Source organism: Mesorhizobium sp. WSM4841 (assembly GCF_055811515.1).
The window spans coordinates 54,992-112,662 of the sequence record NZ_JBVVQC010000003.1; the positions used below are offsets into that span (position 1 = coordinate 54,992).

48 protein-coding genes, 2 tRNA genes and 2 pseudogenes (2 of these 52 running past the window's edge) are annotated in these 57,671 nt (G+C 60.3%); 15 read left to right on the plus strand and 37 right to left on the minus strand.

Features of this window, described 5'->3' with window-relative positions; translation table 11 throughout:
• The 3 genes from AC0L14_RS04165 to AC0L14_RS04175 all read right to left on the minus strand — a co-directional run.
• Positions 1–2,018, minus strand: the 5' portion of a protein-coding gene (locus AC0L14_RS04165; RefSeq protein WP_473748731.1) for an SPOR domain-containing protein. Its footprint begins 1,954 nt before the window's first position; the window shows 2,018 of its 3,972 coding nt (coding positions 1–2,018); it begins with the start codon at positions 2,016–2,018; the stop codon falls past the left edge of the window.
• A gap of 103 nt (positions 2,019–2,121) precedes the next feature.
• Positions 2,122–3,879 carry an arginine--tRNA ligase gene (argS, locus tag AC0L14_RS04170; RefSeq protein WP_473489515.1) on the minus strand — a complete coding sequence of 586 codons (1,758 nt, stop codon included), beginning with the start codon at positions 3,877–3,879 and terminating at the stop codon, positions 2,122–2,124.
• 74 nt (positions 3,880–3,953) lie between these two features.
• Positions 3,954–5,168: a deoxyguanosinetriphosphate triphosphohydrolase gene (locus AC0L14_RS04175; RefSeq protein WP_473748732.1), complete on the minus strand. Its 1,215-nt coding sequence runs from the start codon at positions 5,166–5,168 to the stop codon at positions 3,954–3,956.
• 73 nt (positions 5,169–5,241) lie between these two features.
• Between AC0L14_RS04175 and erpA the strand changes: the two genes are divergently transcribed.
• From erpA to AC0L14_RS04195, 4 genes are all read left to right on the plus strand, one after another.
• Positions 5,242–5,589: an iron-sulfur cluster insertion protein ErpA gene (erpA, locus tag AC0L14_RS04180; RefSeq protein WP_095493771.1), complete on the plus strand. Its 348-nt coding sequence runs from the start codon at positions 5,242–5,244 to the stop codon at positions 5,587–5,589.
• A gap of 3 nt (positions 5,590–5,592) precedes the next feature.
• Complete coding sequence (locus AC0L14_RS04185; RefSeq protein ID WP_473638117.1) at positions 5,593–5,985, plus strand: VOC family protein; 393 nt, start codon at positions 5,593–5,595, stop codon at positions 5,983–5,985.
• Between the two features lie 7 nt (positions 5,986–5,992).
• Complete coding sequence (gene xth / locus AC0L14_RS04190) at positions 5,993–6,787, plus strand: exodeoxyribonuclease III (RefSeq protein ID WP_123150642.1); 795 nt, start codon at positions 5,993–5,995, stop codon at positions 6,785–6,787.
• A 98-nt stretch (positions 6,788–6,885) separates the two neighbouring features.
• Positions 6,886–7,176, plus strand: a complete 291-nt coding sequence (locus AC0L14_RS04195) for a hypothetical protein (protein ID WP_473527567.1) — start codon at positions 6,886–6,888, stop codon at positions 7,174–7,176.
• Positions 7,177–7,241: 65 nt separating this feature from the next.
• Here the strand turns inward: AC0L14_RS04195 and AC0L14_RS04200 are convergent, their stop codons facing one another.
• The 9 genes from AC0L14_RS04200 to AC0L14_RS04240 form a co-directional block, all read right to left on the minus strand.
• Positions 7,242–8,078 (minus strand): tetratricopeptide repeat protein, encoded by an 837-nt coding sequence (locus tag AC0L14_RS04200; RefSeq protein WP_123150641.1) that lies wholly within the window; start codon positions 8,076–8,078, stop codon positions 7,242–7,244.
• Positions 8,065–9,789 (minus strand): dihydroxy-acid dehydratase, encoded by a 1,725-nt coding sequence (gene ilvD / locus AC0L14_RS04205; RefSeq protein ID WP_473527568.1) that lies wholly within the window; start codon positions 9,787–9,789, stop codon positions 8,065–8,067. The genes AC0L14_RS04200 and ilvD overlap by 14 nt, the downstream gene beginning before the upstream one ends.
• Before the next feature lie 279 nt (positions 9,790–10,068).
• Entirely contained in the window at positions 10,069–11,277 is a 1,209-nt protein-coding gene (locus AC0L14_RS04210) for an OmpP1/FadL family transporter (protein WP_473489508.1), read from the minus strand.
• 433 nt (positions 11,278–11,710) lie between these two features.
• Positions 11,711–14,494, minus strand: a complete 2,784-nt coding sequence (locus tag AC0L14_RS04215) for a valine--tRNA ligase (RefSeq protein WP_473527569.1) — start codon at positions 14,492–14,494, stop codon at positions 11,711–11,713.
• Positions 14,495–14,715: 221 nt separating this feature from the next.
• A complete protein-coding gene (locus AC0L14_RS04220; protein ID WP_473748733.1) occupies positions 14,716–15,645 on the minus strand; it encodes a PopZ family protein in 930 nt (309 codons plus the stop codon).
• A 213-nt stretch (positions 15,646–15,858) separates the two neighbouring features.
• Positions 15,859–17,271: a TolC family outer membrane protein gene (locus AC0L14_RS04225; RefSeq protein WP_473489505.1), complete on the minus strand. Its 1,413-nt coding sequence runs from the start codon at positions 17,269–17,271 to the stop codon at positions 15,859–15,861.
• A gap of 186 nt (positions 17,272–17,457) precedes the next feature.
• Entirely contained in the window at positions 17,458–18,126 is a 669-nt protein-coding gene (locus tag AC0L14_RS04230; RefSeq protein WP_473527571.1) for a protein-L-isoaspartate O-methyltransferase family protein, read from the minus strand.
• Positions 18,127–18,232: 106 nt separating this feature from the next.
• Positions 18,233–18,306 (minus strand) — tRNA-Cys (locus AC0L14_RS04235).
• 330 nt (positions 18,307–18,636) lie between these two features.
• Positions 18,637–18,897, minus strand: coding sequence for a hypothetical protein (locus tag AC0L14_RS04240; protein WP_473527572.1), 261 nt, complete (start codon positions 18,895–18,897; stop codon positions 18,637–18,639).
• 221 nt (positions 18,898–19,118) lie between these two features.
• Here AC0L14_RS04240 and AC0L14_RS04245 point away from each other — a divergent pair.
• Positions 19,119–19,193 (plus strand) — tRNA-Asn (locus tag AC0L14_RS04245).
• Positions 19,194–19,514: 321 nt separating this feature from the next.
• Here the strand turns inward: AC0L14_RS04245 and AC0L14_RS04250 are convergent.
• Positions 19,515–19,820, minus strand: coding sequence for a hypothetical protein (locus AC0L14_RS04250; RefSeq protein ID WP_473527573.1), 306 nt, complete (start codon positions 19,818–19,820; stop codon positions 19,515–19,517).
• A gap of 1,411 nt (positions 19,821–21,231) precedes the next feature.
• Between AC0L14_RS04250 and AC0L14_RS04255 the strand changes: the two genes are divergently transcribed.
• Positions 21,232–21,441 carry a hypothetical protein gene (locus AC0L14_RS04255; RefSeq protein WP_473748734.1) on the plus strand — a complete coding sequence of 70 codons (210 nt, stop codon included), beginning with the start codon at positions 21,232–21,234 and terminating at the stop codon, positions 21,439–21,441.
• Between the two features lie 161 nt (positions 21,442–21,602).
• The gene (locus AC0L14_RS04260) at positions 21,603–21,827 is read left to right on the plus strand and encodes a hypothetical protein (RefSeq protein WP_473527574.1); all 225 of its coding nucleotides are present in this window, start codon (positions 21,603–21,605) and stop codon (positions 21,825–21,827) included.
• A 961-nt stretch (positions 21,828–22,788) separates the two neighbouring features.
• Here AC0L14_RS04260 and AC0L14_RS04265 read toward each other — a convergent pair.
• The 3 genes from AC0L14_RS04265 to AC0L14_RS04275 all read right to left on the minus strand — a co-directional run bounded on the left by AC0L14_RS04265 (position 22,789) and on the right by AC0L14_RS04275 (position 24,701).
• Positions 22,789–22,962 carry a hypothetical protein gene (locus AC0L14_RS04265; protein WP_473748735.1) on the minus strand — a complete coding sequence of 58 codons (174 nt, stop codon included), beginning with the start codon at positions 22,960–22,962 and terminating at the stop codon, positions 22,789–22,791.
• Between the two features lie 648 nt (positions 22,963–23,610).
• The gene (locus AC0L14_RS04270) at positions 23,611–24,201 is read right to left on the minus strand and encodes an ATP-dependent DNA ligase (RefSeq protein ID WP_473748865.1); all 591 of its coding nucleotides are present in this window, start codon (positions 24,199–24,201) and stop codon (positions 23,611–23,613) included.
• 350 nt (positions 24,202–24,551) lie between these two features.
• The gene (locus tag AC0L14_RS04275) at positions 24,552–24,701 is read right to left on the minus strand and encodes a hypothetical protein (RefSeq protein WP_473748736.1); all 150 of its coding nucleotides are present in this window, start codon (positions 24,699–24,701) and stop codon (positions 24,552–24,554) included.
• Positions 24,702–24,999: 298 nt separating this feature from the next.
• Between AC0L14_RS04275 and AC0L14_RS04280 the strand changes: the two genes are divergently transcribed.
• Together AC0L14_RS04280 and AC0L14_RS04285 are read left to right on the plus strand one after the other, a co-directional pair.
• The gene (locus tag AC0L14_RS04280; protein ID WP_473748737.1) at positions 25,000–25,761 is read left to right on the plus strand and encodes a neutral zinc metallopeptidase; all 762 of its coding nucleotides are present in this window, start codon (positions 25,000–25,002) and stop codon (positions 25,759–25,761) included.
• A gap of 182 nt (positions 25,762–25,943) precedes the next feature.
• Positions 25,944–26,720, plus strand: a complete 777-nt coding sequence (locus AC0L14_RS04285) for a porin family protein (protein WP_473527578.1) — start codon at positions 25,944–25,946, stop codon at positions 26,718–26,720.
• A 64-nt stretch (positions 26,721–26,784) separates the two neighbouring features.
• Here the strand turns inward: AC0L14_RS04285 and AC0L14_RS04290 are convergent, their stop codons facing one another.
• The 7 genes from AC0L14_RS04290 to AC0L14_RS04320 form a co-directional block, all read right to left on the minus strand.
• Positions 26,785–28,065: an alpha/beta hydrolase gene (locus tag AC0L14_RS04290; RefSeq protein WP_473527579.1), complete on the minus strand. Its 1,281-nt coding sequence runs from the start codon at positions 28,063–28,065 to the stop codon at positions 26,785–26,787.
• A 182-nt stretch (positions 28,066–28,247) separates the two neighbouring features.
• Positions 28,248–28,751, minus strand: coding sequence for a hypothetical protein (locus AC0L14_RS04295; protein WP_473527580.1), 504 nt, complete (start codon positions 28,749–28,751; stop codon positions 28,248–28,250).
• Complete coding sequence (locus AC0L14_RS04300; protein ID WP_473527581.1) at positions 28,748–29,053, minus strand: hypothetical protein; 306 nt, start codon at positions 29,051–29,053, stop codon at positions 28,748–28,750. The genes AC0L14_RS04295 and AC0L14_RS04300 overlap by 4 nt, the downstream gene beginning before the upstream one ends.
• 19 nt (positions 29,054–29,072) lie before the next feature.
• Positions 29,073–30,557, minus strand: a complete 1,485-nt coding sequence (locus tag AC0L14_RS04305) for a DUF1254 domain-containing protein (RefSeq protein ID WP_473748738.1) — start codon at positions 30,555–30,557, stop codon at positions 29,073–29,075.
• A gap of 22 nt (positions 30,558–30,579) precedes the next feature.
• A complete protein-coding gene (locus tag AC0L14_RS04310; protein ID WP_473748739.1) occupies positions 30,580–32,148 on the minus strand; it encodes a DUF1254 domain-containing protein in 1,569 nt (522 codons plus the stop codon).
• The gene (locus AC0L14_RS04315; RefSeq protein WP_473748866.1) at positions 32,103–32,912 is read right to left on the minus strand and encodes a transporter; all 810 of its coding nucleotides are present in this window, start codon (positions 32,910–32,912) and stop codon (positions 32,103–32,105) included. Before AC0L14_RS04315 ends, AC0L14_RS04310 begins: the two co-directional genes overlap by 46 nt.
• A 234-nt stretch (positions 32,913–33,146) precedes the next feature.
• Positions 33,147–34,778 carry an arylsulfatase gene (locus AC0L14_RS04320; protein ID WP_473527662.1) on the minus strand — a complete coding sequence of 544 codons (1,632 nt, stop codon included), beginning with the start codon at positions 34,776–34,778 and terminating at the stop codon, positions 33,147–33,149.
• 619 nt (positions 34,779–35,397) lie between these two features.
• Here AC0L14_RS04320 and AC0L14_RS04325 point away from each other — a divergent pair.
• Positions 35,398–37,197 carry a tetratricopeptide repeat protein gene (locus tag AC0L14_RS04325; RefSeq protein WP_473748740.1) on the plus strand — a complete coding sequence of 600 codons (1,800 nt, stop codon included), beginning with the start codon at positions 35,398–35,400 and terminating at the stop codon, positions 37,195–37,197.
• A 225-nt stretch (positions 37,198–37,422) separates the two neighbouring features.
• On the opposite strand, the gene AC0L14_RS04330 is transcribed toward AC0L14_RS04325, so the two are convergent.
• A complete protein-coding gene (locus AC0L14_RS04330; protein WP_473748741.1) occupies positions 37,423–38,361 on the minus strand; it encodes a hypothetical protein in 939 nt (312 codons plus the stop codon).
• Between the two features lie 897 nt (positions 38,362–39,258).
• Between AC0L14_RS04330 and AC0L14_RS04335 the strand changes: the two genes are divergently transcribed.
• The gene (locus AC0L14_RS04335; protein WP_473748742.1) at positions 39,259–41,244 is read left to right on the plus strand and encodes an MASE1 domain-containing protein; all 1,986 of its coding nucleotides are present in this window, start codon (positions 39,259–39,261) and stop codon (positions 41,242–41,244) included.
• On the opposite strand, the gene AC0L14_RS04340 is transcribed toward AC0L14_RS04335, so the two are convergent.
• The 6 genes from AC0L14_RS04340 to AC0L14_RS04365 all read right to left on the minus strand — a co-directional run bounded on the left by AC0L14_RS04340 (position 41,210) and on the right by AC0L14_RS04365 (position 46,530).
• Positions 41,210–41,509 (minus strand): hypothetical protein, encoded by a 300-nt coding sequence (locus tag AC0L14_RS04340; protein ID WP_473527594.1) that lies wholly within the window; start codon positions 41,507–41,509, stop codon positions 41,210–41,212. The two genes, AC0L14_RS04335 and AC0L14_RS04340, sit on opposite strands and share 35 nt — an antisense overlap.
• Before the next feature lie 240 nt (positions 41,510–41,749).
• Positions 41,750–42,829 (minus strand): AI-2E family transporter, encoded by a 1,080-nt coding sequence (locus AC0L14_RS04345; RefSeq protein WP_473748743.1) that lies wholly within the window; start codon positions 42,827–42,829, stop codon positions 41,750–41,752.
• Between the two features lie 107 nt (positions 42,830–42,936).
• Positions 42,937–43,761, minus strand: a complete 825-nt coding sequence (locus AC0L14_RS04350) for an LssY C-terminal domain-containing protein (RefSeq protein WP_473748744.1) — start codon at positions 43,759–43,761, stop codon at positions 42,937–42,939.
• Positions 43,762–44,633: 872 nt separating this feature from the next.
• Complete coding sequence (locus tag AC0L14_RS04355; protein WP_473748745.1) at positions 44,634–45,077, minus strand: type IV toxin-antitoxin system AbiEi family antitoxin domain-containing protein; 444 nt, start codon at positions 45,075–45,077, stop codon at positions 44,634–44,636.
• A 663-nt stretch (positions 45,078–45,740) separates the two neighbouring features.
• The gene (locus AC0L14_RS04360) at positions 45,741–46,271 is read right to left on the minus strand and encodes a TetR/AcrR family transcriptional regulator (RefSeq protein WP_473748746.1); all 531 of its coding nucleotides are present in this window, start codon (positions 46,269–46,271) and stop codon (positions 45,741–45,743) included.
• Positions 46,183–46,530 (minus strand): alpha/beta hydrolase fold domain-containing protein, encoded by a 348-nt coding sequence (locus AC0L14_RS04365; protein ID WP_473748747.1) that lies wholly within the window; start codon positions 46,528–46,530, stop codon positions 46,183–46,185. Before AC0L14_RS04365 ends, AC0L14_RS04360 begins: the two co-directional genes overlap by 89 nt.
• A gap of 51 nt (positions 46,531–46,581) precedes the next feature.
• Between AC0L14_RS04365 and AC0L14_RS04370 the strand changes: the two are divergent.
• Positions 46,582–47,444 (plus strand): annotated as a pseudogene (locus AC0L14_RS04370) (LysR family transcriptional regulator).
• Positions 47,445–48,246: 802 nt separating this feature from the next.
• Here AC0L14_RS04370 and AC0L14_RS04375 read toward each other — a convergent pair.
• Together AC0L14_RS04375 and AC0L14_RS04380 are read right to left on the minus strand one after the other, a co-directional pair.
• On the minus strand, positions 48,247–48,489 hold the full coding sequence (locus AC0L14_RS04375) for a hypothetical protein (protein ID WP_258116479.1): 243 nt from the start codon (positions 48,487–48,489) through the stop codon (positions 48,247–48,249).
• 177 nt (positions 48,490–48,666) lie between these two features.
• Positions 48,667–48,991: pseudogene (locus AC0L14_RS04380) on the minus strand (VOC family protein); the annotation flags it as partial.
• Positions 48,992–49,226: 235 nt separating this feature from the next.
• Between AC0L14_RS04380 and AC0L14_RS04385 the strand changes: the two are divergent.
• The 3 genes from AC0L14_RS04385 to AC0L14_RS04395 all read left to right on the plus strand — a co-directional run bounded on the left by AC0L14_RS04385 (position 49,227) and on the right by AC0L14_RS04395 (position 52,361).
• Positions 49,227–49,502, plus strand: coding sequence for a ribbon-helix-helix domain-containing protein (locus AC0L14_RS04385; protein WP_473748748.1), 276 nt, complete (start codon positions 49,227–49,229; stop codon positions 49,500–49,502).
• A 202-nt stretch (positions 49,503–49,704) separates the two neighbouring features.
• Positions 49,705–50,178: a hypothetical protein gene (locus tag AC0L14_RS04390; RefSeq protein ID WP_473527598.1), complete on the plus strand. Its 474-nt coding sequence runs from the start codon at positions 49,705–49,707 to the stop codon at positions 50,176–50,178.
• A 101-nt stretch (positions 50,179–50,279) separates the two neighbouring features.
• Positions 50,280–52,361, plus strand: a complete 2,082-nt coding sequence (locus AC0L14_RS04395) for a sigma-54-dependent Fis family transcriptional regulator (protein ID WP_473748749.1) — start codon at positions 50,280–50,282, stop codon at positions 52,359–52,361.
• Positions 52,362–52,448: 87 nt separating this feature from the next.
• Here the strand turns inward: AC0L14_RS04395 and AC0L14_RS04400 are convergent, their stop codons facing one another.
• From AC0L14_RS04400 to AC0L14_RS04420, 5 genes are all read right to left on the minus strand, one after another.
• Positions 52,449–53,036, minus strand: coding sequence for a DUF1097 domain-containing protein (locus AC0L14_RS04400; RefSeq protein ID WP_473748750.1), 588 nt, complete (start codon positions 53,034–53,036; stop codon positions 52,449–52,451).
• A gap of 89 nt (positions 53,037–53,125) precedes the next feature.
• On the minus strand, positions 53,126–54,169 hold the full coding sequence (locus tag AC0L14_RS04405) for an NAD(P)-dependent alcohol dehydrogenase (RefSeq protein ID WP_473527600.1): 1,044 nt from the start codon (positions 54,167–54,169) through the stop codon (positions 53,126–53,128).
• 37 nt (positions 54,170–54,206) lie between these two features.
• The gene (groEL, locus tag AC0L14_RS04410; RefSeq protein ID WP_473527601.1) at positions 54,207–55,838 is read right to left on the minus strand and encodes a chaperonin GroEL; all 1,632 of its coding nucleotides are present in this window, start codon (positions 55,836–55,838) and stop codon (positions 54,207–54,209) included.
• Between the two features lie 77 nt (positions 55,839–55,915).
• The gene (locus AC0L14_RS04415) at positions 55,916–56,713 is read right to left on the minus strand and encodes an iron-sulfur cluster assembly protein (protein WP_473527602.1); all 798 of its coding nucleotides are present in this window, start codon (positions 56,711–56,713) and stop codon (positions 55,916–55,918) included.
• A gap of 5 nt (positions 56,714–56,718) precedes the next feature.
• A protein-coding gene (locus tag AC0L14_RS04420) for an amidohydrolase family protein (RefSeq protein ID WP_473527603.1) crosses the window boundary here: on the minus strand, positions 56,719–57,671 show its 3' portion. Its footprint extends 70 nt past the window's final position; 953 of the gene's 1,023 nt are visible here — the last part of the coding sequence; the start codon falls outside the window, past its right edge; the stop codon is at positions 56,719–56,721.

Genomic DNA, 57,671 nt, shown 5'->3' on the forward strand with positions numbered 1-57,671 from the left:
ACGCGGCTCCACGAATGGGCCGGCGCCGGCGGGGCGGAGCGTGCGGCCATCCAGTTGAGCGCGTCGTCCTGGGAAGCGGCGGCCGCAACGTTCTCGCCGTCGCCATGGTCCAGACCGATGTCCTTGGCGAAGGCGGTATGCAATGCATCATCGTCGAAATCGACATCGGCCGGCCCGGCGGCATCTTCAGCGCCGAAATCCTGACCCTCGAGGTCATCGAGGAGAACGGAGTCGAGATCGGCCTCGGCCGCCTGAACCGCGCCATCCGATGGCTCCGAAAGGTCTTGCTCGTCGAGGCTCCAGTCCAGTTCGTCGATGGTATCCACTGGTTTGTCGGCGGCTTTTCCAGCCGCGGCCACAGGCTGCTGAACCAAGGCGGGTTCATTGGCCGCGGACGCAACCACCGGAGCGGCCCGTGTGCGCATGATGCCCAACAGCGCGTTCAACTCGTCTTCGAGGCTCCGCTCGTCAGCGACGGGGGCAAGCGCCGCCGGCTGGACTACAGCGGCCGGCGCCGTCGGTTGGGCTGCAACGCCGGGGGCCGGCGCAACCGGCTCTTCGGCTTCCTCGGCAAGCGCGTCGTCGAAGCTCAAGTCAAAATCGTCGTCGAACGCATCTTCCGGGGTCGCGGCGGAAGGGCCATCCTTGGCCGCGATAGCCTCCGGTTCGTCAATTTCTGGCTCGTCAATTTCGACCGGTTCAGCCGTGCGAACCTCGAAATCCATGTCGACATCGGCCATGGCGTCGTAATGGCCGGCAAAATCCTCACCGGACTCTTCCGAAACGGCCCGATCAGGCGCAGCAGGAGCTTCAACAGCGGGCTGCTCCATCGGCACGTGTTCGTCGAGTATCAACTCGTCTTCGAGCGAGCTTGCGACGGCATTGTCGAATTCGTCGTCGAAGACGGGTTCGGCGGCCGGCGCGGCGATTTCAGCGGGTTCGGCAGCGACGGCGTGCGCCATCGGCACGTGTTCGTCGAGCATCAGCTCGTCTTCGAGCGAGCCTGCGACCGCGTTGTCGAATTCATCGTCGAAGGCGGGTTCGGCGGCCGGTGCGGAGATTTCGGCTTCGGCAGCCTGCGCCATCGGCACGTGTTCGTCGAGCATCAAATCGTCTTCGAGCGAGCTTGCGACTGCGTTGTCGAATTCATCGTCGAAGGCGGGTTCGGCGGCCAGAGCGGACACGGCGGCGGCAGTATTCTGTTCGGCCTCGTCCGTCGCATCGTCGTCGAGCAGTAAATCCTGTTCGAGCGACGCGGCAAGCTCGTCGTTCCCAAGCTTGTCGTTCACCGGTAAATCGTCTTCGAATGGCGACACGTCTTCGAGCGAACTGGCGAGCCCATCGTTGAAATCGTCATCGAAGGCAGCTTCAGCAGCCGATGCGGATGCTTCGGCAACGTCAGAACGAACGTCATCGGCAGCAACGGCATAGGCGGTCTCGTCCGTCGCATCGTCGTCCAGCAGGAAATCCTGTTCGAGCGACGCGGCAAGCTCGTCGTTCCCAAGCTTATCAGTCACTGGCAAATCGTCTTCGAAAGGCGACACGTCTTCGAGCGAACTGGCAAGCGCATCGTCGAAATCGTCATCGAACGCAGCTTCAACAGCCGGCGCGGATTTTTCGGCAACACCAGCGCGCGCGTCGTCGGCAGCAACGGCATGGCCAGCTTCGTCCGCCGCATCGGCGTCGAGCAGGAAATCCCGTTCGAGCGACGCGGCAAGCTCGCCGTCCCCAAGCCCGTCGTCAATTGGGTCAATGGCAGCCGCTTCGAAAGCCGGCTCGCGAACCTCGGTTGCGCGGTCATTGTCGTCGGCGCCGAATTCGCCCATCAACTCCTTCTCGAGGTCGATGTCGAAGTCGCCGTCGTCCACCGGCTGGCTGGCGGGAGCCGCCTTCGGCTGGGCCTGCGGCTTGACCGGCTGGCGCGGGTCGAACCCCATGATCCTGGTCAGTTCCGCGAACGGATCATCGTCGGCGATATCGTTTTGGGCGGCTGCTCTCAGCTGGGTTCTGTCTGCCATTATTGTTCCCGAACTCGCACTCATTCGGACGCCATGGACGTCGCGTAGGGTTGGCCCTTACCAGCGCAATGTGGGCAAAAGGTGACAGGTTTTTTAGTCAAACCTAACGCATTTCGGTGGGCGCATCGGCTCCGATCAGCGTCAGGCCGGACGTCAAAACGTCCGAAACAGCCTGCACCAGCCCTAGTCTGGCATGCGTCAATTGTCGGTCGTTAACCTTAACAAAACGTAAGTCCGGATTCTCGGTGCCGCGGTTCCAATGTCCGTGGAAGCTGGAGGCGAGATCGTAGAGGTAGAATGCCAGCCGATGCGGCTCGAGCGCAAGGGCCGCGGATTCAATCAGCCGCGGATATTCGGCAAGCTTCCTGATCAGGCCGATCTCGCCTTCGTCGGTCAGCGAAGCGGTGGCGGCGGCCAGCCGACTGCGGTCAAAATTGGCCTCGCCCAACTGTTCGCTCGCCTGCCGGAACACCGAATGGCAGCGCGCCGAGGCGTACTGCACGTAGAACACCGGATTGTCCTTCGACTGCTCCGTCACCTTGGCGAAGTCGAAATCGAGCGGCGCATCGTTCTTGCGGTACAGCATCATGAAGCGGATCGGATCGCGGCCGACCTCCTCCACCACTTCGCGCAGCGTCACGAAATCGCCCGACCGCTTCGACATGCGCACCGGTTCGCCCTCGCGAAAAAGCCTCACCAACTGGCAAAGCAGCACGGTAAGCTTCACCTCGTCGCCGGAAATCGCCCGGGCAAGCGCTTCCAGGCGCTTCACATAGCCGCCATGATCGGCGCCAAGCACATAGATCAGCTCGACGAAACCGCGATCGACCTTGTCCTTCAAATAGGCGACGTCCGCGGCGAAATAGGTGAAGGTGCCGTCCGACTTGACCAGCGCCCGGTCCATGTCGTCGCCGACCGCCGTCGAGCGGAACAGCGTCTGCTCGCGATCCTCCCAGTCGTCCGGCTTCTCGCCCTTGGGCGGCGGCAGCTTGCCCTTGTAAATGTGGCCCTTGAGCGTCAGGTCGTTGATCGCCGAGCGGATTTTCCGGGCGTTGTCGGCGTGCAGGGTACGCTCCGAGAAAAAGACGTCGTGATGCACATTGAGCAGCGCCAGATCCTCGCGGATCATCGCCATCATCGCATCGATCGTCCTGTCCTTGACGATGGCAAGCGCTTCCTCGTCGGCCATCTGCAGCAAGGAGCGGCCGAATTCGCTGGCCAACCCCTGGCCGACCGGGATCAGATAATCGCCAGGATAAAGCCCGGCAGGAATCTCGCCGATATCATCGCCGAGCGCCTCGCGGTAACGCAGCATGGCAGAGCGGCCGAGCACGTCGATCTGCGAACCAGCGTCGTTGATGACATATTCCTTGGTCACGTCATAACCGGCGAAGGCCATCAGATTGGCGAGCGCATCACCCACCACGGCGCCACGGCAATGGCCGACATGCATCGGCCCGGTCGGGTTGGCCGAGACATATTCGACGTTTGCCTTCTTGCCGCCGCCGACGGCCGAGCGGCCGTAATTGCGGCCTTCGCCGAGCAGCGCAGTCAGGTGCACCTGCCAGAATGCGTCCCTGAGCCTGAGATTGACGAAGCCCGGACCGGCGACGTCTGCGGCGGCGATGTCGATGTCGGCACGGAGCGCCTGCGCCAGCTTTTCAGCCAGTGCGCGTGGGGACTGGCCGGTCGGCTTGGCCAGCACCATCGCGGCATTGGTCGCCAGGTCGCCATGGCTGGGGTCGCGCGGCGGCTCGACGGCGATGCGCGACAGGTCCAGCGAACCGCCGTCCTTGTCTTTCAAATCAAGCGCTTCGACAGCTCTGGTGATTCGCGCGTTGAAATCGGCGAAGATGTTCATTGGTGTGGCTCTGGGGTGTGGCTCTGGCGGCTTTGCAGGGATCCGGCTCATTGGCCGGCAAAATCGAGCTCGGCCTAGCTTAATTCCGGCGTATGGTCAAACAAACGGCGGTGCTCTTTCAATGCGTAGGTATCCGTCATGCCCGCCAGGAAATCGGCGACGCTGCGCGCCTTGATGCGATCGTCGGCCCGGTCGAGCCCTTCGCGCCAGCCATCGGGCATGGCGCGCGGATCGGCGAAATAGACCTCGAACAGGTCGTTGACGATCTGCTCGGCCTCGTTGCGCACGCGCATGACCTCGCTGTGCCGGTAGAGATGCTTGTAGAGAAAGGCCTTCAATTCCTTTTCGAACGCGGCCATTTCGGCTGAAAAGGTCACCATCGTCTCGCCTGCCGCCCTTACCGCGTCGGCGCTGTCCGGCTTGATGCGGGCCAGATTGGCGGTGGTGGAAACGATGACATCCTCGACCATCATCGTGATCTGCCGGCGCATCAGTTCGTGCCCTGTCCTCACATCGTCGAGCGCCGGATAGCGCCGGCGCACGCCTTCAAGGATCGAGCCGGGCAGCGAGATCTTTTCCAGCATGTCCAGCTTCAGGATGCCTGACCTCAGGCCGTCGTCGATGTCATGGGTGTTGTAGGCGATGTCATCGGCGATTGCCGCGCACTGCGCCTCGATGCCGGCGAAGCGGTCGAGCTCGAGATCGTACAGCTCCGAATAGTCTCGGATCGCTTGCGGCACCGGCCCCTTCAGGCCGTTTCCCCTGGCGTCGGTCAGCGGGCCGTTGTGCTTGACCAGCCCCTCCAGCGTTTCCCAGGTGAGGTTCAGCCCGTCGAATTCGGCATAGCGGCTCTCCAGCCGCGTCACCACGCGCAGCGATTGCGCGTTGTGGTCGAAACCGCCCCAGACAGCCATCTTGTTGTTCAGCGCATCCTCGCCGGTATGGCCGAAGGGCGTGTGACCGAAATCGTGCACCAGCGCCACCGCCTCGGCCAGATCCTCGTCGCCGCGCAGCGCCCGCGCCAGGGCGCGCGCTATCTGCGCCACCTCGATCGAATGCGTCAGCCGGGTGCGGTAATGGTCGCCCTCGTGCGCGACGAACACCTGCGTCTTGTGCTTCAGCCGGCGGAATGCCGTCGAATGGATGATGCGGTCGCGGTCGCGCTGGAACGGCGTGCGGGTCGGGCTCTCCACCTCGTCGAACAGGCGCCCGCGCGACTTTGCCGGATCGCAAGCATAGGCTGCGCGCGGCCGATAGCCGAATCCGATGTCGCCCAACTCATTTGTCATCGCCGCTGCCGCAGTTGACTTGCCCTCTCGCGCTTCATACCTATCATGTGAAACCGAAAGCAAGGTGACGCCCATGGGCGCTGATGCCAAGACTGCCATGAAAGTCGAGATGACCGACGCCGCCGCTAGGCGGATCGCCAAGATTATATCTGGCGAAGCCGGCAAGAAGGCGCTGCGCGTTTCGGTCGAGGGCGGCGGCTGCTCCGGTTTTTCCTACAAGTTCGACCTTGTCGACACCCGCAACGATGACGACGTCGCCATCGAGAAGGACGGCGCCACCGTGCTGATCGACGACCTCTCGCTGGTCTATATGGGTGGCTCGGTGATCGATTTTGTCGACGACTTGATGGGCCAGTCGTTCCAGATCAGGAACCCGAATGCGGTCGCCTCGTGCGGCTGCGGCACCAGCTTCAGTATTTAGAAAATGCCTGCCATTAGCGCGGTCCGTCAGGTCGCGCTTTCAGCCGGGCGCGATCTCGATGCAACGCTGGTGTTTTGGCATGACGTGCTCGGCATGACGGTGCACGCACGCTTTGATCCGCCCGGCATCGCCTTCATCATGGCCGGCGACGTGCGGCTGCTGTTCACCGATGGCCTGCCGGCCGGCACCGTCTATCTCGACATATCGGGCCTCGACGATTTCCACGCCTCGGCAAAAGCCGCCGGTGTCCCCTTCACTGCGCCGCCGATGCTCGTCCATCGCGATACCGAAGGCCTGTTCGGGCCGGCGGGGGAAAGCGAATGGATGGCCTTCCTAAAGGACCCGGCAGGCAATACGATCGGCCTCGTCGAACGTCTTCCGCCGGAACAGCAATGAGGCCATCATGAAAATCGTCACTTGGAACATCAACGGCGTTCGGGCCCGCATTGGCAATTTGACCCATTGGCTGACGGAAAGCGCGCCTGATATCGCCTGCCTGCAGGAGATCAAGACAGTCGACGAGCAGTTTCCGCGCGCCGAGATCGAGGCGCTTGGCTACAACGTCGAAATCTATGGCCAAAAGGGTTTTAATGGCGTCGCCATCCTGTCGAAACTGCGCTTCGACGAGGTTATCAGAGGCCTGCCGGGCGACGATGCCGACGATCAGGCGCGTTTCATCGAGGGCGTGTTCTCGACCGACAAGGGCGCGTTGCGCGTTGCCTCGCTCTACTTGCCGAACGGCAACCCGATCGATGACGAGAAGAAGTTCTCCTACAAGCTGTCCTGGATGGCGCGGCTGGAGCGCTGGGCCGAGGAAAGGCTCTCGCTCGAAGAGGCCCTGGTGTTGGCCGGCGACTACAATGTCATCCCCGAATACATCGATGCGAAATTCCCGGAGAACTGGCTCAGCGATGCGCTGTTCCAGCCGCAGACCAGGCAGGCGTTTCGCCGGCTGAAGAACCTCGGCTTCACCGAAGCCGTGCGCGCGGTCACCGACTCGCCGGACATTTTTACTTTCTGGGACTACCAGGCCGGCGCCTGGCAGAAGAACAACGGCATCCGCATCGATCACTTGCTGCTCTCGCCCGAGGCCGCCAACCGCTTTTCCTCGGTCTCGATCGAAAAGCACGTGCGCGCCTGGGAAAAACCCTCCGACCATGTGCCGGTGGCCGTCGAACTGGCTTTTGCGCCGATCTGATCATTTCGAGGTCCGGACCGCCGGATTCCCGGTTGATGGACCGTCATATCGCCACAATCGGGGGCTCCGCTGCAGTCCGGGTTCGGCCGGGGTTCAGAATGACGATCAGGTTTGCGATTTGCCTATGTGCCGCCGCGCTCGCCCTCGCGGCGACGCCGGCTTTTGCCGATCCTGAATGCCTGGCCAACGGAAAGTCATTCCAGATCGGCCAGGTCGCCTGCCTGACGCTTTCCGGCCGGAGCCACCTCGCCCGCTGCGACATGGTGCTCAACAACACGTCATGGACAAAGATTCGGGACGATTGTCCGGGAACCACGCTGGCGCCGTCGGCCACGCCGATTTCAACGCCGGAGTCCGGCCTCGTTCCGACGAAACCGACCGAGAATTGATCTCGGCTGTCCGACTTCGAGATACCCATTCTTCCTGACTATTGGCTTTGTGACTGGCTTCGCGACTACCGGTCGCCGCCGCCCTTTGTGAGGATGTCGTCGGCCAGCGAAATCGCGGTGCGGCGGTCGGCCTCGCCCGCGGCGGCAAACGCCTCTTCCTGCATGCCACGTATCCATGGCTGGTCGGAAGGTGACGCCCGTTCGAGTGCCGCGGTCATCATCGCCAGCCCCCGAACGATCTTGCCGCTCTGGAAAAGCAGGTGGCCGAGCGTCGCCTGCGCGCCGGCATGCCCTTTTTCCGCAGCGAGTTGGAACCAGCGCCCGGCCTGCTTGAGGCTAGCCTTGACGCCGCCCTTGCCATTCAGAAAGATCTGGCCCATCTCGAACTGGGCATTCGGGTTGCGGTAATTGGCGGCGGCGCGCATGTAATATTCCTGGGCCGCCACCTCGTTCTCTGTGATGGGGCTGCCGGGGATGCCCTTCCTCAGATAATCGCCGAGCGCCACGAGCGCGTCCGACACATAGCTCTCTTCCGGCGAACCGGGCTCGACGTCCTGGTCGACGATCTCGCTGAAGAACTTGAACGCCGCATAATCGTCGCGCTCCACGCCGTCACCCTCGGCATACATACGCGCAAGCTTCCAGGTGGCGCCGATCTGGCCGTTTTCGGCCGCGTACTTATAAGCCTCCGCGGCCTGCTCCTTGCGGCCGTTCTTATAGGCGGAGAAGCCGAACTGAAACACCGCCCACGGGCTGGACTGCGGCTTCACGCCGGTCTTGTCGTCGAACACCTTGTCGTCGAAGGCCATGGCCTGGCCCGCGGCGCCCAAGGTCGCGCCAAAAGTGGCGATCGCGACCAGTGCCGAAAAGACAGACAACCTCAGCAACTCAGATATCCGCATAACAATGTGTTTCTTTCGCACCACCGGGATGGGTGACCGCGCCGTCGCGGGCAGGCCCTACCGTTTGCGCATACTTCCAGATCGCGCCCGACTGATAGTCGGTCGCGCGCGCCTTCCATGCCTTCGCCCTGGCCGCCAGTTCGGCGTCGGACAGCGCCACCTCGATCGTGCCGCCCACCGCGTCGATCGAGATCAAATCGCCATCCCTGAGCAGCCCGATCGGACCACCCACGGCGGCTTCCGGCCCGACATGGCCGATGCAGAAGCCGCGTGTCGCGCCCGAAAAACGTCCGTCGGTGATGAGAGCCACCTTGCCGCCCATACCCTGGCCGTAGAGAGCAGCCGTCGTCGAAAGCATTTCGCGCATGCCCGGACCGCCGCGCGGTCCCTCGTAGCGGATGACGAGGACCTCGCCTTCGCTGTAGCTGCGATCCGTAACCGCCTGGAAACATTCCTCTTCCGAATCGAAACAGCGCGCCGGACCAGAGAATTTCAGCTCCGACATGCCCGCGACCTTCACGATCGCGCCTTCGGGGGCAAGGTTTCCCTTCAAGCCCACGACGCCACCCGTTTGGGTGATTGGTCGGTTGGCGGGACGGACCACATCCTGGCTATCATTCCACGCAACGTGCTCCATATTTTCGGCTAAAGTGCGGCCGGTCACCGTCAGGCAGTCGCCATGCAGATAGCCGTGGTCGAGCAACGTCTTCATCAAAAGCGGAATGCCGCCGGCCTCGAACATGTCCTTGGCGACATATTTGCCGCCCGGCTTCAGGTCGGCGATGTAGGGCGTCTTCTCGAAGATCCTGGCGACGTCGAAGAGGTCGAACTTTATCCCCGCCTCATGCGCGATCGCCGGCAAATGCAGCGCTGCGTTGGTCGAGCCGCCGGTGGCCGAAACCACGGTCGCCGCATTCTCCAACGCCTTCAGCGTGACGATGTCGCGCGGGCGGATATTGTTTGCGATCAGCTCCATGATCTTTTCGCCGGAGGCGAAATTGAAGCGGTCGCGCATTTCATAGGGCGCCGGCGCCCCGCAGGAATAGGGCAGCGCCAGACCGATGGCCTCGGCGACGGTGGCCATGGTGTTGGCGGTGAACTGGGCGCCGCAAGAGCCGGCCGACGGACAAGCGGCTTGTTCGATTTCGAGGAGTTCGGCGTCGCCGATCGTGCCGACCGAGTGCTGGCCGACGGCCTCGAACACATCCTGCACGGTGATCTGGCGGCCCTTGTAGGAACCGGGCAGGATCGAGCCGCCATAGATGAAGATCGACGGCACGTTGAGCCGCACCATGGCCATCATCATGCCGGGCAGCGACTTGTCGCAACCGGCAAGGCCGACCAGCGCATCGTAGCAATGGCCGCGCATGGTGAGTTCGACCGAATCGGCAATGACCTCGCGCGACACCAGTGACGATTTCATGCCTTGGTGGCCCATGGCGATGCCGTCCGTGACGGTGATGGTGCAGAATTCGCGGGGCGTGCCGTTAGCCGCGGCGACGCCCTTTTTGACCACCTGCGCCTGACGCATCAGCGAGATGTTGCACGGTGCCGCCTCGTTCCAGCAGCTCGCGACACCGACCAGCGGCTGCGCGATCTCGGCCGCCGACAATCCCATCGCATAGAGATAGGAGCGGTGCGGCGCGCGTGCCGGACCGACGGTCACATAGCGGCTGGGCAGCTTGGCCTTGGAGATGACTCTGGCGTTCATACTCTTCCCTTGCCGCGAGCGGTGCGACCTGCCCCGTTGCCGAGCCTTTTGGCACATGCCCTGGGACAAATTCGAGGTGCGCCGGGTTTATGGCGGGAAGTAGGCAATGTCGGCAGGCGCCCTTGTGGCGCGAGGGTTGTTCAGAAACTGTTGCCAAAACATCACGATCGCGGGAGGCAGAGGGAAGCGGCGTCGTTGCAACACCGCTTGGTTGCCGGGAAGCCCCCTCAAGTAAAAAAGCCGGGCATGACCCGGCTTTTTACTATTGAAAACTTGTATTTAGAACTTGACCTTAACCGAAGCTGAGCCGGCAAGGAGCAGATCGTCGTCGTACGTGTAGGTGATGGCATTTGCCGTGTCGCCAACACCGGTGAAGGTCGACGACCCACTGGTCAGAACACCGATCGAACCACCAAGTCTGACCTCGATCTTATCGTTCGGCGAATAAGAAATGCCGCTGGCCACGGACCAGGTGTCCGACTGATAGCCGGAGGTCGTCGAGGTTCCACGGTCCCAGGTCAGCGAAACCGCGCCAGACAATTGGTCGGTGAACTTGTGAGCTATGCCGCCCGAAACCGTCCAGCCATCGCGATAAAGCAGATCGAAAGAAACGGGCGAGGGTGTACCGAAAACCGGGTTAATCACGCCGTTAATTGGAATAATGCCAAGCTTGCTCCACTCCTGCCAGCGAACCGAGCCAAAGGCCAACCAGCCAGGCGCTATACCGCTCTGCAGCTTGAATTCCACGGCCTGGGGTATCTCGGCCGAGGCGGAGACAGGGAACACTCCGGTAACATTTCCTAGCGGCCCACCTGCAAATCCGGTCGTGTCGACGGTTCCCGACAGTCCGTCATATTTGTAGCTCGAAGAGTACATCAAGCTTGCGCGCAAGGCGATTTCGGGAATTTCATAAGCGGCGCCCACGCGCCAACCCCATGCCTCGTCGGAAAGCTTGAATTTTCCGAGGCCGGTATTGCCGAAGGCCAGCAAGGTCTGGCGCGACAGAAACGCATCGACCTCCTGGTAGGAGACGCCGCCGATGAACCGCAGGGAGCCCTTGCCGACGTTTATCTTGTAGGAGCAGGTAAGGCCGAAATCATTTGTTTTGACGTAGTATTCGACCGCGGTTGGCGAATAGGCGTTGTTCATTCCGAAGTCTGCCTCCGCACCATACGGTTCCGTATAGCTCGCAAGGCAATCCACTGGTTCAAAAATGTTGGCCTTGATACCGATGCGCGGCACCGCATAGTCGCCGTCGACATCCACTGACGAAGACGACATTCCCGAGCCATCCAGGCGCTGCACATTCTTCAGTGTGCGCTGTGGCGAAACATAGGTGACGCCGGCATCGAACGAATATGGCGCGGCATCAAACAACTGATCGATGTTGACACCGCCCCGGTCGAAACCGCCTGCGTTCGCAACGCCCGAAATCAACAGCGAAAAGCACCCCGCCCCCAGCAGCGCTTTCAGACGCAAATTGTTCATGACTCTCCTCCCCGAATACGAATGGACGAAGCTAGAACCAATTCAGGTTAACGTCGCAACAACGAATTCTCGACGCGTACATATACGCCTTCGCCGACCGCATTTTAGACAAAGTGGCAGCTTCACCGCAGAGCGGGAAAACGGCTCATTTGGCTGCAAATTGAGAAAAAAACTCGGAAAACTCGCATGGAACGGCGCAAAAACGGCCCGTTTTGCGGGAACGAACCCCATTGTTACATTATGGCAACAATAGGGCTAAAACATTCCGTTTACGTCAAGATTTACGCTGCGGAATGCCTATTTTCGTGGCAGGGACCCCGTCCGAAAAGCAGGTTCGGAGACTCGCGAACCTAGAGCATCGGACCCAAAGCGGCGCCCGGTTTTGGGACAATCCGATGCTCAGAAAATCTGATTCTCAAACACCAGAGATAGGTCAACCGGCTTCACGCACCCGCGTCAGCGCCACCGAAAGCTTTTCTTGCGCCTCGCGATATTCGGCGAGTTTTTCGCGCTCGGCTTCCACGACATCTTCCGGCGCGTTGGCGACGAATTTCTCGTTGGACAGCTTCTTGTGCAGGCGGGCGATCTCTTCGGTCACCTTGACCAGCTCCTTCTGCAGCCGCGCCGCCTCGGCGGTAAGGTCGATCAGACTGCCGAGCGGCAAGCAGATGGTCGCCTCGTTGAGCACGATCTGGGCGGAGCCTTTGGGCGCCGCGTCGACCAGCGAGATGTCGCCGACCCGCGCCAGCCGCTTGATGGCCGACGCCTGGCGCTCAAGCCTTTCGTGGGTTGCGGTATTGGCGCCGATCACCATCAGCGGCGCGATCGCAGCCGGCGGCACGTTCATTTCCGAGCGTACGGAGCGGATGCCGGAGACGAGATCGACCAGCCAGTTGATGTCGGCGGCCGCTGCCTCATCCTCGAAGTCTGGCGACGGCCACGCGGCATGGCAAAGCAGCGACGGCCGTTCCTTGCCCTCGCCTGATGTCTCGGCCCACAGCTCTTCGGTCATGAATGGCATCATCGGATGCAGCAGCTTATAGATCTCGTCGAGCACGAAGGCGACACAAGCCCGGCTTTCGGCCTTGGCAGCCTCGTCCGTGCCTGTGAACACCGGCTTCAGCAGTTCCAGGTACCAGTCGCAGAACAGGTTCCAGACGAAGCGGTAGGCCGCACCTGCCGCCTCGTTGAACCGGTATGAGGTGATGCCATCGGTGATTTCGCGCGCGGCGCGCGTCAGTTCGGTCAGGATCCAGCGGTTGACCGCCAGCTTGGCGTCGTTCAGCCAGAACTCATCGTTCCTCGCGACGTCGTTCATCTCGGCAAAACGCGTCGCGTTCCACAGCTTGGTGCCGAAGTTGCGGTAACCGGCGATGCGGGCCGGATCGAGCTTCACGTCGCGCCCTTGCGCGGCCATCACCGTCAGCGTGAAGCGCAGCGCATCGGCGCCGTATTCGTCGATGAGTTCGAGCGGGTCGATGACGTTGCCTTTCGACTTCGACATCTTTTGCCCGTTCTTGTCGCGCACCAGCGCATGGACATAGACGGTGTGGAACGGCTCCTCGTCCATGAAATGCAGGCCCATCATCATCATGCGAGCGACCCAGAAGAAGATGATGTCGAAACCGGTCACCAGCACGTCGGTCTGGTAGTAGGTCTTCAGCTCCGGCGTCTGGTCCGGCCAGCCAAGCGTCGAGAACGGCCACAGCGCCGACGAGAACCATGTGTCGAGCACATCCTCGTCGCGGGTCAGGATCTCGCCCGGCTTGAAGTTTTCGAGCTTGTCCTCGACCCAGGCCTTCCATGGCCCTTCCAGCGCCAGATAATATTCGACGGCGGCTGCGAGCGCCTCCTCCTCGGTCTTCTCGACGAAGACGCGTCCGTCCGGCCCGTACCAGGCCGGGATCTGGTGACCCCACCAGAGCTGGCGCGAAATGCACCAGGGCTGGATGTTCTCCATCCAGTCGAAATAGGTCTTTTCCCAGTTTTTCGGCACGAAATTGGTACGGCCCTCGCGCACCGCACGAATAGCCGGTTTGGCGAGCTCCGCCGCGTTCGCATACCATTGTTCGGTCAGGAACGGTTCGATCGGCACGCCGCCGCGATCGCCATGCGGCACGGCATGGCGATGCGGCTCGACCTTTTCGAGGAAACCGCCCGCTTCCATCAGCTCGACGATCTTTTTGCGCGCGACGAAACGATCGAGGCCGTCGAGCTCATCCCAGACGGCCTGGCGTTCGGGCGTCACCTCCAGTCCGGCGAGAAAGTCGTCATTGTCCGTGAGGGCGACCGCCGCCTCGACGGTGAGGATATTGATCGCCGGCAGCTTGTGGCGCCTGCCGACCTCGAAGTCGTTGAAGTCATGGGCCGGCGTGATCTTGACCGCGCCGCTGCCCTTTTCCGGATCGGAATATTGGTCCGCCACCACCGGGATCTTGCGGCCGACGATCGGCAGGACGAGGTTCTTGCCGACCAGATGCCGGAAACGCTCGTCGTCGGGATGCACCGCCACCGCCGTATCGCCCAGCATCGTTTCGGGACGCGTCGTCGCTACGGTGATGAAGGTTTTTGGATTTTCCGGATCGAAGACCTCGCTCTCGACGGGATAGCGGAAATGCCAGAGATTGCCGTTGACCTCCTGCTGTTCGACCTCGAGGTCGGAAATCGCTGTCAAGAGCTTCGGGTCCCAGTTCACAAGGCGCTTGTCCTTGTAGATCAGGCCTTCCTTGTAGAGCGTGACGAACACTTCGAGCACCGCCTTGGACAGGCCCTCGTCCATGGTGAAACGCTCCCGGCTCCAGTCGGCGGAGGCTCCCAGCCGCTTCAACTGGTTGAGGATCGCGCCGCCGGATTCGGTTTTCCACTCCCAGACTTTCTCGATGAACTCATCGCGCGTCAGGTCGCGGCGGTGGATCTGCTTCTCCATGAGCTGACGCTCGACCACCATTTGCGTGGCTATGCCGGCATGGTCCATGCCGGGCTGCCACAGCACGTTCTTGCCGCGCATGCGCTCGAAGCGCACCAGAATGTCCTGCAGCGTGTTGTTGAGCGCATGGCCCATATGCAGCGAACCGGTGACGTTCGGCGGCGGGATAACGATGGTGAAGGCTTCCGCCCCCTCCTCGGCGCCTGCGCCGGCACGAAACGCGTCGGCTTCCTCCCAGATTTTGGCGATCTTCGGCTCGACGATTTTGGCGTCGTAGGTTTTTTCGAGCATAGGGAAATGGTCCGAGCTGTCGGGTTTTTGCTGGTCCGGTGTAAATCGGAAGGTTTTGGCCAAGTCAACCGCGAGGCGGCAGGCGAGCGGGCTCGCCTGCCATACAGATAGATCGGGCAAGATCACAGGCAATGCCACTGCCGAGGCCGTAGGCATTGCATCGCGCATCAACGAAGACACCGCCCGCAGCGGCGGGGTTCATCCGTCGACCGTCGGAATTATTACTGCGCGCCGCGCGCCACGCGTTCGATTTCCTCGCGCACCAGCCGCTCGACCAGCGTCGGCAGATTGTTGTCCAGCCAGTCCTGCAGCATCGGCCTCAGCATCTCCTCGGCAATCTCGTCGAAGGTTTTCTTGCTGCGGCTGGCGAACGCATCGGAAAGCTCGCCGAAGGCGGCGGCGACCTGCCGGCCTGTATGTTCGGAAAGGATCGCCGGACGATTAGACGGTGCCTCGCTTGTCGCCGGGCGCGTCAACCCGCTTCGCGGCGGGGCCGGCTCGAAAGCAGGTTCGGCCGCGTCCTCGAAAACCTCGGGCTTCGATTCCGCGTCCGGCGTCCGTCGTACCTCAGCCCTGTCTGGGGCCCTGTCCGGCTTGGCCGCGGTCTTCGCTTCGCCGACGGCGGCGATCTCACGCCGCCAATCGGCAACGATGCTGTCGGTCGTCTCCGCAACCCTTGCCGTCGCAGGCGCATCCGGCTCAGGCTTGGCGGCCGGGGCCGGCTCGGCAGCGACCCTGGCACCAGCAAGCGTCACGAGCGCTTTGACCGGAGCCGGATCGGAACGCACCGGCGGCTCCATGCGTGCGATGACGGGCTCGACGGCCGACGGTTGCGCCTGCACCTCGGTCAGCGTGACCGGCCCCCTGGCATCCAATCCTGAACGCAATTCGGCGCGAAACGCGCTCACCTCCGGCGGCGCTCCGCCTGCCTCCGGCGGCGCTCCGCCTGCCGCCGCCGGCGCCCCGCCTGCCGCCGGTGGCGCCCCCCCTGCCGCCGGTGCCGGCACTGCAACCGACGTCAAATCCTGCAGCAGGTCGTCCGCTTCGTCCGGCTGCTTGCGGCCGGTATCGTTGTCCTCGATGATCCTCCTGATGGAAGCCAGTATCTCTTCCATGGAAGGTTCGCGCTGTACGCTGCTTGCCGTCGCCATCGTCACATCCGCCGCCCTTGTGACTCGTTGTAGATTCCCTGTCCGGCCAAAGCCGGATTCGAATCATGGCAATAGCGTAACCGACGGATCGCCTTACGAGAATCCCCAATCTGAGGGTGTATTGGATTTCAACAGATTAGAGCCCGCGCATTCCTTCGAACGCGCGGGCTCTAATGCCTTGAAACTGGACGGGATTTGAAACTGCTGGCGCGATCAGCGGCCGTCCGGGGTGCGCAGGCCGATCCACTTGTCCTTAACCGCATTGTAATGCTCTTCGGGTCTGTATTTCGTCACCTGAAGGGCGAGACGCTCGACCGATAGACGACCGATCGCCGAGAGGATGGCATAGCTCGCCACCACCAAATCGCGTTCGGAACTGGCCTGGTTGATCTTGGCGGTGATGAGGGTGGCCTGGGCGTTGAGAACGTCGAGCGTGGTGCGCTGGCCGACATTGCGCTCCTCGATGACCCCGCTCAAGGCAAGCTGCGCGGCGGCGATCACCTGCCTGTTGGCCACCACGGTTTGCTGGGCGGCGATATATTGCGTCCACGCCGAGGTCACGGCTTGCCGCACGGTGTCGCGGCTTACATCGACCTCGATCCGGGCCTGGCTGAGCGATTCCTTGTTCTGACGCACTATCGCCGACGTCCGCCCGCCCGAATAGATCGGTATAGTCAAGGTGGCACCAATGCTGGCCGAATTGGTTGTGCCATCCTGCCCCGTCCCGAGATCGACGCCCGGACTCTCCCTGCGATAGGCGCTGGAAACGCCGGCGGAAGCCGAAAGCTGCGGCAGCAGCGCGCCTTCGGCCGATTTCACCGAAAACGCCGCCGCGTCGACCAGATGCTGGGTGGAGAGGATGGCCGGGTGCTCGCTGGCTGCAATCGCGATCGCCGCATCGAGGTTCGACGGCAACAGCTTCGACAGCGGCGAAGCGGCCCTGAGCCTGCCTGGCTCATCGCCGACGATCTGGCGATAGGTCGCAGCGCTTGCCAGCGCCTGCGCGCGGGCGGCGGCCAGTTCCGCCACAGCGGAGGAGCGCTCGGCATCGGCCTGTGCTACGTCGGTGCGGGTGCCCTCGCCGACTTCGAAGCGCGAGCGCGCGGCGCGCGCCTGCTCGGTCAGGAACTGCAGGTTCTGCTCCGTCAGCACCGCCACTTGGCGGTCGCGAATCACGTCCATGTAGGCGCTTGCCGCGTTGAACAGAGTGTTCTCTTCGGTGTTGCGCAGGCTCTCGAACGAGGCGCGGACCTGGGATTCGGCTGCAGCGACGTTGTTCCTGGTCTGAAAGCCGTCGAACAGGGTCTGGTCGATCTGGACGCCGAAGTTGCCGGTGGTCAAACGCGTGCTTCGGTTCGCGCCGGGTACATTGCCGCGGGCATTGAAATTTTCGCTGGAGTAGTCGATGTCGGCAGAACCGGTGATGGTCGGGCGCCAGCCGGACTTGGCGATGGCAACGCTCTCATCGGTGACGCGGACGCCGGCACGAGCCGAATTGAGCTCGGAATTGTTCTGGTAGGCTTTTGAAAGTGCACCGAGAATGGTTTCCGCCGAGGCGGCCAGCGGAGAAAGCGCGGTCGCCGAGAAGAGGACGGCGGCAAAAAGGCTCTTGCGTAAAGACGGCACGTTATTCCCTCATTCGTTTTGCATGGGAACCACACCGCGCCGGCTTCTCCCATTCGAGCAGCCGGCGCGGTGTGTTTCAGGTCCCCTGCTGTCAGCCCCCAAAAGAACACCCCGGTTATGCGGATCAGCAACGATTGTTCAAGCGCAAGCGAACATGACAACGCCTTTGCCGCAAGCCAAAATTGCTCAGAATTCAAACGCATGAGCACGTTCAAATCCCGGTAGTGGCTTAATTGCCGCATTAAATGCGCCTCTTCCGGTTACAACCCCCCTTGTTTTCAAAAACAATCGGGCCACACCCGAATTCCCCTGCCCTTCGACGGCGACGAGCCGGCCGCCTTCCGCAAGCTGGTCGAGCAGCGATTCCGGCACCTTCTCCACACTGCCGCCGATGAAAATGACGTCGTAGGGTGCTCCCGCGGCATGGCCTTCCGGCAGCGACCCCTTGACCACGCTGACATTGTCGCAGCCCAGCGCCGAAAGCGTCGACATGGCGGTCTCGACCAATGCCGGATCGCTTTCCAGGGCGACGACCGACTTTGCCAGCCGCGACAGGATCGCCGCCGCATAGCCGGTGCCGCAGCCGACATCGAGCGCCGAATCGCCAGGGCCGATCTCGGCCAGTTGCATCAGCTTGGCCAGCGGCGAAGGCTCCATGAGATAGCGTGGGCCGTCCGCTGCATTGGCGATGCGGATGTCCTCGTCGATATAGGCCAGATCGCGCTGGCCGGGGGCGACAAAGGCCTCGCGCGGCACGACAAGCATCGCCTCGAGCAGCGGCGCGCTGGTCACGTCGGTGGTGCGGATCTGGCCATCGACCATTTTCACCCGACGTTCGGCAAAATCAGCGCTCATGTTCCAACCAATCCGCCCAAAACCAATCTGCTTGCCGCGCCAAGACCGCGGCTCATTCGACCGGAATTCAAGCCCCCTGGCGCTGGTGCGCGGGAGCTTGGGCATTTGGAGGCCTCGCCCGGAATCGAACCGGGGTGCAAGGATTTGCAGTCCTCTGCGTAACCACTCCGCCACGAGGCCTCATTGCTCCCGGCGTTCCACCCGGTTCCAATAGGTTGCGGCGAAAATGCCGTCAAGCGGCCATGGTGCATTCCGGACGGTTTCCCCTTGGCCATGATGCCACGCATCGAATCGTCGATACGCATCCTGCAATTAAGATATTAGTTAATTGTTAAGTACGGAGTATCGCAAAGGGAAGCCCGGGACCTGGACTTTACGTAGCGTAAGCAGAAGGTCCGCCATTCTGAAGGAGAGCTGCGAGGGCCGGAAAAGCGCTCCGGGCATTGGCCAGATTTAGTCGAGCCGGAAAGACGCCCCCTCACAGAAGCTTGCCCCTGCGGTACAAACCCGTCAGTTCGGCCGCCGCCGCCGCTCCCACCACACGACAAGCCGGCGCCGGTGGCGGCGCACCAAGGCAAACTCGTAGGAGAGCACCAGCAATCCGATCGGAATCATCCAGAACCCCAGGATCGGCAGGAAGCCGAGAATGCCGCCGAAGATCAGCACGACGCCGATCGCAATCCTGAGGCCGCGCGAACGCGGCATGGTGAACTGACGGCCGAAGACCAATATTTTCCGTGCCGGTGGATGGTTGTGGCTCGCTGCGCTCATGTCTGGTCGGTGATCCGTTCGTGCAAAGTAAAAGCACCAGCTGACGAAAGCCGCAACCGCGTTTTCGGTTCCGCGCACCCCGCCAGACGGCTCATATGAGGACGCGCGCACATGATTGCGAGAAATCGTGGCGGGAAAAAGCGTCGAAAAATACGAAATGCTGCTTTGCAAAGCCGAAACGGGTTTGCTATAGGCTGCGCCACTCACATGAGAGCCTCTGTTCCCCGGTAGCTCAGTGGTAGAGCAACCGGCTGTTAACCGGTTGGTCGCTGGTTCGAATCCGGCCCGGGGAGCCAACATTTTCAATGACTTACCCCATCCTGAAAATCTCCGGATAACGGCTGATCTACAGCATATCTACAGAATCGGGTTTCGCTATTGGCCTGATCTGATGATTGCCGCGATTGGCGTGACAGGATGGCTTTGGACGAATTTCAGTATCGCCCAGCACCCTCTCACGGCGGGAACAGGGGTTCGATTCCCCTTGGGCGTACCAAGGGTTTCAACGACTTAGCTGGCCGGCAGGTAAAAACCTTGGGCCATGGGGCACGCCTACGGCGAGGAAGAGCAACGTCACCGTATGCCCGACGAGCGCAGCCGTGGTGTTGCCGTAGCGTTCAACCGGCTGAAGCCCGGCGATGCTTTCTCAGCCGAGTGATTGCCGACCTGTCGACCGTAATCACGCCGCCGCAGTCAATCCGCACGGTGAGTTTCTCCGCTCCGCGATCGATGCGGGTGACGTCCCCAACAAGAACTACTCGGTCGCCGGCCCGGGCTTTGGGTGGCGGCTCTAGCGTGTAAGGATGGTCATAGGATGGAATGCTCACTCTGGCTCGGCCGCTAGGGAGAATGGTGATGACGGTACCTGCTAGCGCAACCTCATCGCCGACCTCAAATTCGCCGGGCATGTTAAGGTGCAGCATGGTCTTCCTCCCGATGCTTTCCTATTTGATGCTTTGCTAAATTAATGCCCGGCCACCGCGTTGGTTGCGTGCAATCCGCTTCGTACGGTTCCGCACATTTCCAAGCTGGATCGCGATGGCGACGGGACCCGGTGCGAAACGCTGTGCTAGCGGAGCCAGCAACCGGCGGGTCTTCCGATCAAACTTCGAGGAGTAATGATGGACCTGAGACGTTGTCGATAGAGAACACTCTACCTACCATAGGGAGAATCGATATGCGCCTTTTCATCCTGTTTTCGGTATTACTTTTGACTGCCTGCATGACAGCCCCACGCGGCGAGGCTCCACCCGCACGGCCAACCGCGTCTTCATCGAGCGGGAGCAGTGGCAGTGCCGGCGGTTCTGGCGGTGGCGGCTACTAAAGACGCGATCGACTCAGTTTTGGAAAATCGCAGAGAACCTTAATCGCGCCGGACTGTCCGCCCCAGCAAAAAGCCCGCCACCGTGAGGCAGCGGGCTCGAACGTTTGACCATTCCGCAGTCTCAGCATTGAAGCTATATTACGTCGCGGAGGCGAAGGGCGATGGATACGGTAACGTCTGCCATTATGGTGCTGTTGTCGTGCAGTCCCGATTTGATGCTATGCCGAGCGCCTGCCTCAAAGCCCACGATCTTTTCGACCACGTCCAAATGCGAAGAAGCGCTGGCTGATCAGATATCGAGAGTTCCTCCGCACGCTGGTCAAAAAACGGTTGGACGTTGCCAGGCGATCAGAGATGAGGATGATATCGCAGGATGGGGCGTCTCGCCGAATGGCGAGCTATTCTACGCCAGGGCGACGGACGTGATCGAGACAGTAGCCTCGACCGCGACCGCCGCCCCTGCAAAGAGCGGACCTGCTACAGTGCGCGTCACGCGTGGTAATGGTTCCGGCGCGGTGACAACCTCGTCATACACTGTACTTCGCACCGGCTCTAAGTGAACCAGAGAAAAAGCCCGCCACCGTGAGGCAGCGGGCATTCCGATCAAACTTCGCGGAATAATGATGGACCTGAGACGTTGTCGATAGGGAACACCCTACCAAAGGAGGTTATCGATATGCGCCTCTTCATCCTGTTTTCGGTATTACTTTTGACTGCCTGCATGACAGCACCACGCGGCGAGGCTCCACCCGCACCGGCAACCGCGTCTACATCGAGCGGGGGCAGTAGTGGCAGTGCCGGCGGTACTGGCGGTGGCGGCTACTAAAGACGCGATCGACACTCAGTTTTTGGAAATCGCAGAGAACGTTAATCGCGCCGAAGAACGTCGAGCGTGGGGTAACTGACCCGCGGGTGAGCACATTGGCGGCGATCGAGCGCGCCCTCGAATCCGCCGGCGTAGAGTTCATCGCCGAGAATGGCGGCGGCGCCGGGGTGAGGCTGAGAAGATCATGACGTTGTGGATTAATCTGATCGGACTTTTCTCGACCGGCCTCGCTGCAGCTTTTTGGCTTGTTGCGGCATCGATCCGCGTCCCCAATAATCTTAACACTTTCATCGGAGAACTGCAGCGCGCCGGCCGGTGGAACGCCGCTGGCGGCATATCGGCCTGTGTGGGCTTCGCGTGTCAGGCGATACTTTTCTGGACAAATCTAGCCTGAAGTACTCCGTCCTCAGTGCAGCGCAGTACAGAGCCTCTCCAGCGAGCGTTTCGGCTGGCGGCCGTCCTACAGCAGGGAAGCGGCTCGCGAGTCCTGGCGGGCGCTTGTGCTGGTGCCGCGATGGTGATTTGCTGGCAGACTCATTTATTCAGGAGGGGGCGTTGACCGAGGGGCTCGAAAGGTATGCTGAATCGCTACAAGAGCGAATTAAGGGTACTGAAAAGCTCATTAAGCAAACTCAATGGTGGCTCGATGCGCAACAAGACTATGGCATCACCGATATCGAGGGTGAGGAAGCGCTACGTTCCGACCTCGCAGAATTGCAAGATCGGAAGGATCGAGACAAAGGCTACCTTGCTATAGTTCTGAGCCGTCTTGGGAAATAAGCTTCTCACCTGCCCGACGGCGAAGCCGGGATCATCGAAAACAACGAGATGTAGGGAGCGTCGCAGCAGTGGCCTACACCCTCAAGCACGCCGACCGCATGCGACGCGAAACGAATGTGGAGGAATGCCACATGCAGCAATCGAACAACCCGCCGCACATCGTGCCGATGCGGAGGGGTGCATGAGCGTGGCCCTACTGATGCCGCGCGAGCTGGTCCATGGGGGCGTTTGCTTCGGCCAACCTAGCCAGCGCTTGCTCGACTTTTTGAGCCGAGGCGTCAGTGCGCTTGATGTGCCGGATCACTTGCTGCCTTAGCCGCGTGAGCCTTACGGCGCGATAAACGTCACCGTATCTCGCAGTTTCAAGGTCTAGGGTCGCGAGTCTCATGGGCGACGATTCCAATTATTTAGCACTTCGAAGAGTGAGTTTGACGCGGTGCAAGCCGGCAGGTTCTTCGAATTGTCGTACGTACCGAGAGTCGCGGTTTCGACCTTACGGTCCGCGGCTTCGGCATAGCTGACGCTGATCGCGAGGATAGCGATAGCGAGGTGGCTCGGGCGCAAGTAAGGTCGTGACATGCATCAAATTAGCACCGGCCCTTGATGGTTTTCGTCCATCGATTGGATGAAGCGGCCACGCATATTAGCAATCTCTTGACTAAAATATCGCCCGCTCCAGACTCATGGAATGGCGCGGGAAACGGCAGCGCGTAGGGTCTTCCGCGATCACGGAATTTACGTGAATCGCCAAGTTCGGTAGGGTTCCATCTGCGGATCCCAATCCGCCCGGCCGGCGCCGTCAGGCGATCTTACCCCCGCCCCCCAAACAGGCGCCGGCCACGTTCAGCCCCTTCGTTCGAAAGTTGGCTTCCAGTCGCGATTGCGCGCCCGCTGCTGGCCTTCGTAGTCAGGAATGCATGTGAAGAACACCTGCCGGCGGTCACGCCGGCAGCCTTGCAATTTAGCAGATAAAGAGCCCGACCAGGTCGTCATGCATCGAGCCGTGGTCACTGCCGAGCCTGTCAGTCAGCGCCTGGATGTCGAGCTTCGTCGATTTGCAGCACATCGGGTGCGCACAATTGACATAGATGGTTTCGCGGGCGGCCAGGGTGTCGGCGAGGGTTTTTTGAGGCATGGCGATCTCCGTAAAAGGGGTTCGCCGCAATGGAGATTATATTCCTAAAATTTGATGTCGCTGGCAAGCGGGTTGGAGAGCGAGGAAGCTTGCCGACCCTCGCTTCTCGGCCTCGCTGATAGCGTCTCGAGTCTTCAGCGATGCCGCCCGGCTATCTGGCCCGGCGTCATAGCGGACATGAGGCGTTCGCTGACCCACCCTCGAACTACGCCGCGGCCCCATCCAGGGCACCTGAACATTAGCAGCTTCTAACATTTTGTGGTATAGCCGGCATCAAAATTTGCTCTATCACATCAAGCGGGGGCACCATGATCGACCTGCCACCGGGCATCGAGCCAGCCGACTACGCCCGCCTCCTCATGGACAAGCAGACCCCAAGAGCGACGACAAGTGGGGTCCAGCTGGCCTCCTCGACCTCGGTGGCGGCGAGCACTACTTCTTTGGATGAGGCGTCGACATGAAGACGCTAGTCGTCGCGGCCATTCTCATCGTCTGCATCCTCGTGCTGGATAACATTCGAGGATCGCGGACCGAGTGCTACACCCAGGGGGACCTCCAGATCGGAGGCGTTCAGCAGCCGTGGGTATGCGTGGGGCCGGATGGAGTGGCGTATGGGCCATGAATAGAGGGAGACAAACATCGTCGTCTTCAATCCTCATCCCAGAAATCCTGTAGTGAGGCGTGCCGAAGATCTTCCTCGCCCCTTAAATGCTTCACGCGGGCTTTAATCCCCGGTTTGACCCACTGCGTCGCCGGCCGCTTCATGCCTTTTGGCGCCGTCCCTGCGTGCTCCTGGACGCGCTGCCAGAGCCGTTCGCGCATTTCCCGGTTTAAGGTGATGAAGGCCGAGCCGACATAGCGCCCGGTGCCTCGCTCGGCCATCAGGGCAAAGGCAGGCTTGCCGGCCTCGCGCTCGACGCCGAGCAGTTCAAATTCCCCGACGGTGTAGCATTTTGTCTTCAGCCAGTTGGTCGAAGGGCCGCTGCGATACTTGCTGTCTCGACGCTTGGACACCATTCCTTCAAGGCCGGCCTGGTCGACCAGGTGATAGATCGCCTTGGCGTCGCCCGGCATCGTCTCGCTGAACTGGATGCGGCTGACAGACCCTATAAGGCCGGCCAGGATTTCCCGCCGATCCTCAAGCGCCATGTCACGCAAATCGTGGCCGTTGAGATGCAGCAGATCGAACGCGACGAAATAGAGGTCGTGCTGGCGCCTCGTGATTTGGACTTTTAGAATTCAGCAACTCGGCCGACTACAATCCGCAAGCAAGCGGAACAATTCTGGGCGCTCGAGCGACGCGTGCGCGATATCGCACGAAGCAGGGAGAAGGGCACGAAGATCGCGCACGTCGCGTGTAGCCGGCATCCGCCCGCAACTCGGCTACGTGTTCCCTGGCCGCTGATAGTCCATTTTGACCAGGATTTGCCAGGCTGACTTTTGGTTCGACAAGGTAGTGACCGCCTCAGAGCTCCGCGCGGTCCATCGTACCATTCTGTCGAGCTTGCCGACTTCGCTCATGATGGTCACCAGAACGCTACCTGTCCAACCGAATGTAAACAAGCCCAACATCGCTATGATTGGTCCGATCAGACGCCATGCGGCGTGGTCTCGTTCATATGGATCCAGGACTTGCTGAAGCGCTGGTTGACTGCGCGAAGGCCGAGGATGATTACAATCATGATCAACGTGCCGAGAACAATTTCAAAAATCGGGTTGGGAGCTGAAAGGTCGTTCATCGTGTCATCCAAATCCTTCTTAGCGCATTCATGGGCGCAATAGGTGACTGGGCCAAGCCGGTGATTCCTGTCGTCGACTCGCCGTTGTCTGGACCTGCTTCGGTTCGGCAATGGTAGATTCATGTGCGCTGTCGGGATAACCTGCGCACGTGCCTCTAACAATACCGCCTCTGACGACATCGGGGAGTCCGGAAAATCGTCTCGTGGGGGCCCATAGTTGGAAATAAGCGCCGCAGCGCCAAGTCAGGCTGAATAAAAAACGCGAAGAATAGGTGCTGTCTCGACAAACAGGCTAAAGATGTTCTTCAACCTGCTCCTGCCTGCTTTGGTATATATTGCCTTGAAATCTCCCGGGTTAATGGCGGCTGGGATTGTCGAACCCGTTGCTGACGCAAGTCGTGGTGATGTCTCGGATGACGATCAAATACAGCAGCTAATTGTGTCAACGCTCGCGGATTTAGGAGGTTTCTGGACTAAAATATTCCAAGAGAACGGTTTGACTTACAAGCGACCAATCTTGAGTATGTTCCGGAACAAAGTATATACTGGGTGCGGTATAATCTCGACTGCACATGGTTTGTTCTACTGTGCAAGTGAGCGTAAGCTCTATATCGACACAGGTTTCTTTAAAGAGTTCTCCGAATTTCTGGGTGCGTCGCGAAGTTTTGCCCCAGCATTTATGATTGCTCACGAAGTTAGCCATCACGTCCAAAATGAGATGGGTATCCTGCCAGACTTCAAGCAGCTGCGGGAGCAAGTGGGTCGTGAAGGCGCCCGAAAGTTCGCAGTTCGGGTTGAATTGCAGGCAGACTGCTTCGCGGGCATGTGGGGATACTACATGGCTTACAATATGCCCCTTCCAAAAACGTTTCTTGAACAGGCGCAAAATGCGGCGCGGCGACTCGGCGATGATGCCTTGCAGTCGAAGTTGAAGGAATTAGGCGAGATGGGACCGGAGACCTTTGCACATGGCACATCGGACCAGCGGGTCAGATGGCTCCGGCGAGGGTTATACGGTGGAAAATTCGGGGATTGCGACACTTTCTCCGATCCCTACTGAGCTTCGACTGTCTTGAACTCGAGGTGTGATGTGTAGACCCTGCCGCCTCTCCCCCCAACCCTGTGGGAATAGTGGCCGCGGGGCAACAGTTCGGACAAAGAAGCCCTGGAACTGGCGTGCTACAATGGCGAAATTGCGGGGATGGGCGTACACTTGGCAGCAAGATTTCGAGGGGACATGATATGGGAATCGTCCGAGCGGCATGGGCAGGACTGGCGGCGGTGCTGGTTGCGACACCCACGATCGCTGCGGATGTCCAGACGCCGGCTCCTGAAATCCCGCCTGAGTGGACCTTCACGGTAGAGCCGTTTTTCTGGGCGGCAAGCCTCGACGGCCGTGTCGGCGTCCGCGGCCTTGGACCGGCGAATGTCGACGTCGATTTCGATCAGATTTGGGACCACCTCGATTGGTGGCCGCCTCCTGTCATGATTGACGGCGAGGCACGCTATGACCGTTACGCTGTTTTCACCGAGTTCATCTACCTCGGACTAAAGGCCGAAGGAACAGGCCCGTTCGGACTGTTTTCGGCAGAGGCAGATCTGGACGTGATACTGTGGACCTTCGGCGGCTCCTATCGGGTCGTCGACAATGGTACCGCGACCTTGGATGTTCTGGCAGGCGGACGGCTCTGGTACTTGGATACGGATTTGACCGTTACTGGCCCGTTCCAAACGCGAGAGGCCAGTGGCAGCAAGACCTGGGTCGATCCGCTGATTGGATTGGCTGGCAGCTTTGATCTCGGCAGTGGCTTCGGGCTTCACGCCGAGGCCGATGTCGGTGGCTTCGGCGTCGGTGCTGACATCGATTGGCAGGTTGAGGCCACGCTTGAATACAAGGTCAACGACTCGTTCGCGCTGGAGGCTGGCTACCGCTACCTTGCCGTAGACTATGACGACGATGGATTTGTGTGGGACGTCTCAATGCAGGGGCCAGTCATAGGCGCCAAGTTTCAGTTCTGATCGAATTAGCCGCCCCGTCAGCTGGAATACGACGGATCGCCCCAGCAATACCTGAACAAAATAGCTAGCGACTAGAAACCGTGCCGCGGCTGCGTTGCACTGCGCATGTGTTCGCCGTCGTACGAGGTTCGACGCAGTTCATATCAGGCCAACGGGGGCCGGGTCTTCCGAGCGCGCGCACATGGTGGTGAAGATGGGCTCTTGTGTCCTGGTCAACAGCGGCAACGGGAGTTGCAACGACAATTCCGGCTGCGCCACCCACAGTAGCCGCAGCGCCAGCCGTTCCGGTGATGATGTGCTCTCCAAGCCCCACCCTGTTGTCGGTCAGCATCTGTCCCTCCGATATCCGACCGCCGATAAGTTGCACGATCTCAGGGGAAGTTGCGAACTTGTCATGGTGCAGGCGGTCTCCAGCCTTGACTTTGGTCAAATCGATCACCGTGATCTCGTCTTCCGTAAGCTCGAAATTGTAGGGAGGTTGTTCCGGATCGATCGATCCTAGGCGCGGGATATCGCCCCAAACGCGCCGCGACACCGCCAGCGCACGATCGTCGCGCGACACGAACATCGTAAATAGCGGGTGTGGCTGACCCATGTCCGCGATTTGCGACTGGAAAACATCGACATCTACATCGGGAGCAGCAAGCATGATGTTCTTGAATTTGGCTGGCAGCCCGTCATTGCGGATCGCCATCTGACGCAGCGATTCCAACGCCAGCCAGTTGCCCATCGAATGGGCAAGGATCGACACTTCTTTGACGTCCTTGTCGCGCGCCAGGAATTGAAAGAGGTTCTCAAGCGCGTTGCGTGTGTAGTTAGTACTCTCGCGATCATATCCATAGGCCAGAAGGTGTCCTCGTGACGGCCATGTCACCAGGATCGGCACGCTGTGCGTGTCGGAGTCATGGACGAGTTGAGCAAAGCGATAGACCGAATCCTCGAATCGATTGTTAAAGCCATGGATGAATACCAGTACGCTGCGATCCGGGCTTTTTATTGCGGCCTGGTTCAGCCGACGGATGACCGTTTCCCTGTCAATCACCTCCGCGTTCAGAGTCGCGAAATCCGTAGCGGGATCGGGAGGCAACCTCTTCGGCCAATTGACCTCGCCCTCCTTGCGGTTTTCAGGAATGGAGACGGTGAAGTCGGCAAACGCCAGTTGGCCCCGCTCACCGGAGAACATCTCGCCGGGGTTCTGCGAGCGCTGGCGCGTCGTGACAACCAGCATTTCGACCCGGCTTGTCGAAGGTGCTGTGTCGGCCACTGGCACCAGTACGCCCTCTGGATGGCGGGCACATGCCGAAACGGCAAGTGCCAAGACCGCCAAAGACCTGATGCTCAGCATGATCTCCCCAATCTGCCATTGACCAAGGCAGGAGCTCCTGATCGCTCTGCTTCTGGACTTTCAAATTCAGGCGGCGGAAACGCGCTTTCGGCTCATTGAGTCCTGTCAGATCGCTCAGGGGCGGTGCCAAGTCAGCATACAATTTTGAACCAACATCACCCTCCTTCGATTGCGTGCCTCGATTATGCCATCGCATGGCTCGTGCGTCGGATGCCGTTGAATGCAAGAAAAACCCCAACCGCGTAAGCCACCATGCAGGCGAGTTGCATCAACAGCCACACGTTCTTTCCGTCTGTGACGGGTGCATAGTAGAAGGCCGGCCAAACGCGATCGATCACGAAGTATCCAGCATACCCGGTGAGAAAGATGGCTATTAGTGAGAGAGTACACAGCGTCAGCGCGGTCGTCTCCAAGCCCTCGACGCGGGCACCGGAAATCATCTTTCCGAGCATGGCGTACACCGTGCCGATAGCGATCATGCCAAGCGCACCGCCGATTACCACGGCTGTCGACAGCGTCCACGGGCACGCGTACCAGAGCGTGACATTTTTCAGGAACTCCGGGCCGGTTTCGTAACGAGCGCCTACGACATAATGAAGCACCATGCCAAAACTCATCAGGAAGCCGAATAGCAACAGCCAAAATCCTTGACGAATGAACCGCCCGCCGACTTCAAGTTGCGTCATGGCACATTCCTGTCATGAGAGAGAACGACGGAACCCACGCCATGTCGGGCCAGCGGGATCAAACCAAACCCCAGCGCGGCAAGCGCCAACCCAAATCCTTCTGTGGCGAGCAGCGGCAGCGCCCAGGGCCAGACCTCGGTGATTGCCATGGTCGCAAATGACCCAGAACACACGTCGAATGGCGTCACGTAGAAATAGTGCAGGACCAGACCGAGTCCGGTCGTCAAACCGACGACGAATAATCCGACCCCGCTGCGTACGAGGCCGCCGGCGAAGCGAGTGATGGTGACATCATTTGCCATGCCACATCCCTTCTGAGTTTTAGTTCAGCTTCACTACGTCGTCTGGCTTCCACGTTTGGTCGTAGAACTCTGTGCCGGTCCCGTAGAGACGGATGGTGACGAGGAAGGCGCGACCGTTCAGCGTCTGGATCCAGTTCTTCTCGTCCACGCCTTCCATCTTGGTCGGGCTGAAATAGAGGTCAATCGAGCCGTCCGCGTTCGGCGGCACCTTGTCCATCTGGTTGCGCGACGGGAACGGCTGGCTGGTCTGCGGCATCGTGCCGTCGGCCGGATTATAGATCGTTACCGCCCAGAAAGCCTTCGCCGGAATGCCAGGCGGAAGATGCAGCTTGTAGGACTTGCTTCCATCGAGCAGGTCGCCGTCCTTGTCCCACATCGTGCTGGGATATTTCGAGCCCGCGTTGATCGTGTCCATCACCATGGCCGGCGCAGAGGAATAGGCGACCTGGAAGAAGGACGCGCGCTGGTTCACGTCGAGATAGCTGCTTTGGAACCAAGCGGCGTCGGTACCGGCCCATGCGTTGACGTAACGCCGGTCAGTGTAGTAGCGGTCCCTGCCATCAGCCCGGCCAGCGAGACGCCACGCGTAAATCATCTTCGGCGCGGTTTCCACGGCCTTGGTCAGAGCTTCCTTCGTAGCGGCATCCGGGTTGAAGGGCACGCCCTTGATGATGCCGATCGACGCAAGGATGCCGCGTACTTCCGGCGCAATCGACTCCACCGGCTCATAGTCCACAAACGCCTTCAGCTTCTCCCAGTAGGAGAAGTCCGTGGGATACATCATGTTCACGGGGACGTTCGAGCCGTTAGGAAACTGCATCGGCTTGCGCTCTTTCTCGACGAGGTCGAGTGGATAGACGCGTGTCGTCTCGGCAAGCGCCACTGCATCCGTGGGGTCGGGCCCGTTTGCGCCCGGTTTCATGACGGTGCGAAAGAAGAGGAAGACGTTGTAGGTCGAGGATTTGACGACGAAGTAGCCCGCCGGCACATGCCCCTGGTAGTCCGGTGGCAGCAGCAGATAGAGTCCACCGCGGGCGCGATCCGGCCCGATGGCCCCGACGTCGGTGATGGTCCGTTGGAAGAAGTCAGTGAACATGCCAATGACATCCGGCGGGGCATGAACGACGAGCGGCCCGGTCTCCTTGAGATCGAGGTAGCTCATCGAATAGATCACGTCGCAGTTTGGCGTGGGCACCCAGGTCTTGCCATTCATCCGGTCCTTCCAGATCGGAAGCACGTTGTAGCCCTCGCCAAACTTCGCCTCGGAGCCGTCGCGCATGCCGATGGTATTCAGGGCGGGCAGGGTTAGCCTGTAAGCTTCGATGGCGTCATAGTAGAGGCGTTCCTTGTTCAGTTGTTCGACGGCCGCCTTGTCCGGCCAGCCGCCATCGAACATTTGCCTCACGAGCGGCGACATCTTTTCTTGCGCCTGCGCACCGGCGGCGAACGCCAAAGCGCCAACAAACGCGGCGGCGATGAGGGTTCGCTTGTGTATGGTTTTCATGTGTGTCCTCCCTCTGCCTTAATCACTTCACCTTCTCGATGGTCGGCGGCGTCCACGTGCCGTCGAGGATGGCGTTCTCCGGCCAGTAGGCGCGGATATACAACGAGAACGTCCCTTCGGGCGCCGGCAGCCAGTTGGTTTCCTTATCCTTGCCGGGCGACTGGGCGCCGGCGTAAAGCGTCAGTGAACCATCCGCGTTGTAGACGAGGTTCTTGTTCTTGGTTCCCAGTGAAAACCGCTTCAGCGGGTTGTTGTAGAAGAAATGCTCCGCGTCGTACAAAGTAAGTGACCAGAACCCTTTGACAGGCGGCGTCTGGCCCTTAGCGAAAGTGACGGCATAGATGCCGTTGCCACTAAGTTGTTGCCCACTGCTGTCGTTGTCCGTGTAGATATACTTCGTTTCTTCCGGGCGATTCTCATAGATGTTCGACCTGGCCGTGGCCGTGCGGTTGAGGTAGTCAGTGCCCCACCGCGCATTGTTCACTGGCGAATTCCAGCCGTTGCCGGCGGCGCGGCCGATGTAGCGCCACTGAAGGTAGGACGTAATCATCTTGTCCGAGGCGACGGCGGTTTCCTTGAGTGTCTGCTTGACCGCCGGGTCCTTGCCGGCGGCCTCCAGAACGCTGCCGATCCAATTGTAAAGACCCTCCTCGCCAGGCATCGGCGGCACTGCCTTCATGAGCGCCGGCAATTCGTCGAAGAAAGTTTCGGGATTCACATATTTGGTTTCGCCTGTGCCTTCGGACTTCGGAGCCGGGAAGTGTGGGAGCTTGGACCAATCCTTGATTTTCACCTTCCCGTCGAACTGAGACAGCGGGTAGACGTTGACTTGGCTCAGCAGCGGTTGGATGGCCTTGCGGTCCTCCGCCGTGTCGTCCATGAAGATGCGAGGAATGGCAAACACCAGATCCGTGGAAGAACGCACCACTGCCGTGACGCCAGCCGGCGTTTCGCCCTTCCAGTTCGGGCCGACGACGAGGTAGAAGCCGGGCTTGGTGCCGTATTGCTGGCCGAGCTCAGAGAATTCGTCGGTGCGTGCGTCATAGAGCGCAAAGACCCAGAAGCGTTCGCCGAACTCCGGTACCTGAATGACAAAGGGCTCCTTGTCCAGCGGCAGGAAGCCCGGACCGTAGACAACGTCCTGGTTCGAACAGGCGATGACGCGCTGGTTGGGGGTGACATAGTCGGTCAGCAGGGCAATTCCGCCATAAGCGATCGGCACCTCGCCGCCGACCAGTCCAGGCTCGGGCACCTTGGAGAAAGCCTTGGCGCGGTTGGCGTTCGCGGCAATTGCCCAACCCCAGAAGTAGGCCATCTGGCCGACCGTCTGGACATACTCCTTGGTCATCGTATTGCCCGTTGCGGGACCTGGCACATCAGCGGCGGTCTGTGGGATCGGGAATTGCTGCGCCTGCGCGCTTCCCGTCAGCATCGAGAGAACGACGGCGGTTGCGCAGGCGGTGGACTTGAGATGCTTTGAAACGGGCTTCATTGACTGCCCTTTCATGAATCGTTGCCCAGGCCAAGCTTGGCTTTCAATCTCGGCTACTTCTCCGGAAAAAGCAGAGTAAAACTCGCGCGCAACCCCCAATCGGGCCCGCCTTCGGGTTTTTCCGCGTAGTACCGTCCGCCGAACTGGAGTTGCACGGGCTGATGACCGAGTTTCAACACCTGTTGAAAGCCGAAATTGATCGGCACCGTCCACTCCTCCGCCTCCCAGTCGTAGGTTGTTTCGGTATCGAGGTAGAGCGACGCGCCATGGCCGAGCCCATAATTAAGGAATGGCTGCATATATGTCGCGCTGAAGACGTCAGCGTCATCGTCATCGCCGCCAAGCGACCAGATTTGGTTGGCCAATATACCGACTGTCCAGTGCCCCTTCTGGACCAGCGCGACGCCGGTCGGTCCGAGGCCCCAGTGGTTGGAGCCGAGGAGCTCTTCGGTACGGGTCGGCAGCTGGATGACCGGCCCAACACCCCAGATCAGCCCGCCGGGGCCCGGTTTCGACGGAGACAGGAAGAAACTCTGTTCGGTGTTGCCCAGTCCCCACTCGCTGCTGCCATCGGGAAGGTAGTCCGCATAGGCGATCGGCAGGATGGTGCGCGATATGAGGTTCCAGTCTTCGTTGATCTTGATCGGGATCACAGGTTGCACTTTCATAAGATAGGAGAAACCGTCGCCGTCCGGCCCAGCGCCCCAGTCGAAATTGCTCTGAAACGGTACGCTGATCAGGCTTGCGATCGGATTCGCCAACTTCTTGGACAGTTCGTCTGCATCGTGTTCCTGTGCAAACGCAGTTCCCGCTAGTCCTAGTCCAACCAATGTCAACGATGCAAAAATGAGCGCAGATTTCATGACTGCTATCCCCTCGACCACGGCGTTCACGTTTAAGCGCCTCTCGCTTGAGTTATGACGGCACGAGGTTGGTACACTAGCAAGCGACTTCTAGTTGTAGCAACTATATAACGGTCGGCGTTGTATATCTGTCACTCCGACTGGAGACAGAATGGGTTCTGAGTCGAGGCATAGAAACCAAGTGCTTGAAAAAGGCGGCCCTCTCGGTATCAGCCCGGGGCCGCCGTTTGACGATCAGTTGCCAGTCGGCAGCGCAATATTCACGCCTTCCTTCTCAAGCTGATCACGAACCCACTGGAACCGTTGATAGTTTGAAAGCGTGATCGGACCGGTGTAGCCATAGCTCTGCAACTTACGGGGCGGATATTTCACAAATGTGAGCATGACCTTCTTCAGTTCTTCCTGCATGGGAACGGCCATCCAGGTGCGCTCGGTGAAGTTGTTCATAAAGAGGTCATATCGCTCCTGCGGATCGGCCCACAGGTCGAACACCTGCGGTACGGTGGCGACGTACTTTTCCGCACCCTTCCATCCCAGATTGGAGTCTACTGCGAGACCGCCGGTCGACGCTCCGTCATCGCCACGCAGGTTGAACAGAAACTTGTAGTTGTTATAGCGGACTGCGCCGGGAGAAAGTTCATTCTCGGTGAAATAGAACCACGTGGTGCGCGGCGACTTGCCTTCTCCCTTCAGCACCGGCGTCATGTCATAGCTGTCGAAGATGATCGGCTTACCCTCCCGGTCGTTCTCCGGAAGCTTAACGCCTGCCGCAGCGGCGAACGTCGCCATCATGTCGAGGCCGCCGATAACTTCATGGTTCTTGGAACGCGGCTTGGTTTTACCCGGCCATACAGCGATCGCCGGAACACGATTGCCGCCCTCGCGTACAGTGCCCTTGGTACCCCGGAATGGTGTGTAACCGGCGTCAGGATAGACGTCCTGCCAGGCACCGTTGTCGGTCGTGTAGAAAACCAGCGTGTTCTTATCCATGCCGGTCTCGCGCAGCTTGTCCATGATGCGGCCGATGCGGGTGTCGAGTTCGACGACCGAGTCCGCATATTTCGACTTGGACAGCGACTTATGCTCGAACTCTGGCGCCGGCATATTGGGCTGGTGAACTTTCATGAAGTTCACGTTGATATAGAAAGGCTCGTTCGGTGTCTTGGCAGCTTCGTCGAGGAATTCAAGTGCAGCCTTCTCGATGTAACTATCCAGAAATGGGATGCCGACGACGCCTTCCTTACCGTCGATCACCGGAGTATCGACATACTCGCCGTTGATCTTGAAATCTTCCTTCGGGGGTTGCCCGGCATTGCCGGACAGGGCGCCCTTGGTTGCTTTCTGGAAGAATTCGCGCAATGAATCTGGCATGTCCGGGAACCATTTGGGGTCCGCATAGGTGTAGGCATTCAGATGATAGAGCCCCACAGCCCTCATCTGGTCATAGCCCTGAGCGTTGGGCAGCGCATAGTCGGCTTCACCAAGATGCCATTTGCCGGTGAAATAGGTGTGATAGCCGCCTTGCTTCAGCACCGAGCCCAGCGTCCACTCAGCCGCCGGGAGCCCGCCGCCCTGGCCCTGCAAGGCCACCGTAGTCATTCCGCTGCGGTTAGGGAACCGGCCGGTCTGCATTGCGGCGCGGCCTGGCGTGCAACTCGGCTGGGCGTAGAACGAGAAGAACGTCATGCCGTCCTCGGCGAGCTTGTCAATGTTCGGGGTGGGCATGCCGCGCCCCTCGCCACCGCCGTATGGGCCAAGGTCGCCATAGCCCGTGTCGTCGGAGACGATGAACAGAATGTTGGGCTTTTGCGCGTCCTGGGCACGGGCAATCGAAAGGCTGCTTAGCAGGGAAACGCCAACCGTCATTGTTGTAATGCAGGTTAGTATTGTTGCTACTTTCATGTCACATATCCCTCTTTGATGTGTCATCTTCTACGCCGGTTGTCTCTTCCTACGTTCCTCGCCGGCCCGTTCAAACGTCGCCAAGGCCTGGACGGCGTCCTCTCGGAACGCCGAGGATCCCGAGTATCTCCAGCTCGAATTCGTCAAGCATTCTGCGATAGTCCTCAGCCTGCGTTGCTCCGGAAGGTCCGGCCCCTTGCCAACGTCGAAGTGCTTCCAGCACCGCGCAATAGTCGTCGCAAACCTCCAGGAACTTGGGGTCGCGAGCGTACCGTCGACGAATTTCCAGTTCGCGCTCTGGGAACCTAGTCACGACGGCTGCGACATTGTCCATTTGCTCCGCCCCGTCAGCGAGGTCGTTGCAACGGAAGGATCATCACTCTGAAGTCCGCGGGGGGGAAGGTACGAACAGGTACGAACAGGTGTGCACCACCCCCAATGGCAAGCTAACCGGCCCACCACGGATGTCACACAGGCGTCCTCGATGTGCTAATCTGCTTCGCTCACGCACTTTGCTTCATGCGACAACCAGCCTTGTGCGGCATGCCACGTTACCTTAAAGCTGGGCGTGGAAGGGTATTCGATGACCCCAACACTCAACTCGTCCGGTTACGGCGATGCAATAGGCAGTCCGCCGGCGGTTGAGATTCTGGCGCAGCTGGAACGTATCCTGAACAGTGCGAGTCTCCAGGCAAGCCCGCGGCGGCGGGCGCTCCTTCGATATTTGGTGGAAGAGACGCTCGCTGGGCGCGCTGGCGGCCTCAAGGGGTATTCACTAGCACTTGCGATCTTTGGTCGCGACGAAAAGTTCGAGTCCCAATCCGACCCGGTCGTACGTCTCGAAGCCCGGCGCCTGCGGCGCGACCTTGACAGCTACTACGTCGATGCTGGCGCCCGCGACCCCGTGCGTATCACTATTCCGAAAGGCCACTACGTCCCGCATTTCAATTGGCACCAGGCGCTCACGGAGGCGTCGCGCTCCGACGTCAGTGCAACGGGCGCAGCACCCGCCGCCAACGAGGCAGATGGTGCTGACGGGCGCCGACGCGGGCTCCTCATCCTGGCCGGCCTGCTTGTCGCGCTCTTCGCGGCGGCAGGCGGGCTGTGGCTCTGGATCGACGGCGCGCCAACGTCGAGCTCGGAGGAGGTGCGCGGTCCAGCCATTGTAGTTGTGCCCTTTGAGACGTTCGGCACCGGTGAGGAGGACAGCTACCTCGCCGACGGCCTCACGCAGGATTTGATCACCGAACTGATGCGGTTCGAGGCGTTCAGGCTCTATTCGATACGCGCGAGCTTCAGCTTGGACGCGCGTGCCGACCCGGCAACGCTGGGACGCGACCTCGGGGTCGGCTACGTTGTAAAGGGCAGCGTCAGCTCCGACACAACGATCGTGCGGGTCCGGGCGCAGCTCTTCAACGCGCAGACCGAACGGGTCGTCTGGAGCGAAACCTATGACCGCACACCGACGCCAGGCGCGCTGGTCCGCGCCTACGCCGAGCTGGCAGCGAGCATCGCGACGGCATTGGGCCAGCCCTACGGCGCCCTCAACCACGACATGGAGGCCCGCCTATCAGGCGGCGTCGAGCCGAGCATGGCTAGTTATGCCTGCGTGCTGCGTGCATACACTTACCGCCGCACCTTCCGGGACGAGCTTCGTCAGCCGGTCCTGGCGTGCCTCGAGGCCGCGATCGCGCGCGATTCTGACTACGCCGAACCCTGGGCTCTGCTCGGCTGGCTGCACCTCGACGCGGCACGCTACGCATTCGTGCCGGACGCCGAGGCTCCGCGCGAGATGGGACATGCGCTCGATTTTGCCTCCAAGGCAGTCGCGATAGACCCGAAGAATATGCTTGCGTTGAAGGCGCTTGCGGCAGTCCAGTACCACCTCGGCAACTTCGGCGAGTCCGAACGCATTCAGCGCCGGGCGCTGGCACTTAACCCGAACGACCCCGAGACGATGGCGCAGCTTGGCTGGCGGCTCTCCTATCGGGGCCGCTGGGAGGAGGGCATCGCATATGCAAAACGTGCAATCGCGAGGACCATAAATCCACCGGGTTGGTACTACGATCCAGTTACAGTCAACCTCTACCTGGAGGGACGCTATCGAGAGATGCTCGCCTCGGCAGAACACTCAGCGGCCGGGGACCCCACAGGGGTAGCGTTGCTCGCCATCGCATACGGCGCCCTGGGAGACCGCGCCGCTGCGCAGGAAGCCCTGGACACGATGGCGAAGCAGGCACCAGCTTTCAACCGCGATCCCGCCGCCGTCTGGCGCCGCTTCCACCCGCTCGACAGCATCCTCGACCCCCTCATTGTCGGCCTGCGCACGGCTGGGTGGACTGAACCTGATGCGCCGGCAGCCGCAGCTGAAAATCGCCCCTGACTGGCACAGTGCGGCGACCACTTTCGTCCGCATGTCGAGGGTGCATATCCGCAGGCGATCACGAGGTCTTAGCTCCTGCAAGTTCAGCCCAGTCATTTCCCGCCTTGTCGACGAGCCTGCGTGACGTGTCGGGTTCGAATGCCGCAGCCTAAACCGGCCTTGCCCCTCCCATGAGTCCTCGTCGGGCACCGGCCTGTCTTCACTGGATGCGAAGTCGGTCCAAGCTCATGTCACCGCGGCCGCCGCTCGCCGCGCCTCCGCAATCAGCGCGGAAATCTCTCTGCGTTGTTCGATCGCCTCACAAGTGAATCGCCCATGACGATAGAGACCATGAGCGGCGCCTCTCGGTGCTCCACCGCCAGCCCCATGAAAGCGACAAACGCGATGCCCACGTACGGCCGGGGCTTTGCAGCCGATTCCTGCACTTGCGGCCCTAACCATCCCAAGCTCATTAAAAGCGGTCGCTCTGCTTCCTTCGCCGCAAACGCTTAGCAGGTAGTCGGCTTCAGCCAAAAAAGCCTTGAAGTTAGAGCCCGACAGCACAGCCGTCTGAGCCGGCGCTATTGAAGGCAACAGGGTTCTGATCTCTTGCACTATGTCTCGAAACGCTAGTAGCGGGCCGCCAAGGACAGAGACCTTTCTATCGGGGTATGTTTTCAACGTGTCGCGCAACTCGAGGGCAGCAAGTCTCACGCTGTCGACCAGGCCTCCTAGGGTCTTTAAGTTACCCTGACCAATCCCGCGAACCTTGGCGGTGTCCCCATTCGCCGCCCTAACCACGATCTGGGTTTGAAAGCTTTGCATGAGGAGTTCTTTCAGACTATCCAACACCGCGACGAGATGCCGGTCGGCCTCGGCCCTGATCGTAATTTCGGTCTGCGTGCCAATGAACCTTGCCTGGTTGCGCGCCTCCTCAGCCTGCTCCTTGGCTACCGCTCTATTCTGAACGAATTCCTGCCTCGTGAGCTGCAGTTCTTCCCGCTGAAGGGCGAGTTCACCGGACTGCACCATCGTCGCGACAAACAGCCATAGGAACGCCAGCGGTGCAAACAATCCTGCGGCGGCATCGGCAAATTCGTTCAAACTCAGGTTGGCCTTGACTAAAACGAAGCTGTTAGACCCTGTTGCCAGCCAAGCCACAAACAAGATGTAGCCAACCGCCACCCACCTATCTTTACCCACACAGACCGTGAAGGATGCGTCGTGCGGTCAGGCTGCTTGCCGTCCCATTTGCGGTCGCCGCCTGAGGCGGAAGACGCCTTCTGACGCACCACCAACCTCCAACGGGGTTGATCCGGACCTGGTGCCGCGACATGTTTGGTGTGAGATCGGAGCGGCGTTTGCTTCAAATGGCCGCCGCTTTTGTTCTCGACGTCGTGGGCCAGGAGAGGTTCATGAGTACTCTAGCCCAGTGCCGAGCGTTGCTGGCCGCGTTCCTCGCGAGTGTTGCCGCCTTCGTTTCGACATCGGCGCCCGCCCAGGACCGCGCAGCCGAGCGTGCGGCCATGATCGAGACGATAAAGGGACGCGCTGGTTCGTCGTGGCTCGCCGGGCCAAGTGAGCGCGGACGCAGTCAGTCGCGCCGCACCCGCACGACGCATGCGAGGCTAATTAAGGCCATCAATCGGTGCCTGCGCCCTCCCCTCAAATCTCAGAGGTTTTACTTGCGCAATCGGTTGACGCAGCGGGAGGTTATGGCGCGTTATCGGGTCGCGATATTGTCCTTTGGGGAATCTCTCAAATATTTTTGGGAACAGCGCGTTTACTTTTCGACTGGCGTAACTCTTCCGCAGGAGCCGAACGTTGATCTCTTGAAGAACGAACAGCGCCCGCAGAGGTCAAGGTCGACGGCGCGGTCACACTCTGTTGTCGATGAATTGCTGATTAACGAGGGCAGCGGACCAAAGCACGCCGCCTCATGCATGATCAGCACTCGGCGCCAGGACTGGCTGAAACTTTGTGAGCCGATCTTGCTAGAGATTTCCGCCTGGCGAAGCGCACGATCACACACTCGCATCACACATCCTGTGCTATTTGTGATAATGTGACTGAGGCGGTGACATGCTGCAGCATCTACGAGTCCAAGCTCAAGGTTCCGATGCCGCCGACCAGACGCGGCAGTGGACGAGTTCAATTTGGCTCGCTGTTGTCGTCGGTATCGCCTATTTCCTGGCGGCACAGTTAAGCCTTTCCCTACTCACTCCTGATGGCGTTGCCGTGTTCTGGCCCGCCGCTGGTATCGCCGCGGGCACGTTGATCGCCCTTGGGCCAAGAGCGCGATTGGGGGTTGTGGTTGGGACCATGATCGCCACCATCGTGGCCAATCTCTTGGGTGACCGAAACCTCGGGAGCGCCACCGTCTTCGCCGTATGCAATGGGGTGGAAGCCCTGCTTACAGCTAGTCTGATCGAGCGCTACTTCGGTTCCGGAGTGAGTCTCAACCGCCTGCGCAACGTGCTGGGACTGTTAGGGGCGGCGATCGTCGGTGCCGCTGCATCCGGGATCGGCGGGAGCTTGGGGTTCACTTTGTTCTATGGCGCGACGACATCGATTTTTGCCATTTGGCAAAACTGGTTCTTATCCGACGCGCTTGGCATCGTCACGACTGCGCCGCTGGTGATCGGCCTCGCCTCAGCAGCACGCGAGCCGCCGCCGCAAAGCGAGGCAATCGAAGGTCTCTTGGCTCTAGCGGCGGTAGCCGCGATGAGCCTCGTCGTCATTTCCCTGCCAGCGGAGCCTTGGAAAACAGTAGTGCCGATCGCGCTACTATTCCCGTTACTCTTGTGGATAGCGGCCCGTTGCCGGCCGATCTTCGCTTCGGCAGCGGCGTTCATTGTTGCCGTTGCAATAGTGTGGACGACGACGTTTGGAATTGGCCATTTCGGCGACCCGGATCTTCCGGTTGCGGACCGCATCCTTGCCGCTCAAGCCGGCATACTGATGGTTGCGCTCTGCGCAACCGTCCTTGCTGCGCTGTTCGCCGAGCGGCGTCAGCACGAGGACGCGCTCATTGAGAGCGAAGCCCGCTTGCAAGAGGCGCTGTCGGCAGGGGCGGCCACGGCGTTCGTTTGGGATGTCCGGACGGGCTCGTCGCTGCGCAGCGCAAACGCCGCGCAGATCCTGGGTTATGAGCCGCGGCAAACGCTGACCGCCGGTAACTTTCTCTCGAGAGTCCATCCGGACGACCGCGGGCGCTTCAAAGCGCTCGTCCGCGGTGTCCGCCCCGAAAACCCCACATATACCGTAACATTCCGCTTCAAGCGCTGCGACGGTTGGGAAGTCTGGCTAGAGGAAGTGGCCAAGGCCGAGTTCGATGCAATGGGGCGCTTTGTATGCCTCAAGGGCCTCACTGTTGACGTCACCGAACGCAAGCGGTCTGAGGAGCACCAACGCCTGTTGGTCGCCGAACTGGATCATCGCGTCAAGAACTTGCTGGCACGCGTTTCCGTCGTCATCACGGATACGAGCCCGGGCAGTGGTTCGCTGGACGAATACATTCAAGCACTCGATAGGCGCATTCAATCCATGGCCGCCGCCCACTCGCTACTCAGCCAGAATCGTTGGCACGGCGTTGACCTCATGGACCTTGTCCGCCATCAGCTTGCGCCCTACGCGACGGACGCAAACACAACGATCCGTGGCTCCAACTTCACACTCACGGTCGCGGAGACACAGGGGTTGGCGATGGTGCTCAACGAGCTGGCAACGAACGCTGCGAAGTACGGCGCACTGTCGACCAGAAATGGGCGGGTGGAGGTGGTCTGTAACCGCGGGCCTAGCGAGAATGCGACAAACCTGTCGATCGTATGGCGTGAGATTGGCGGCCCCGCAATTGCGGCTTCGCCGCAATGCGGATACGGCGTCAGCCTCATTCGTGATCTTATCCCTCACGAGCTCGGCGGTTCGGTCGACCTCGTATTTGCATCCGACGGCGTTTGCTGCAGAATTGAGTTTCCTGTCAAGGCCGTGACCGTGACAGACATAAAGGGAACCACTTCCGGCCATCCAGCAGCTAGCGCGACGTCACTTGACGCACCGTTGCAATAAGATGTGCCGCGCTGACGGGTTTATGCAAGATAGCTTCAACTTTGCCCGGTGCTAGCGGAACGACCTCGTAGCCGGTAATGACGATGACACTGATCCCTTGATCTTGCAGACGGTCGATCAGGTCATGGGCGGGCTCGCCGTCTCGGAGGCTAAAGTCGACGAGCGCTACATCAGGGCGGCGTTCGGAGATGAGGCGCTCGGCGTCGGCTGCGGTTGCAACGGGCCCGGCCAAGTCAGCCCCCAACGCGCTAAGCAGCCTCGTCATAGCTCTTGCGAGGTGCCAGGAATCCTCAACCAAGAGGATACGCACGCCCGTCAACGACCCGGCTGTGGGCGGGTCGCGGTGGCTGGGTGAAGTCACCGGCTCCTCAACACATTACATTGGGCCCACCTCTATCCTGAACGTTACTGACCTGCCACAGGTAATTTCCTCCAAACTGGAGTTTCGGCTCTCAAGGAATACGTCGGCTCGACCGGCTTGACTTCAGCTTTGCGAGAACCGCGCTCACGTATCCGTGCTAGAACCGGCTGAAACGTCGTGACCCGCGCTTGCTAGAGATTTCCGCCTCGCGAAGCGCAGGATAACACCTAGCGAAGCCGCGATTGGTATCGCTAGCAAGACACCGATGAAGCCAAACAGCCACCCAAAGGCGAACAGCGCAAACATCATCCAGACTGGATTGAGGTTGACGCGACGACCGATGAGGCGCGGCGACAGCACATAGTCGGCAAGCATTTCACCAACGATGAAGATGCCCCCCACAACAGCGACAGGTGCCCAATCGGGCCAGAACTGGTCCACCGCAACGCAGACGGACACCAAGATCCCGGTGGCTGCCCCGAGATAGGGAACGAAACTGATGAGGCCTGCAGTGATGCCGATCAAAATGGCATGATTGAGTCCGGTCAGCTTCAAAGCAGCGGCATAAATGACGGCAAGAACGAGGCAGATGACGACCTGACCGCGCACGAAGCCGGCAACAGTATCGTGGATTTCGCGCCCCAGCGCCCGAACATCGTCGCGGTACTCCGGAGCAAACCAGCCATCGACCGTTGCAATCATTCGATGCCAGTCAATCGCCAGATAGATGGCGATGATTGGCGTGACGACGAGCAGGGAAAGAAGAGAAATCAAGGCTCTTCCGCTCGACCATAGCGAGGTAACGACGCCGTCGAGCCATTTGCTGCCCACCGTCCTCACGACATCGACAGACGATTGCTCGATGTGAAGATTCTCACCCATGACACTACGCATCCAGGGGCCACTTGCATTGGTCGCAAGGGACTGCAGACGCGTGATGTAGCGGGGAAACTCCTCAACAAAAAATCTGAGTTCGCCAATAATTACCGGGAGCATGACCAACATTACCCCGATAATGGCCACGATCAGCGGCAAGAAGACGGCTAGTGCTGCAAGGGTTCGATTGATCCCGAACCGCTCCAACCTGTCGACCGCCGGAACGAGGAGATAGGCGAGCAATGTGCCTACGACAAATGGCAGCAGAATTTCGCGCAACAGCACCAGCGCAACCAAGGCGACTGCGGAAACCCCAATCCAGAACGTAGCTGGTTGCGCAATTCTCATCGACCTTCTCCCCACATCCCGTTTCGAGCTCAACTGTCGGCCACTTGTTGATCTCGGCGCACGTGTCCTCGGATCCAATGGAGGGGCGACGGTTAGCTTTTCCTTTGTCAATTCTCTATCAAGCTGGCGAAGGCGATCTCACCATCGGTAATGTAATGGTTGACCATTCCGGTCTGCAGACGTGAACCGGACTGGTGCAATACAACATCCCCGATCACCCGCTTCGCCTTCAGCTGGGTGACTATGTAGTCTCGTTCAGCATTCGTGTCTGAATCGGTAGCGTGTGTCACTTGGAGCGTCAGCCTGGTTAGCGATAATCCGGTATCTCTGGTGCCCGCCCCGACCCACAGGACACGCTGATCGTTCGGCGGTCTATCCGTATTTAGCCAGAAGCTTGCTGCCGTGATATCGTCGCTCGAGTGGGAGAGGCTCAGCGCCCAGAAGCGGATATGATGGCGCTTGCGCGGACTGTCGTTGATGGGCTGTTGAAAACCCATGTCCTGCCTTCGTCCAAAGAGATAGAGCGTGCTGAATGGGGCAGTGGGATACGAAGAGTTGAGCAGGAACGCTCGTACCATCCGCCACGAGCTTGCAACCCCCAAACGATCAGCCGTTGACCAGCCCGCTGCTGCAAATGCATCGCAGAGTTGTTGACGGGTCCCGATCAGGACTAGATTTACTGGATCGCCGGGCAAGCCGTCTCCGGTGATTGAGTATCTAGGAATGAGTCTCCGGTGCAGAACCTTAAGGCCCATTCGGACTACGTTTGGCAAAATGACATAGGCAGCAAGCCCGTAGGTAAGACCTACGGCTAGGACCCATGGAAGTCTGCGGTCCGCAGTATCGAAAACGATAAAGACTATGAGCCAAACGCTGACTACTCCCAGACAGATGATGAGAAATCTCTGGAATAACCGCGTAAGTGTCCTCAAAATTCATTGTCCCGTATGGCGCCAATAGCCTCGGCGTCGACTTCCCGGTTCGTGCCCGGATTCTGCCGATTCAGCATAGCCGCCGTCAGACCATTTCTACCTCACGTTTCGTCGTCACGATATTGCTCTTTGGGGAAGTGCTATCGGCAAAGGTCTTGTTGGTCCCGAACCGCGCGGCCGGTCCATTCGTATGCAAACGTCGGTGGAAGGCATTTTTTGGGCGCGAAACAGACGTTGGCGAATGACCGCTTTGACCGAGACCGTGTGAAAACGCGGCTGCGCGCACATCGTTCGGGACGACGGGTTCGCAGGCAGGTTTTGGATGCGGGCCGGTGGCTGGTTCTGATTAGGCGGCAATGGTCTGCATGAGTCGTTTGACGCCGAAGATGTTGATCATCAGCTTCATGTTGTAGGCGAGAACCTGCCTGGCCGACCTCAATCGCGAGCAAGTCATCAAGTTTGGCAGGAACATAATCGAAGAACAGCGTTTGGCCACTGCGGACGAAGGTCCATCTTCCCTATAACGGCAAATCATCTGGAACCACATTCCGACGCGCCTTCCGGGAATGAATATCGATGATTTGAATTTCCACGATCTGCGCCACGAAGGCACCAGTCGCCTGTTGGGGGCAATGGCAACCCGCGTAACTGAACTCGGCGAGGCCTCTCGACACATACGCTGCACCCTGTTGGGTGTGTGGGTCGTGAAATAACACTCCGGTGCTGGATGAAACGGATGCCCAGAACCCGCCGCATCATTTTATTCGACATGGATTTTCAGCGCCGTGTCGCCGATTTCCCGCCATAACCTCTATTCGCGCGATCGAACCGCTGCAGACATTGCCATTCTCCGGGAATTGGCCAAGATCGGGTCATGCTGCCTCCTGATCGGCGGCGCGATAAATGCCGTAGCCGACCTTGACGAGCAGACCCTCATCGCACATGCGGGCCAGATAACAGCGGGGAATTCCAATGTCGGTTAGATCGCACGTTCGCACTTCACCCTTTTCGCGTACGAGTGCAACAGCGCGCGCTCTGAGGGATGGCTTCGGCCCGCCGGCCAATCGGGTGCGCTCAGCGCGCTCGCGGTCGCGCTTCCGAATCTTGATAGTGGGCTGTTGCGTAGTTTCGAGGGGGATCGGCAGTTCGTAGTTCGCAGTTTCGTTCAGCCCGGGGAGCCACTTCAGATCAAAATTGCGAACGCCGCTTACACGCGGTCCACTCCAGAGCCGCTTTCGTACGTGGCGAAAGTCTGTAGGCCGATCCGGCCAATCCAAGTGTCCCTCGCCGATGTGCCGCTGATCCGCCCGACCCACCGCATCGACCGCAGCCGCCTATCCGGCCTGCGTCCGACATGCGACAGGCTGATCATTCGGCCCGCTCCCTTCCGGCCAGCACTGAAACCCGGTGTTAACGTCGTTCGCGGCTTAGAGGATGCGGCCGCAGCTTGAAAGTGTAGGGTACAGCTCGCTGCCAGACAGGGAGGCGAAAATGAAATTGCTTGGGATTGCGCTCTTGTGCACGGGCATGATCAGCGTAGCAATGCCGGCCGTTCGCGCTGAGGATCAGCTTGTTCCGCCTAACCATGTAGAAGCGCCGGAGCCGGCAGTTCATTGCGAAGGCCAAAACTGCCTTCCACCAGCCGATAACCCTGTCGAGGAATGCAAGGGGCAGGATTGCACGCCGGCTCCGCCGGTCGACCCAGGCCCGCAGATTGAACAGGTCGACTGAACAGCATCAGCCGACAACTACGAAGGGGATCGCAGATCCGTGGAGAAGGTTGGATTTCAAGTCCTCTCCCTCGCCAGGATGTACCAATGGGACTAAAGCGCGTCGCGTTTGACCGGCCTCATGCGACGCGCTTTAGGTTTTGTTTTTACGCATGTCGCTATCGCAAAACCGCTGCACACTTTTGCGCGACGTCCGGGAAACAAGTCCCCGGCCGCTCACATGAGTCTGCACAACAGCCGTCCGGAACGTCATGTTGCTGGGTTCCCCAGCCCCTCCACCAGCGTGCTCAAGGCCGCATCCAAGGGCGCCGATCCCACCTTCTCGGGCACCAAGAGCCCATCGATCGCAAGCATGGTCATGCCGTGGACGAGTCCCCAGGCGGCTGCCGCCTGACCTTCTATCGGCCGCTTGCGAATGCTCCCCGCGGCCTGGCCGCGCCGGAGGATTTCGAGGAGAACATCGAATACCGCCAGCGCCCGCTCATTGAGATGCATTCCCACCGCTTTTCCCTCCTCCGCGCTAAACATCAGGCGGTACAGAGCCGGGTTGTCCGTTCCGAACGCGACGTAGGCACGAGCTATCGGAGTAATTTCGTCGCGCAGAGATTTCGGCGCTTCAGACTTCGCTGCCGATAGGGACTCGCGCAGCCGGTCGAACCCAATCATAGCGATCTCCGCAAGCAGCGCGGCCTTATCGGGGAAGTGCTTGTAGGGTGCCGCGTGGCTTACGCCAGCCCGGCGGGCGACCTCCCGCAGCGTGAACTGCCAACGCTCCTGCATTCCGAAGGGCTCGGTGCATGCGCACCGTATCGGACAGAAGCAGGTCGCGTGTTCCCGTCGCCAGAAGCGTCTGGGTCCAGCCCAACTCGAAGTTTCCGAACAGGGGAGAGACATGGGGATGTTCGAGATCCTCCGCGCCGGCGTAGCTGCGAATGTAGTCCGCGCCGCCGTAGAGGTTCACGTCGAGGAAGCGGTTCGTCTGGTGGCTGTCGCCTGCGAGCGGGCCGGGGTGAACAGTGGATTCATTAGGGACCTCCATTTTGCTGGAGTCCTTGTCCGCTATTCCACTCACGGGATAAACCTGGCAGAATTGAACAATTTGAACGACATGGCGCTGTTCGTGGAGGTGGCCAGAGCCAGGAGCTTTCGGAAGGCGGCGGAGGCTCTCGGCATGCCGAACTCCACTCTGTCGCGACGTATCAGCGAGCTGGAGAAGGCGATCGGCTTGAGACTGCTGCATCGCACGACGCGCAAGATCGAGCTCACCGAGGCCGGCCAGCTCTATTATGAGCGAAGCAAGCGAATCGTCGACGAGGCGCGACTGGCGCACGAACAGCTCGGCGCGATGCTTGAGCAGCCGAGCGGCGTCCTACGGGTTTCGCTCCCGGTCGACCTCGCTACTTTTTACCTCACGCCGATCATCGGCACTATCCCGGCATCACGTTCGAATTCGACCTGACCCCACGCCGCGTCGATTTGGTGGCCGAGCCGTTCGATGTGGCGAGCCGCATCGGCAAACTGGAAGATTCCAGCCTGATCGCTCGCCTGATCGGGCGGCATTCGCGCCACCTCTATGCGTCTCCTGGCTATATCGAAGCGTCGGGCGAGCCCGCCACACCTGCGGAACTGGCGAAGCATGAATGCATCGGCATGGCGCGGAGCCCGACCTGGAATTTGCACCAGGAGATGAACAAGGTCGATGTCGCCGTTCGCGGTCGCTTCACGCTCAACAGCGTCGGGATGATCCGCGCCCTGGCGGTCAACCACCAGGGCATCGCCCTGCTTGCCGAGAAGATCGTCGCCGAAGACTTGGCCACTGGCCGGCTCCGACGCATCCTGCCCTAATGGCAGGGGTCGTCGGTCAGCATTTACGCCGTCACCGAAACTCGCCTTATTCCAGCCAAGACGCAGCGCTTCATCGAATTCCTGTCTTCCAGGTTGATGGAGGCTTGAAAATGCGGGCGGCTCTCACCTCTTCGGCATGGGGCGTGCGAGCTGATCTAGAGCGTCGGGCACAGGACCCACTGCGCGCCCGCTCCCCTTGCTACGTCATTCATTCCGAAAGACCGGAATCAAGCTGCCTTAGGAAGGGCCGCTCGATAGCGCCCATAAGCGACTTTGATGAGCAAGCCCTCGTCGCACATGCGGGCTAGGTAGCAGCGAGGAACGCCGATGTCGGTCAGTTCCTTCGCCCGAACCTCGCCCTTCTCCAGGGCGAGCGCGACCGCGCGTTCCCTCAGCGTTGGCCTGGGCCCACCCGCCAATCTAATCCTCTCCGCGCGATCGCGATCGCGCTTGCGAATCCGCTTGGTGGGCCCTGGTGTTAGGTTTGAGGGCGATCGGCGACTCAAAGTTCGCAGTTCCATTCAGCTCGGGGAGCCAATATTTTCAAACACTTAGGTATCGATGCAGGGTACGCCAATCGGCGTATGCTCGCTGCTGGGCTACATACCGGGCTACAGATGCTGAGTCAGGGGAAGTCGCAGATGTCGACGACAAGATCGCCACGTCCCTCACCGCCCCTGGGAAAACTCTTGCGATTCACGCGCAAAGAAGCGGCTTTAAACCAATCAATCTCGCGTCAGACTTTTTCATGAGGGGGAATTCGCTGGCGGGCGACGATCCTATTCATGGCCAGCTCAATCGTGCCGCTGTCGGTCTCCAGTTCGAGCAGTTCGATCAACGGCACGGCCGATAGCAGTGTGGTGTCGGCGTAAGGCTGCGGAATTAGCGTCGAGCGCCGTTGTTGCTCCGGCTACCAGCCCAAAGTGATTATCTGGGAAAGCTCGGCGATGTCGCCATAGATCATCGAACCCTTGACGAGAAAACACTTGTCACCGAGGACTTCGAAGAGTGAGCTTGACGCGGTGCAAACCGGCAGGTTCTTCGAATTGGCGTACGTCCCGAGGGGTGCGGTTTCGACCTTACGGTCCGCGGCTTCGGCATAGCCGACGCTGATCGCGAGGATAGCGATAGCAATGAGAGTTGTCTTGCTCATATTCAGCCCCTAGAGCCAGCGGGCTTCTTGGGCAGCAAAACCGGGCTGCCGTCCCTGGCCTTGCCATGGTCGCGCTATGCATCAAAGTAGCACCGGCCCATATGGGCTTCATCCATCGATTGGATGAAGCGGGCTCATCTATATTAGCCAACGCTTGACGATGCCGCTTGCCGATAAACGCGCAAGCAACGCGCCTTGGTGATTGAACTCGACAATTTCCGCGGATTGAAACCTGCTACCGCCAAGCGCTCGTGTTCTGCCTCGAGATCATCAACGCAAAGAGCCATGTGGCCATAGCCGTCGCCAAGCGCGTAGGGCTCACCCCTGCCCTTGTTGATCGTCAATTCAAGCTCGAAATCGGCCTTCCGCATTGCAGATAGTCCAATGTGAACGTGTCGAAATCCAACCGGTCCGCAACATCGAGTCCGAATGCGCTTTTGTAGAAACTCACCGACTGGTTCTCTTCTACCACCCGGATCATCGAATGAATTGCTTTCGCCAAAGGAGCCTCCAGTTTGCGGTCGTCTCCGAAATACCGGCGACCGTGGCCCATTGGCTGCAAAAAGGGGTGGCAGCCGGTTACCACGTCGAGAAATTGGCGTAAGGCTGGTTTATGCACCAAAGCCCGATTGCAGTCACTGCAAATGGTTCGGAAAATGCGCTTTAGATGGTACCATCCCGGCGAATGGGCGCAGAAGCCGCTTTCGCCGAGAGCATATCAAACGGGAGGACTTCGCATGTGTAAGGTCTTTGCCGGGCAGGATCCGGAGGGGTATCGGCTAGTCAATCGCTCAGTTCGAATAGGTGGCCATTCGACGAGCATCCAGCTCGAGGCCACTTTTTGGACGCTGTTGGACGAGATCGCCCATGGACAGGGGATGACGGCGCCAAAGTTCCTATCGACGCTTTACGACGAATCGCTGGAGATCAACGGCCATATCCCGAACTTTGCCTCCATGCTGCGCACTACATGCGCGACAGGCGACCACTCGACGGCGAAGCCGCGGAATTGAAGAGCAAGGTAGCCTGGCCCGCGGGCATTGCTCAAACGCGCCCAGTACCGGAAAATCCCGTGTAGCAGCCACCTGCTACCAGCGACCTGAATTTTAGCGCTATGTGATATCAATGGCGAACTTTGCCGAGGCGGTGTAGGGTTCGCTTCAAGAGAAGAATGAGCCGTATCGACGGCGACGCGGATCGAATCTGGGAGGATTCATGGTCGAGATTATCTCCAAGCGGGATGGCCCGCGGCGCGAGGACGCACAAGTCAAAAGACTGATCGAGCAGAACCGCTCGACCATCGTCCGCCTTGCCGACCAGATCAGCGGTGGCGGCTATTCAGCTTCGCGAAAGCCACGCCAGCAACCCAAGGCGGAAGGCCTGATCATCCATGTCGGTGGCGGCGCGGCATCGGTGGCCGAGGCCAAGCCGTCCATCCAGGTCACCATGAACGGCCGCGTAATTTCGAAGGATCGGAACACCGGCCGTCAACTTCATCACATCGGCGATATCCGCGACCGCGGCGGCGACCAGGTCTTCGTGCTGGCAACAAAGCAGAATGGCTTCTTCTCGCCGGTTGACGAAATCGTTGCCGAGGCGCTTGCCGACATGGACGGATCCCGCCTCGCTGCCACCTATACCGAAGAACAGCTTGCCTTCGACATCGGCGCGAAACTCGGCATCAACTGATCAGGCACACGCCCGGACATCCTTCTTCGCGCCCAACTCGTGCAGTATACGAATGCGACGCATACAGAAATGGCATACCTCAAAGGTTCTGTGATGACTGAATGAAACGCGAGATAGCCCCCAATCAGATGAAGATCGATGCCCTTCCGGCGCGTGCGTCGCTGGCCACCGGCAAAATGGTTCTGGGCAACATCGACTATGACGAGCGTGCCACCATGCGCGCCTGGGAAAGTTTTCTGGCTGACGAGCCCAAATGCGCCCGCGATCCTGTCCACCCAAGCCACGTTCGCTCCCTCATTCACGATTCCTGGTATCGCAGTGCCACCGGCGGCATCAACGCTCAAGGCATTGAAGCGCCGCTGAGCAGTGATCGCGACGAAATCGAATATCTGACCCGGGCCAATGCAGAACTACTTTCGGCGGCGCGGCGGTCGTTCGCCTCCCTTGGCCAGTTATTGGACGGGACCGGCGCGATGCTGGTTTTGGCCGACAGCGATGGCGTGCTGATCGACGCCATCGGCGACAAGAAGACGCTGCATGACGGCATGGATATTCACCTCGCCATCGGCGGCAAATGGAACGAGGATGCCGTCGGGACGAACGGCATCGGTACGGCGCTGTGGACCGGTGAGCCGACTTTCGTGCATGCGGCCGAGCATTTCTGCGCCGGGATCAAATCCTGGACCTGCGCCGGCGCGCCGATCCGCGACCCGCTGGACGGCAAGATCATCGGTGTCGTCGACCTGTCAGGCTATTCGCCGATCTTCAGGCCGCACAACACCGCGCTCGTCGCCGCCACAGCCCGGCAGATCGAAAAGGCATTGGCCGAACAGCAGCAGGAACAGCGCACGCGCCTGCTCGAAGCTTTCATTTCATCGGCTCCCAGCTACCGCCGAAAAGACGGGCTGGTAATCGTCGACCATCGCGGCCGCGCTATCTTCTGCAACAATGTGCCTGACGGCGAGACCACCGAGATGATGGACGGCCCGATGGAGCCAGGCCGTGGCCGCTGGCTGATGAACCTTCCGTCCTCCGGCTCCGAAGCCGATCTTGCCAGAGCGCTGCCGGCCCATCTGCGATCCTGCCACATCACGCCGCTCAAGCTCGACGGCGACCTCCGCGGCGCGGCACTGGTGTTCCCCTCCGTGCCGGCAGTCTCCAGCGTGACGGTCGTCCACCGGGAAGTGAACAAGCATCTTCAGGATGCTGTCGCGATGATCGTCGGCGAAAGCGAAGCTCTGCAGGCTGCCATCGACGTCGCCTGCCGCGTCGCTCGGTCGGGCAGCGTAACATCGCTGTTGGTCGAAGGTGAAACAGGGGTCGGGAAGGAGCTGTTTGCGCGGCTTGTCCATGCCGGCAGCCGGCGCACGGCAAACGATCCGTTCATTGCGATGAATTGCGGGGCGATTACCAGAGACCTGTTCGGCAGCGAATTGTTCGGCCATGTCGCCGGCGCCTTTACCGGCGCCTCGCGGGAAGGCAAACCGGGCGTTTTCGAGCTCGCCAATGGTGGCGTCCTCAGTCTCGACGAGATCGGCGAATTGCCCCTTGAGATCCAGCCGTTCCTGCTGCGTGTGCTGGAAGAGCGTGTAGTGCACCGCATTGGCGACAGCCGGGGTCGCCCGGTGGATGTACGCCTGGTCGCCTCAACCAATCGCGATCTCAAGCAGGAAATTGCAACAGGCCGCTTTCGCCGAGATCTCTACTATCGAATTGGCGCGGTCTCGATCACTGTTCCACCGCTGCGCGAGCGCGGCGAAGATGTGCTGCTGCTGGCCGAACATTTCAACCGGCAGATCGCTGCTGCAGCAGGAGAGGAGCCGCTGGAATTCTCGCACGAAGCGCTCGATGCCATGCTTGCCTATTGTTGGCCGGGCAATGTGCGCGAACTGAAGAACCTCATCGGGCGGTTGCATGTCCTGGCGCGCGGCCGCGACATCGGACTTTACGACCTTCCCGAGGAGATCACGGCGCCCGGCTCTGAATCGGAAGCCGGATCGAACAGCAGTGCAGCGACCCCGCAGGACGTAGGCACGCTCGTCGAGGCGGAACGCCAGGCGATGAAAAACGCATTGGCAGCCGAAGGCGGCAACCTCAGTCGGGTCGCACGGCGGCTCGGTATCTCCCGGCCAACGCTCTATCGCAAGCTCGACCAATACGGCATCCGCCGCGGTTTCATCTAGAGCCTGTCACCGGCACGAAAGAAGCCCGCGGCATTCGCGCCACGGGGTTGGGATAAGTCAATCACTGAAGCGGTAGCGGGGGTTAGATCAGCTCTTCACGACAGCAGCTGTCACTTTCTCGGAGACGTAGCCGAGACTTTTGCCAATGATCAGCGAAATCACCACAGCTGCCGCGACCTTGCTGATGCCGCTTGGACCCTCGCCATAGGCGGCAGCGCCAAGCAGAAAAAGTGCCGCAGTCGTTGCGTAGCCATAGACCGCTGATGGAATCGCACTCAGCAATGGCAGCTTGGCAGCGAGAATCAGGACTACGATTGAAACGCCGACGCAAATGCCGGCCGTGAGAGCCGTAACACCAATAGACGTCAGTGCTACCAATGCGCTGGCGGCGCAGATCGCTCCCCAAAGGTTTGCAAGCGCCGAATTCTTGAACCCGGCTTCCTTGCCGCCACAGTGATAGAAACTCCCCCAGCCCACAAATACCGCCCAGATCAGCAGATAGGGGTTGCCGATCGTGATCGCTGCCCACGTTGCAATGCCGCCCATAATGCCGATGACGACGGCCAGTCCTGTGATAAGATCCATATTGTCCTCCCATTTTTCCAAACTGCGAAGCAAAGAACTCGTTTCAGGACCGCGCTTCGCTGACGTCCCGATACGGAAAAGCCATGGCATCAGCCGCGGCGCCCAAGAAAGAAAGGCTTGCCGGGCCGGCAAGCGAACCAAAACGTCGGGCCCGCTCCGTGCAGGCCCGACCAGACGCTTCAGGGCACGATGACGCCGCGGCCGGTGAACCGCCGGTTCTTGAAATCGTCGAGTGCGGTGTTGATGCTGGCGAGGTTGTATTCGGTGTAGTGCATCTTCACCTTGCCGTCGGCGTTGAGCTCCATCAGTTCGACAAGCTCGGTAAAATTGCCGACCAGGCTACCGCCGATGTTGATCTCCTCGATGACGAGATGGGCAGTCGGCACATTGATATTGCCGCCATAGCCGACGACGAATAGCTGGCCGCCCTTGCGCACCATCTTCCAGCAGATGTTCTCGACGCCGAGTTCGCCGACGAAATCGATCACCACATGAGCGCCGCCGCCGGTGATCTGGCTGACCTCCTCGACGATGTTCGGCCCGCCATCAAGGACGTAGTCGGCGCCAAGATCCTTGGCCAGCACCTGTGCCGCCGGTTCGCGATCGACGGCGATGATGCGGCAACCCGAAATCGCATGCAGCGACTGCAGCGCGATGTGGCCGAGCCCGCCTATGCCGAGCAGGACGCAGTAACTCCCTGGCCTTAGCAGCTTGGCCGCCCGCTTGGCGGCGCGGTAGGCGGTGATGCCGGCGTCAGCCAAGGGCGCCACTTCGATCGGCGTGACATTGGCGTTCAGCTTGATCAGCGAGCGCTCGCTGGTGATGAAATATTCGGCGAAGCCGCCATTCATGCCAAGGCCGGGAAACTGGCCGTTGTCGCAGTACATGTCCTCGCCATGCCGGCAGTTGAGGCAGATCCCGCACGAGCGAAAGGGATGGCAGATCACGGCGTCGCCGCGCTTGACCGACTTGACGCCGCTGCCAACTTCCTCGACCCAGCCAGCATTCTCGTGACCCATGATGTAGGGCAACAGCGTGCCTTCGGGATCCATGGTCGGCTTCCACACACCCTCGATGATATGCAGGTCGGTGCGGCAAAGGCCGGCAGCACCGACCCGCACGATCACTTCGTCGGGGGCGGTGATTGTCGGCGCCTTGACCTCTTCGATCCTGAGCTGGACATTCATTTGCGGATCGTATGCGTACAGTCTGGCAGCTTTCATCGTCGTATCCTTTCAACGTCGAGATTGTTCGGATTGCTTAGGCGCGGCCGAGCTTTTCGGAGCCGCCGCCGCGAGCCGGTCCGGCCGTCGGATCCTCGTCCTCGGCGAGATGACCAATCAGCGTTTCGGTGGTCAGGATCAGCGTCGCCACCGAAGCTGCGTTGGCGAGCGCTGTGTAGGTGACACGAACCGGATCGATGATCCCTGCCTCGAACATGTTTTGATAGCTGCCGGCAGACGCGTTGTAGCCGTAGCCGCCATTGATGCGCGTAACTTCCGCCACAACTGCTTCGGGATCGGCGCCGGCATTGGCGGCGATGCGCCAGAGTGGCCGCGACAGCACCGACCGCACCAGGCGCACGCCTTCGGCGACATCGCCGTCGACGCCGGCCGACACCTTGTCGAGCAGCGGCGCGATCTGGGCAAGCGCCGAACCGCCGCCGGCGACAACGCCCTCTTCGGATGCGGCGCGTACCGCATTCAGCGAATCCTCGATGAGCTGAATGGTTCGCTTCTGCTCGACGGGTGTGACACCGCCGGCATAAAGGATCGCGGTGCCGCCAGAAAGCTTGGCCAGACGTTCGCGCAGCTTGTCCTGGTCGATGTTCGGCGGCGAAGCTTCATACTGCCGCTGCACCTGGGCGCGACGCGATGCGATTGCCGCATGGTCGCCACCACCGCGGATGATCGAGGTGTAGGACGAACTGGTCTTGACCCGGTCGGCTGTTCCGAGATCGTCGGCGGTGATGTCCTCCAGCCGGCCGCCGAGGTCGCGCGCGATCACCTTGCCGCCGGTGATGATGGCCAGATCCTCCATCATCGCCTTGCGCCAATGGCCATATTCCGGCGGATGGACGACGAGGTATTTTCCAGGTCCCTGCTTGCCGAGCAGCGTCACCACAACTTCCGGCGACATTTCCTCGGACACAATAAGCAGCGGCCGACCATCCTCGTCGGCAATGCGGCGAACCGCATTCAGCGCCTCAGGCTCCTTGATCTTGAGATCGGTCATCAGGATGTAGGGCCGTTCGAGAACCGCCTCCATCTTCTCCTGGTCAGTCACCATGTGATGAGAAAGATAGCCGCGTTCGAAGGACATGCCCTCGACCACATCGAGCGTGGTCTCGGTGGTGACGCTGAAGTCCGTGGTGATAACACCTTCGGCTCCCACGCGCTGATGGGCTTCCGCCACCAGCGCGCCAAGCTTCGTGTTTGTCGCAGCGATATTGGCGACCGAAGCCAGGATGCCGTTCCCCTTTGCCGGCTTGGCCGAGGCCTTGAGCGCGGCCACCACCGCCGCAACGGCAAGGTCGATGCCCTTGCACAGATCGACGGATTTCACGCCGCGTTCATTCGCCTCTACACCGCCCTGGATGAGAGCGTTGGCGAGCACGATGGCAGTCGTGGTGCCGTCGCCAGCGACCTCGTTGGTCTGCATCGACACCTCGCGGACCACCTGCGCGCCCATGTTTTCGAAACGATCATGCAGCTCGATTTCGGAGGCGATGCTGACACCGTCACGGGTCACCATCGGCGTGCCGATCGGCCGGTCGATCATGGCGTTCATACCCTTGGGGCCGAGCGTCGGCTCGACGGCAGCGGCCAGGCGAAAGACACCACGGGCGAGAGCACGGCGGGCTTCCGAGTTGTGAAGCATTATTTTGGGCATGATTCCTCCTTCCGCCTTACGGGCGGGTTGTTGGTTAGGGGCCTCGTGCGAGGGAGGCCGTTGTTTTCAGCTCTGCTTCAGGCGGTCGGCGCGGCTCGTGCCGGCACGCGGTCCATGATGAAATCGACCAGCGTTGGTTCGCCCTCGACCACATCCAGTTCCTTGTATCTGGTCTGCTTGAGTCCACGACAAAGTGCGCCGTTGAACTCCATGTTGACGCGCACACCGCGCAATTCGGCGAGATGGGCACCGAGTGCGCCGACCGGTATGCTTTGCCCTTCCCAGGTCACGAAGACAGGATCATCCGCTTGGCGGTTGGGGAAGCGCTCAAGCAGAGCCTCCCTATATCTCGGCTTCTGCTTGGCCGCTTCGCCCGGCTCGAACCGCGCGACGTCGTATGCTGGCAAGTCCATGCCGAGGATTTCCCGATCCGTCAGACCGTGCTGCCTGAGGCCGCGCAGGACTGCCTCCTGGCGCCGCTTGAATGCCTTCATCCTGAAGGTTTCGCGCAAAGCGCCGAGATCCTGATCCTCGGCAAGCTCGGCGAATATATCGCTGAATGTCTTGCCGGCTTCCATGCCGCGATTGACCTCCTCCGCGAACATGTGGTCGTGCAGCTTGACGCGATAGGCCGGCGACCATGAGAGCTGGTCCAGCGCCTTACGGACGCCGTCCAGCATCAGGAACGCGAAGTTGGGCGAGCACCAGTAGGTCGGCAGGCGGAAGTCTATCTCCACGCTGCCATCGCTCGTCATCGCGGCCCGCTCGACGAAGCCCATCTCGGTAATCGGTTCATCGAGCTCCGGGTCGTTGACCTCACCAAGGCGCCGCCAGAGTTCGTTCTCGCGGTTGCCGGAAACGCTGGCGGTTGCCATGGCCCCTACTCCGCCGCAATGCTGAAGGGCGAACCGGCGAGCGCCTTCTTCTTGGCTTCGATGTCGATGCTGTATAGACGCGCTGCGTTGAGGCCGAGGATCTTCTCCTTGATCTCGTCGGTGAGTTGCACTCCGCGTTCGGCAGCGATGTCGTCGGGGATCTGATAGGCCCAGAATTTCTCGACCAGCCAACGCGGCGTCCAGATCGCGTAGTCGGAACCGAACAGGATCTTCTCCGGCCCGAGCCAGAAGAGCAGTTCGGCGATGACTTCGCCGAAATAGCGCGGGCGGGAATGGATGAAGGGCAGCGCTACCGCAAGTCCACCATAGACGTTGGTTTCCTGCGTCGCGATCCAGCAGAAATCGTCGAGGCGTGGCAGGCCGCAATGCTCGATGATCCAGTTGAGGCCTTGGAAATCCGTCGCCGCGTGATCCACGTCATGCACGTCGAACGCATCCTTCGAGAGCGGCAGGATCGTCGGGCCCTTGTGGACGTGGATGTTGCTGATGCCGAGCTTGTCGCAGAGCTCGAAGCACTTGTAGGCATCGGGATCGGTGAGCTTCCAGCCCTTGGAAGCGCCGTTCCATTCGGCCGTGTACATCTTCACGCCCTTGACGTTGTAGCTCTCCTTGAGGAAGTGGATGTATTCGAGAGCCTTCTCACCGTCGCGGGGGTCAAAGGCGCCGTTGACGATGAAACGCTCCGGATAGCGCTTGGCCACCTCGGCGTTGCGCTCGATCGTGTTGAAGCCGTTCTTGTAGAAGTCCTTGAGATAGGTCGACTGGACGATCGCCACATCATCGGGACCGTCGATGAACAGGTCGCGATAGAGATCGTCGGCGCTGTATTTCTCGAACTTGCTCTTCTCCCAAAGCTGGTCCTTGGGGCTCAGCCCGGTGTGATAGGCGTAGAAGCAATCGATGAACTGCTTGCCGTGGACATTTTTCTGGTTGTCCG

Bases quoted from the DNA above. Each gene is read 5' to 3' on its own strand.
- argS (WP_473489515.1), bottom strand. From the start codon at position 3,879: ATGAACATCTTCGCCGATTTCAACGCGCGAATCACCAGAGCTGTCGAA.
- AC0L14_RS04175 (WP_473748732.1), bottom strand. From the start codon at position 5,168: ATGACAAATGAGTTGGGCGACATCGGATTCGGCTATCGGCCGCGCGCA.
- erpA (WP_095493771.1), top strand. From the start codon at position 5,242: ATGGGCGCTGATGCCAAGACTGCCATGAAAGTCGAGATGACCGACGCC.
- AC0L14_RS04185 (WP_473638117.1), top strand. From the start codon at position 5,593: ATGCCTGCCATTAGCGCGGTCCGTCAGGTCGCGCTTTCAGCCGGGCGC.
- xth (WP_123150642.1), top strand. From the start codon at position 5,993: ATGAAAATCGTCACTTGGAACATCAACGGCGTTCGGGCCCGCATTGGC.
- AC0L14_RS04195 (WP_473527567.1), top strand. From the start codon at position 6,886: ATGACGATCAGGTTTGCGATTTGCCTATGTGCCGCCGCGCTCGCCCTC.
- AC0L14_RS04200 (WP_123150641.1), bottom strand. From the start codon at position 8,078: ATGCGGATATCTGAGTTGCTGAGGTTGTCTGTCTTTTCGGCACTGGTC.
- ilvD (WP_473527568.1), bottom strand. From the start codon at position 9,789: ATGAACGCCAGAGTCATCTCCAAGGCCAAGCTGCCCAGCCGCTATGTG.
- AC0L14_RS04210 (WP_473489508.1), bottom strand. From the start codon at position 11,277: ATGAACAATTTGCGTCTGAAAGCGCTGCTGGGGGCGGGGTGCTTTTCG.
- AC0L14_RS04215 (WP_473527569.1), bottom strand. From the start codon at position 14,494: ATGCTCGAAAAAACCTACGACGCCAAAATCGTCGAGCCGAAGATCGCC.
- AC0L14_RS04220 (WP_473748733.1), bottom strand. From the start codon at position 15,645: ATGGCGACGGCAAGCAGCGTACAGCGCGAACCTTCCATGGAAGAGATA.
- AC0L14_RS04230 (WP_473527571.1), bottom strand. From the start codon at position 18,126: ATGAGCGCTGATTTTGCCGAACGTCGGGTGAAAATGGTCGATGGCCAG.
- AC0L14_RS04240 (WP_473527572.1), bottom strand. From the start codon at position 18,897: ATGAGCGCAGCGAGCCACAACCATCCACCGGCACGGAAAATATTGGTC.
- AC0L14_RS04250 (WP_473527573.1), bottom strand. From the start codon at position 19,820: ATGCTGCACCTTAACATGCCCGGCGAATTTGAGGTCGGCGATGAGGTT.
- AC0L14_RS04255 (WP_473748734.1), top strand. From the start codon at position 21,232: ATGACGTTGTGGATTAATCTGATCGGACTTTTCTCGACCGGCCTCGCT.
- AC0L14_RS04265 (WP_473748735.1), bottom strand. From the start codon at position 22,962: ATGCCTCAAAAAACCCTCGCCGACACCCTGGCCGCCCGCGAAACCATC.
- AC0L14_RS04275 (WP_473748736.1), bottom strand. From the start codon at position 24,701: ATGAACGACCTTTCAGCTCCCAACCCGATTTTTGAAATTGTTCTCGGC.
- AC0L14_RS04280 (WP_473748737.1), top strand. From the start codon at position 25,000: ATGTTCTTCAACCTGCTCCTGCCTGCTTTGGTATATATTGCCTTGAAA.
- AC0L14_RS04285 (WP_473527578.1), top strand. From the start codon at position 25,944: ATGGGAATCGTCCGAGCGGCATGGGCAGGACTGGCGGCGGTGCTGGTT.
- AC0L14_RS04290 (WP_473527579.1), bottom strand. From the start codon at position 28,065: ATGCTGAGCATCAGGTCTTTGGCGGTCTTGGCACTTGCCGTTTCGGCA.
- AC0L14_RS04295 (WP_473527580.1), bottom strand. From the start codon at position 28,751: ATGACGCAACTTGAAGTCGGCGGGCGGTTCATTCGTCAAGGATTTTGG.
- AC0L14_RS04300 (WP_473527581.1), bottom strand. From the start codon at position 29,053: ATGGCAAATGATGTCACCATCACTCGCTTCGCCGGCGGCCTCGTACGC.
- AC0L14_RS04305 (WP_473748738.1), bottom strand. From the start codon at position 30,557: ATGAAAACCATACACAAGCGAACCCTCATCGCCGCCGCGTTTGTTGGC.
- AC0L14_RS04315 (WP_473748866.1), bottom strand. From the start codon at position 32,912: ATGAAATCTGCGCTCATTTTTGCATCGTTGACATTGGTTGGACTAGGA.
- AC0L14_RS04320 (WP_473527662.1), bottom strand. From the start codon at position 34,778: ATGACGGTTGGCGTTTCCCTGCTAAGCAGCCTTTCGATTGCCCGTGCC.
- AC0L14_RS04325 (WP_473748740.1), top strand. From the start codon at position 35,398: ATGACCCCAACACTCAACTCGTCCGGTTACGGCGATGCAATAGGCAGT.
- AC0L14_RS04335 (WP_473748742.1), top strand. From the start codon at position 39,259: ATGCTGCAGCATCTACGAGTCCAAGCTCAAGGTTCCGATGCCGCCGAC.
- AC0L14_RS04340 (WP_473527594.1), bottom strand. From the start codon at position 41,509: ATGACGAGGCTGCTTAGCGCGTTGGGGGCTGACTTGGCCGGGCCCGTT.
- AC0L14_RS04345 (WP_473748743.1), bottom strand. From the start codon at position 42,829: ATGAGAATTGCGCAACCAGCTACGTTCTGGATTGGGGTTTCCGCAGTC.
- AC0L14_RS04360 (WP_473748746.1), bottom strand. From the start codon at position 46,271: ATGCAGGAGCGTTGGCAGTTCACGCTGCGGGAGGTCGCCCGCCGGGCT.
- AC0L14_RS04365 (WP_473748747.1), bottom strand. From the start codon at position 46,530: ATGGAGGTCCCTAATGAATCCACTGTTCACCCCGGCCCGCTCGCAGGC.
- AC0L14_RS04375 (WP_258116479.1), bottom strand. From the start codon at position 48,489: ATGAGCAAGACAACTCTCATTGCTATCGCTATCCTCGCGATCAGCGTC.
- AC0L14_RS04385 (WP_473748748.1), top strand. From the start codon at position 49,227: ATGTGTAAGGTCTTTGCCGGGCAGGATCCGGAGGGGTATCGGCTAGTC.
- AC0L14_RS04390 (WP_473527598.1), top strand. From the start codon at position 49,705: ATGGTCGAGATTATCTCCAAGCGGGATGGCCCGCGGCGCGAGGACGCA.
- AC0L14_RS04395 (WP_473748749.1), top strand. From the start codon at position 50,280: ATGAAACGCGAGATAGCCCCCAATCAGATGAAGATCGATGCCCTTCCG.
- AC0L14_RS04400 (WP_473748750.1), bottom strand. From the start codon at position 53,036: ATGCCATGGCTTTTCCGTATCGGGACGTCAGCGAAGCGCGGTCCTGAA.
- AC0L14_RS04405 (WP_473527600.1), bottom strand. From the start codon at position 54,169: ATGAAAGCTGCCAGACTGTACGCATACGATCCGCAAATGAATGTCCAG.
- groEL (WP_473527601.1), bottom strand. From the start codon at position 55,838: ATGCCCAAAATAATGCTTCACAACTCGGAAGCCCGCCGTGCTCTCGCC.
- AC0L14_RS04415 (WP_473527602.1), bottom strand. From the start codon at position 56,713: ATGGCAACCGCCAGCGTTTCCGGCAACCGCGAGAACGAACTCTGGCGG.